This window comes from Flavobacterium sp. EDS (assembly GCF_020991525.1).
In the GTDB taxonomy this organism is placed as follows: Bacteria; Bacteroidota; Bacteroidia; order Flavobacteriales; family Flavobacteriaceae; genus Flavobacterium.
This window is the reverse complement of sequence record NZ_JAJMOZ010000002.1, coordinates 57672-115342: the sequence shown is the minus strand read 5'-3', so window position 1 is coordinate 115342 and position 57671 is coordinate 57672. Positions and strand designations below refer to the sequence as shown.

At 32.2% G+C, this 57671-nt stretch carries 47 protein-coding genes (2 of these 47 cut by a window edge); 29 read left to right on the top strand and 18 right to left on the bottom strand.

Features of this window, described 5'->3' with window-relative positions:
- From LPB87_RS03560 to LPB87_RS03550, 3 genes are all read right to left on the bottom strand, one after another.
- Positions 1-252, bottom strand: the 5' portion of a protein-coding gene (locus LPB87_RS03560) for an O-acetylhomoserine aminocarboxypropyltransferase/cysteine synthase family protein (protein ID WP_230604969.1). The gene continues 1041 nt to the left of window position 1, outside the view; the window shows 252 of its 1293 coding nt (coding positions 1-252); its start codon is at positions 250-252; its stop codon lies beyond the left edge, outside the window.
- 63 nt (positions 253-315) lie between these two features.
- The gene (locus LPB87_RS03555; RefSeq protein WP_129539909.1) at positions 316-504 is read right to left on the bottom strand and encodes a hypothetical protein; all 189 of its coding nucleotides are present in this window, start codon (positions 502-504) and stop codon (positions 316-318) included.
- Positions 505-891: 387 nt separating this feature from the next.
- Positions 892-3738, bottom strand: coding sequence for a TonB-dependent receptor (locus LPB87_RS03550; protein ID WP_230604968.1), 2847 nt, complete (start codon positions 3736-3738; stop codon positions 892-894).
- Positions 3739-4279: 541 nt separating this feature from the next.
- On the opposite strand from LPB87_RS03550, the gene metK reads away from it, so the two are divergent.
- The 3 genes from metK (at position 4280) to LPB87_RS03535 (ending at position 7489) form a co-directional block, all read left to right on the top strand.
- Positions 4280-5530 (top strand): methionine adenosyltransferase, encoded by a 1251-nt coding sequence (metK, locus tag LPB87_RS03545; protein ID WP_129539910.1) that lies wholly within the window; start codon positions 4280-4282, stop codon positions 5528-5530.
- Positions 5531-6071: 541 nt separating this feature from the next.
- Complete coding sequence (locus LPB87_RS03540) at positions 6072-6875, top strand: hypothetical protein (RefSeq protein ID WP_230604967.1); 804 nt, start codon at positions 6072-6074, stop codon at positions 6873-6875.
- Positions 6875-7489, top strand: coding sequence for a deoxynucleoside kinase (locus LPB87_RS03535; protein WP_129539912.1), 615 nt, complete (start codon positions 6875-6877; stop codon positions 7487-7489). Before LPB87_RS03540 ends, LPB87_RS03535 begins: the two co-directional genes overlap by 1 nt.
- Before the next feature lie 97 nt (positions 7490-7586).
- On the opposite strand, the gene LPB87_RS03530 is transcribed toward LPB87_RS03535, so the two are convergent.
- The 5 genes from LPB87_RS03530 to LPB87_RS03510 form a co-directional block, all read right to left on the bottom strand.
- Complete coding sequence (locus LPB87_RS03530) at positions 7587-10145, bottom strand: sodium-translocating pyrophosphatase (protein ID WP_230604966.1); 2559 nt, start codon at positions 10143-10145, stop codon at positions 7587-7589.
- Between the two features lie 111 nt (positions 10146-10256).
- Positions 10257-10787, bottom strand: coding sequence for an inorganic diphosphatase (locus LPB87_RS03525; protein WP_129539914.1), 531 nt, complete (start codon positions 10785-10787; stop codon positions 10257-10259).
- Between the two features lie 111 nt (positions 10788-10898).
- Positions 10899-11498: a DNA-3-methyladenine glycosylase 2 family protein gene (locus tag LPB87_RS03520; RefSeq protein WP_230604965.1), complete on the bottom strand. Its 600-nt coding sequence runs from the start codon at positions 11496-11498 to the stop codon at positions 10899-10901.
- 306 nt (positions 11499-11804) lie between these two features.
- On the bottom strand, positions 11805-14306 hold the full coding sequence (locus LPB87_RS03515; RefSeq protein WP_230604964.1) for a DUF5686 and carboxypeptidase-like regulatory domain-containing protein: 2502 nt from the start codon (positions 14304-14306) through the stop codon (positions 11805-11807).
- Between the two features lie 67 nt (positions 14307-14373).
- Positions 14374-15354 carry a pyruvate dehydrogenase complex E1 component subunit beta gene (locus LPB87_RS03510; protein WP_230604963.1) on the bottom strand — a complete coding sequence of 327 codons (981 nt, stop codon included), beginning with the start codon at positions 15352-15354 and terminating at the stop codon, positions 14374-14376.
- 474 nt (positions 15355-15828) lie between these two features.
- On the opposite strand from LPB87_RS03510, the gene LPB87_RS03505 reads away from it, so the two are divergent.
- The 8 genes from LPB87_RS03505 (at position 15829) to LPB87_RS03470 (ending at position 22295) form a co-directional block, all read left to right on the top strand.
- Positions 15829-16575, top strand: a complete 747-nt coding sequence (locus LPB87_RS03505) for an electron transfer flavoprotein subunit beta/FixA family protein (protein ID WP_129539918.1) — start codon at positions 15829-15831, stop codon at positions 16573-16575.
- An 86-nt stretch (positions 16576-16661) separates the two neighbouring features.
- On the top strand, positions 16662-17630 hold the full coding sequence (locus LPB87_RS03500) for an electron transfer flavoprotein subunit alpha/FixB family protein (protein ID WP_129539919.1): 969 nt from the start codon (positions 16662-16664) through the stop codon (positions 17628-17630).
- 167 nt (positions 17631-17797) lie between these two features.
- Positions 17798-18427, top strand: a complete 630-nt coding sequence (locus LPB87_RS03495) for a bifunctional nuclease family protein (RefSeq protein ID WP_129539920.1) — start codon at positions 17798-17800, stop codon at positions 18425-18427.
- A gap of 13 nt (positions 18428-18440) precedes the next feature.
- Positions 18441-19292 (top strand): thymidylate synthase, encoded by an 852-nt coding sequence (locus LPB87_RS03490; protein ID WP_129539921.1) that lies wholly within the window; start codon positions 18441-18443, stop codon positions 19290-19292.
- A gap of 147 nt (positions 19293-19439) precedes the next feature.
- Positions 19440-19778 carry a 2TM domain-containing protein gene (locus LPB87_RS03485; RefSeq protein WP_129539922.1) on the top strand — a complete coding sequence of 113 codons (339 nt, stop codon included), beginning with the start codon at positions 19440-19442 and terminating at the stop codon, positions 19776-19778.
- A gap of 11 nt (positions 19779-19789) precedes the next feature.
- A complete protein-coding gene (locus LPB87_RS03480) occupies positions 19790-20272 on the top strand; it encodes a dihydrofolate reductase (RefSeq protein ID WP_129539923.1) in 483 nt (160 codons plus the stop codon).
- 579 nt (positions 20273-20851) lie between these two features.
- Positions 20852-21583 (top strand): bifunctional demethylmenaquinone methyltransferase/2-methoxy-6-polyprenyl-1,4-benzoquinol methylase UbiE, encoded by a 732-nt coding sequence (ubiE, locus tag LPB87_RS03475; protein ID WP_129539925.1) that lies wholly within the window; start codon positions 20852-20854, stop codon positions 21581-21583.
- A gap of 1 nt (position 21584) precedes the next feature.
- Positions 21585-22295 carry a porin family protein gene (locus LPB87_RS03470; protein ID WP_129539926.1) on the top strand — a complete coding sequence of 237 codons (711 nt, stop codon included), beginning with the start codon at positions 21585-21587 and terminating at the stop codon, positions 22293-22295.
- 8 nt (positions 22296-22303) lie between these two features.
- On the opposite strand, the gene LPB87_RS03465 is transcribed toward LPB87_RS03470, so the two are convergent.
- Positions 22304-23032: an RNA methyltransferase gene (locus tag LPB87_RS03465; protein WP_230604962.1), complete on the bottom strand. Its 729-nt coding sequence runs from the start codon at positions 23030-23032 to the stop codon at positions 22304-22306.
- A 37-nt stretch (positions 23033-23069) separates the two neighbouring features.
- Between LPB87_RS03465 and LPB87_RS03460 the strand changes: the two genes are divergently transcribed.
- The 3 genes from LPB87_RS03460 (at position 23070) to accD (ending at position 27683) form a co-directional block, all read left to right on the top strand.
- Complete coding sequence (locus LPB87_RS03460) at positions 23070-25625, top strand: BamA/TamA family outer membrane protein (protein WP_129539928.1); 2556 nt, start codon at positions 23070-23072, stop codon at positions 25623-25625.
- Positions 25626-25685: 60 nt separating this feature from the next.
- Complete coding sequence (gene fbaA / locus LPB87_RS03455; protein WP_129539929.1) at positions 25686-26753, top strand: class II fructose-bisphosphate aldolase; 1068 nt, start codon at positions 25686-25688, stop codon at positions 26751-26753.
- A gap of 75 nt (positions 26754-26828) precedes the next feature.
- Complete coding sequence (gene accD / locus LPB87_RS03450; protein ID WP_129539930.1) at positions 26829-27683, top strand: acetyl-CoA carboxylase, carboxyltransferase subunit beta; 855 nt, start codon at positions 26829-26831, stop codon at positions 27681-27683.
- Between the two features lie 325 nt (positions 27684-28008).
- Here the strand turns inward: accD and LPB87_RS03445 are convergent, their stop codons facing one another.
- The gene (locus LPB87_RS03445) at positions 28009-29259 is read right to left on the bottom strand and encodes an ABC transporter permease (protein WP_129539931.1); all 1251 of its coding nucleotides are present in this window, start codon (positions 29257-29259) and stop codon (positions 28009-28011) included.
- A gap of 165 nt (positions 29260-29424) precedes the next feature.
- Here LPB87_RS03445 and purH point away from each other — a divergent pair, with 165 nt between their 5' ends.
- The 6 genes from purH to rodA all read left to right on the top strand — a co-directional run bounded on the left by purH (position 29425) and on the right by rodA (position 36663).
- Positions 29425-30951, top strand: a complete 1527-nt coding sequence (gene purH, locus LPB87_RS03440; protein WP_230604961.1) for a bifunctional phosphoribosylaminoimidazolecarboxamide formyltransferase/IMP cyclohydrolase — start codon at positions 29425-29427, stop codon at positions 30949-30951.
- A gap of 54 nt (positions 30952-31005) precedes the next feature.
- Positions 31006-32034, top strand: a complete 1029-nt coding sequence (locus tag LPB87_RS03435; RefSeq protein ID WP_129539933.1) for a rod shape-determining protein — start codon at positions 31006-31008, stop codon at positions 32032-32034.
- Positions 32035-32142: 108 nt separating this feature from the next.
- Positions 32143-32967: a rod shape-determining protein MreC gene (mreC, locus tag LPB87_RS03430; protein WP_230604960.1), complete on the top strand. Its 825-nt coding sequence runs from the start codon at positions 32143-32145 to the stop codon at positions 32965-32967.
- Positions 32960-33466, top strand: a complete 507-nt coding sequence (locus LPB87_RS03425) for a rod shape-determining protein MreD (RefSeq protein ID WP_129539935.1) — start codon at positions 32960-32962, stop codon at positions 33464-33466. Before mreC ends, LPB87_RS03425 begins: the two co-directional genes overlap by 8 nt.
- Positions 33463-35412 carry a penicillin-binding protein 2 gene (mrdA, locus tag LPB87_RS03420; protein ID WP_230604959.1) on the top strand — a complete coding sequence of 650 codons (1950 nt, stop codon included), beginning with the start codon at positions 33463-33465 and terminating at the stop codon, positions 35410-35412. The genes LPB87_RS03425 and mrdA overlap by 4 nt, the downstream gene beginning before the upstream one ends.
- 15 nt (positions 35413-35427) lie before the next feature.
- Complete coding sequence (rodA, locus tag LPB87_RS03415) at positions 35428-36663, top strand: rod shape-determining protein RodA (RefSeq protein ID WP_129539937.1); 1236 nt, start codon at positions 35428-35430, stop codon at positions 36661-36663.
- Between the two features lie 15 nt (positions 36664-36678).
- Here the strand turns inward: rodA and LPB87_RS03410 are convergent, their stop codons facing one another.
- Together LPB87_RS03410 and LPB87_RS03405 are read right to left on the bottom strand one after the other, a co-directional pair.
- Positions 36679-37503: a DNA/RNA non-specific endonuclease gene (locus LPB87_RS03410; RefSeq protein ID WP_230605202.1), complete on the bottom strand. Its 825-nt coding sequence runs from the start codon at positions 37501-37503 to the stop codon at positions 36679-36681.
- A gap of 157 nt (positions 37504-37660) precedes the next feature.
- The gene (locus LPB87_RS03405; protein WP_230604958.1) at positions 37661-39850 is read right to left on the bottom strand and encodes a carboxy terminal-processing peptidase; all 2190 of its coding nucleotides are present in this window, start codon (positions 39848-39850) and stop codon (positions 37661-37663) included.
- Between the two features lie 212 nt (positions 39851-40062).
- Here LPB87_RS03405 and surE point away from each other — a divergent pair, with 212 nt between their 5' ends.
- From surE to LPB87_RS03365, 8 genes are all read left to right on the top strand, one after another.
- On the top strand, positions 40063-40842 hold the full coding sequence (surE, locus tag LPB87_RS03400) for a 5'/3'-nucleotidase SurE (RefSeq protein WP_230604957.1): 780 nt from the start codon (positions 40063-40065) through the stop codon (positions 40840-40842).
- The gene (locus LPB87_RS03395; RefSeq protein ID WP_230604956.1) at positions 40835-41128 is read left to right on the top strand and encodes a hypothetical protein; all 294 of its coding nucleotides are present in this window, start codon (positions 40835-40837) and stop codon (positions 41126-41128) included. Before surE ends, LPB87_RS03395 begins: the two co-directional genes overlap by 8 nt.
- A 79-nt stretch (positions 41129-41207) precedes the next feature.
- Positions 41208-42320, top strand: coding sequence for a lipid-A-disaccharide synthase (gene lpxB / locus LPB87_RS03390; protein WP_230604955.1), 1113 nt, complete (start codon positions 41208-41210; stop codon positions 42318-42320).
- Between the two features lie 27 nt (positions 42321-42347).
- The gene (locus LPB87_RS03385) at positions 42348-42830 is read left to right on the top strand and encodes a C40 family peptidase (RefSeq protein WP_129539942.1); all 483 of its coding nucleotides are present in this window, start codon (positions 42348-42350) and stop codon (positions 42828-42830) included.
- A gap of 684 nt (positions 42831-43514) precedes the next feature.
- On the top strand, positions 43515-43967 hold the full coding sequence (locus tag LPB87_RS03380) for a hypothetical protein (RefSeq protein WP_129539943.1): 453 nt from the start codon (positions 43515-43517) through the stop codon (positions 43965-43967).
- 13 nt (positions 43968-43980) lie between these two features.
- Positions 43981-44679, top strand: coding sequence for a hypothetical protein (locus LPB87_RS03375; RefSeq protein ID WP_129539944.1), 699 nt, complete (start codon positions 43981-43983; stop codon positions 44677-44679).
- Between the two features lie 4 nt (positions 44680-44683).
- The gene (locus tag LPB87_RS03370; protein WP_129539945.1) at positions 44684-45397 is read left to right on the top strand and encodes a DUF1266 domain-containing protein; all 714 of its coding nucleotides are present in this window, start codon (positions 44684-44686) and stop codon (positions 45395-45397) included.
- Between the two features lie 186 nt (positions 45398-45583).
- Complete coding sequence (locus LPB87_RS03365) at positions 45584-47620, top strand: ComEC/Rec2 family competence protein (protein WP_230604954.1); 2037 nt, start codon at positions 45584-45586, stop codon at positions 47618-47620.
- A gap of 70 nt (positions 47621-47690) precedes the next feature.
- Here the strand turns inward: LPB87_RS03365 and LPB87_RS03360 are convergent, their stop codons facing one another.
- From LPB87_RS03360 to LPB87_RS03335, 6 genes are all read right to left on the bottom strand, one after another.
- The gene (locus tag LPB87_RS03360) at positions 47691-48146 is read right to left on the bottom strand and encodes a thioredoxin family protein (protein WP_129539947.1); all 456 of its coding nucleotides are present in this window, start codon (positions 48144-48146) and stop codon (positions 47691-47693) included.
- A 235-nt stretch (positions 48147-48381) separates the two neighbouring features.
- Positions 48382-48849: a thioredoxin family protein gene (locus LPB87_RS03355; protein WP_129539948.1), complete on the bottom strand. Its 468-nt coding sequence runs from the start codon at positions 48847-48849 to the stop codon at positions 48382-48384.
- Positions 48850-48904: 55 nt separating this feature from the next.
- Complete coding sequence (locus tag LPB87_RS03350; protein ID WP_230604953.1) at positions 48905-50707, bottom strand: peptide MFS transporter; 1803 nt, start codon at positions 50705-50707, stop codon at positions 48905-48907.
- Between the two features lie 11 nt (positions 50708-50718).
- Positions 50719-52377 carry a peptide MFS transporter gene (locus tag LPB87_RS03345; RefSeq protein ID WP_230604952.1) on the bottom strand — a complete coding sequence of 553 codons (1659 nt, stop codon included), beginning with the start codon at positions 52375-52377 and terminating at the stop codon, positions 50719-50721.
- Positions 52378-52452: 75 nt separating this feature from the next.
- Positions 52453-54144 carry a peptide MFS transporter gene (locus tag LPB87_RS03340; protein ID WP_129539950.1) on the bottom strand — a complete coding sequence of 564 codons (1692 nt, stop codon included), beginning with the start codon at positions 54142-54144 and terminating at the stop codon, positions 52453-52455.
- Between the two features lie 37 nt (positions 54145-54181).
- On the bottom strand, positions 54182-56350 hold the full coding sequence (locus LPB87_RS03335; RefSeq protein WP_230604951.1) for a S9 family peptidase: 2169 nt from the start codon (positions 56348-56350) through the stop codon (positions 54182-54184).
- A 181-nt stretch (positions 56351-56531) separates the two neighbouring features.
- Between LPB87_RS03335 and LPB87_RS03330 the strand changes: the two genes are divergently transcribed.
- On the top strand, positions 56532-57671 hold the 5' portion of the coding sequence (locus LPB87_RS03330) for a hydroxymethylglutaryl-CoA reductase, degradative (RefSeq protein ID WP_230604950.1). Its footprint extends 177 nt past the window's final position; 1140 of the gene's 1317 nt are visible here — the first part of the coding sequence; the start codon lies at positions 56532-56534; its stop codon lies off the right edge, out of view.

Below are 57671 nucleotides of genomic sequence, written 5' to 3'. Positions count from 1 at the left end.
CGACGCTGTTACTACAGCTCCAATACCGCCTTCTAGTGCTGCCAGTCGTTGTTCCAGAACATCATTTGTTGGGTTGTTTAGTCGTGTGTAAATAAACCCTGCTTCAGCTAGACCAAATAAATTAGCTGCATGATCAGAATTATTAAAAACATATGATGATGTTTGGTAAATAGGCACTGCTCTTGTGTTACCATTTTTAGTTACATCATGTCCTGCGTGTAGTGCGTTTGTTGCGAATTTTTGTGTGCTCATGGGTTCTGTTTTTTTTTAATTAGTTAAATGATTGTGTGTTTATATTTTGAATTATTTTTCTGTTTATATAAAAAGATCTTCATCTTCGTGGGCATACATCTGAAACAATAATGAGTTTGATTCACTCGAATATAATTTCCCTTTTATTTCGTTTGTATTAATTCTTTTGGTCTGTATTACACCAAAGATTCTTTTAGCGTCTGTTTTCAATAAAGTTTGAATTGCTCTTGAAATTTTATAGAATGTTTTCATGATTTCTAAAATTTAATTATGGAATAAAAAAAAGCCCTTTCGGATGGCTACCAAAAGGGCTTATAGTTTTAACTATAACAAAGATTTTATCTTTCACTTTTGGCAATAGCAAATTGGGATGCACATACGCATCATACAACACATCATCATTTTATTTGCTATTGAATTCATTTTATAAAAGTTGTTTTATTTGTTTTTTTAATTCTACTAATTTGATAGAGTAAATGTAATAACTATTTTTTAGACTACCAAACTAAAAATTACTTTTTACATAAAAAGATTTCCTAACGGAATAATCTCTTATGATTATGACTCTTAATATGACCTGTTTAAGAAAAATGCTGGATGTATTTTTTTTTAAAAATTTCAATACATCCAGTAATTAAATTATATTTTAAAGCTTAAACGAGCAAAACCAAATCTGCCGTTTAATCCAAATTGCGATACTGCTCTAGAATAAGCAAATTGATTTGCATTACTTAAGTCTGCACTTGGTGCAGGCGACAATGTTGGGGTTGTATTTGTAAAAGTTGGAGTTGCCGGATTATTTCTATCTGGATAAACATCTCCAATATTATTAACTCCAAGTGTTACTCTTAAGTGCTCATTTATTTGATATCCTAAAGACAAATCGGTAACTAATTTTGCACTATATTCTGGATGCTCATAAACTGAAGAAAAACCATCTAAGTTTACATCTGTTGCTCCTGGATCAGTAACTTTTCCAAAATAGCTATTTCTTAAATATATATCTAGTTTTTTAATACTGAAAGTAGTCATTAAGTTAGCTTTTAATTTAGGAATTGCCTCTTCAAGATAAATTCGGCTTGACTCTGGGAAAAAAGAATATTTATAAGGTTCTCCTCCTGCATTCACAATTGATTCTGGTACATTTAAATCTCCGACTCTTTTTGTAGTGTTGTAACTTAATGCAAAATCATTTTTGATTGTAAAATCTTGAATAACATTATATTTCTGAGAAATAACTAAGTCGATTCCTTTCGTCTCTGAGTTGATTCCGTTTGTCCAGAATGAAGCTCTTTCTACACCTTTTAAATCAAATGCTTGTTGGAACAATGTTAATGCATCTTTTTGTTCTGGAGATGTCGCTCCATTTATTTGTGCATCTGTAGGTCTTGCATATTGCCCCGTTAAGACAACTCTGTCATCAATTCTTGTAAAATAAGCATCTGTAGCAATTGTAATATTAGCTTCAGGAATTTTAAATGTAAAACCTGTACTTATACTTTTAGATGTTTCTGCTTTTAGATTATCAACACCAATACTTTTTGCTGCCGGCGAATCATTTGTAAAATATCCTACTTGATATGGTGATCCATTAATGAATTGTGTAGAGCTGCTTTCGAAATATTTTTGTTGTAATGATGGCGCTCTAAAACCTGTTTGTCCTGAAATTCTCCAGTTGATGTTATCTGTAAGTTTTAAAAGAGAGGCTAATTTAAAAGTAACTGTACTACCAAAATCTGAATAGTTCTCGTAACGAGCTGCTCCATTTAAAAGCCAATCTTTTGTTACATTTAACTCTAAATCAATATAAGCTGCACCACTCCTTCTGTCTTTTTCTTTAGCATCTGATGGTTGAAACCCTGAGAATCCTTGTGCTCCTGCTCCACGCTTAGCACCAAAAAAGTCAGTTACAATTAATGGTGAGTTGCCAGGTAAAATTCCCGAAACAAGATTTCCATTTACATCATACAAACCATAAGACTCAACATCTCCTTGTTTTATCTGATAATTTTCATACCTAAATTCTCCTCCAAAAGCAACATTCAATCCTCCTAATACATCATATTTTTTACTTAAATCTAAATTGGTTGTGCTTTGTAGAAATGAAACTTTTCCTGCATAAAAACTATCTGCTGAATTTGTTCCTAATGTAGCATTGATAGTATTGTTCACATCATATTTAAAGGAATTGGTTCCAAGGTTTGTACTAATATCTGTATCGAAACCAAATAATTGAGTTGTAAGTCCAACTGCAGAAGATAAATCTAGAATATCCGATTCTATTTCTGGTAAAAATCCATTTGCATATACTTGTGTAAATGTCCCTGCACCATTAGGAAGTCTGTTAAAAGCATATGATTTTCCGTTTCTATACGAAGCTCCTCCAAAAGAATACAATGATGTAATTTCAGTCAAAGGATATTTTGCATTATAATACAATTGTCCCGACGCTAATTCTGATTGACCAACGCTCATATTATAATCACTTCTTTCCTGTCCTCTATAATTAATCTCATTATTAGTTACATCAAAACCTAATGCAGTTTGCATTTGAGTAATGCTATTTGCTGATGAAATTGCCGTTTGCTGAGCTGGAGTAAAATAACCTACTTGTGGAGCATATTGTTGCAGCGAACTAATAATCTGAGCTGAATTTGGAGTAGTATTAATGTTACTAAATAATGAATTAATATTTACTCCATTCTGAGCGGCTCTATATTCAACAGCATTATATGCATTAAATATATTATTACTTCTAATACCAGCTCTACTTGTTGCCTGTCTTGTAACAGCACTACCTGTAACACTCAGGAAACTTCCTTCTTTACCCAAAGATGTTCCGTAGTTTAAATCTACTTGCAAAGATTGTCCGTCTGCTCCTCCCTTAAAGTTATTAGAACCTGAAGATATATTTGCACCATATTGTACATCTCCTGAAAGGAAATTAGCATTTTTCTTCAATACAATATTAATTACCCCTGCGATTGCGTCTGAGCCATACTGAGCTGCTGCTCCATCTCTTAAAACTTCAATTCTTTCGATTGCAAATGATGGTATCGCATTTAAATCTGTTCCTACTGAACCTCTTCCAGGTGCTCCATTAATATTAACTAATGCACTTGTATGTCTTCTTTTACCATTTATAAGTATTAAAACCTGATCTGGTCCTAGTCCTCTTAATTGTGCTGGATCGATATGATCGGTTCCATCTGCTGTTGAAGTCGGATTACTTGTAAATGATGGCGCAACATAATTTAATATTTGAGTTACACTGGTTTGTGGTGCTCCTTTTGTTATTTCAGAAATATTAAAAATATCGATTGGCACTGGCACATCAGTCTTTACTCTGTTTTTACTCCTAGAACCGATTATTGTCACTTCTGATAATTCATTATTTTGTAAAGTATCTTTCTCTTTTTTATTTTCTTGAGCATAAATGCCTGAAAATGTCAAAAGACCTAAAACTAATGCTACATTTTTTTTCATTGCTTTTTACTGATTTGTTACTACTTTGGTTTAAAATGACATGCTGTTATATTTTTCTTCTTTAAACAAAAAAACCCCTGCAATTTGCAGAGGTTCTATATATATTTTTGGAAAAAAACTACAATAGTATCTCTGCGGAATATTCCGGCATCTTACAAGACATCATATTGTTAACAGTAAATTTCATTTTTCTTTTTTGTTTTGTTGGGACAAATTTGCGAACTATTTTTTAGTCTACCAAACAAAAGTCGATTTATTTTCTAAACTCTATAGAATAAGTCGAATATGTTAAATTTCTCTTTATTAAATTAAAAAAACAAAAGTTTAATTTGCAATTCAAAATGGTTTTATACCTTTGCACCCGAATACAGAGGAAAAATTTGAACTGATTGCAACCTCTTCATAATGAAAACATTCATTATGGATGCTGAAAGATTTTCATTTCAGTATTAAAAAATGCTAAAGCAGGAATCCTCCTTTAGCATTTCCAGCAATTATTTTTTTCCTCGCTTAATTTTATAATTTTAATTTAATAAATATTATGGCTTATTTATTTACGTCAGAATCTGTTAGCGAAGGACATCCTGACAAAGTTGCGGATCAAATCTCGGATGCATTAATTGATAATTTTCTAGCATTTGATGCTGATTCTAAAGTAGCTTGTGAAACTTTGGTAACTACTGGACAAGTAATATTGGCCGGTGAAGTAAAATCAAATACTTATTTAGATGTACAACAAATCGCTCGTGATGTAATCAGAAAAATTGGTTACACTAAAAGTGAATATATGTTTGAGGCAAACTCTTGTGGTATTTTATCTGCAATTCACGAACAATCTGCTGATATTAACCAAGGTGTTGACAGAGCAAATCCTGAAGAACAAGGAGCAGGTGACCAAGGAATGATGTTTGGTTATGCAACAAATGAAACAGAAAATTATATGCCTTTGGCACTTGATTTATCTCATAAATTATTACAAGAATTAGCAATTTTAAGACGTGAAAATAAAGAAATCACTTATTTACGTCCTGATGCTAAATCTCAAGTAACGTTAGAATACAGTGATGACAATAAGCCAACACGTATCGATGCAATTGTAATATCTACTCAACATGATGATTTTGATGAAGAAGCTGTAATGCTTGCTAAAATCAAAAAGGATATTATCGAAATTCTTATCCCAAGAATTATTGCTAAAAACCCAACTCATGCACATTTATTCAACGATAAAATTCAATATCACATTAACCCAACTGGAAAATTCGTAATTGGAGGACCTCACGGAGATACTGGATTAACTGGAAGAAAAATCATTGTAGATACTTACGGTGGTAAAGGAGCTCACGGTGGTGGTGCTTTCTCTGGAAAAGATCCAAGTAAAGTAGATAGAAGTGCTGCTTATGCTACACGTCATATCGCTAAAAACTTAGTTGCTGCTGGTATCGCTGATGAAATCTTGGTACAAGTTTCTTACGCAATTGGAGTTGCAAAACCAATGGGTATTTTTATTGATACTTACGGAACTTCTAAAGTAAACTTAACTAACGGTGAAATCGCTAAAAAGGTAGAAGCTATTTTTGATATGCGTCCTTACTTTATTGAGCAACGTTTAAAATTAAGAAATCCTATTTATAGCGAAACTGCTGCTTACGGCCACATGGGACGTAAACCTGAAACTGTAACTAAAACTTTTTCTGCTCCAGGAGGAAACGAAAAAACGGTTACTGTTGAATTATTCACATGGGAAAAACTTGATTTTGTTGATCAAGTAAAAGCTGCATTTGGATTGTAATTATAGACTAACTTAGATTGTTAGATTTTTTTTGACAACTACTTTACTTTAAATATAAAAAGCCCAATTTCTAATTTTAGAGATTGGGCTTTATTTTAATAAAACATTTTTATCTTTCTAATTGCACATTCGCAATGTTTTAGGGCGATTTACATCATTTATTGAGTTGAAAACATAATAAAATATATTACTACTAAACTGTTGGGGTCGATTTGCAAAAAAACATTCAATATATCAATAAAGAATTGACAATCAAAAGATGATTCAATAAAAAACTGCAATGCCTTATCTAATTACTTTTAGCGTAATGTCATTTTTGTTTTTATTAAAATATGCATACGTGCATAAAAATAATTACACAAAGTGGCTACTACTAAAAAGAAAACTAATCTTTTAATTTTTACAAATCAATTATCTGATTATACGCAAGATAACTATAAAAAATGCGTTTTAAAATCTACTCAATAAACAAAGCAAATTGCAATTGAGTTTTTCGTAATTTGGTCTATTCAAAATTTCAATTACTAAACCCAAAACAATAATGTATAAAAACTTGATATTTCTAATTCTTATTAGCTCCTTTTCTGTTGCTTTTTCTCAGGATAAGAAAATCCAAATTTCTACTATAAACAATATAACCTTTGATGCAGATCAATTTTCAGGAATCGATTCTTTTGGTTTTTCTTACTTAACAAAAAACAATCGATTTATTAAAACCAACGGCAAAGATGCATACGAATATAAAAACATATCTTTAGGAAAAATCACCAAAGTCGATATAGAAAACCCTCTTAAAGTGGTTCTTTTTTACGAAGATTTCAATACCGTAATTTTACTTGACAATCAGTTTAACGAAACAAATAGAATTAATTTCTCAAAAAACACTGCTCCTATTCTAGCTTCTGGAATTGGGATTGCTTCACAAAACCAACTTTGGATTTACAATACACTAAATCAACAGATAGGTCTTTATAATTATTTAAAAGATGAATATAAAACTGTTTCGACACCTCTTTTAGGAAACATTAAATACTATCAATCGAATTTCAACGTTTTTTATTGGATAGATGAAAAGAACAATTGGTTTTCATGTGATATTTTTGGGAAAGTAGTTGCTTTGGGAAAAATACCCGATTTTGATGATTTAACTATTTTAAACAATCATCAATATATTTTCAAGAAGGCTAATTTGTTGTTTTTTAAAGATATCAGTAAGCAAGAAATAGGAAATCCATTTCAAATTGAAATTTCAGAAAAAACGTTTGGGAATTTCTACTACAAAGACCAAATTTTATCTATTTTTACATTTGGAGGAATTACAAATTATAAAATCATAATACCGTAATGCACATAGCAATAGCAGGAAACATAGGCGCAGGAAAAACAACTCTAACCAAATTACTGGCCAAACACTTCAAGTGGGAGCCTCATTTTGAGGATGTGGTTGATAATCCATACTTGGATGATTTTTACCATCAAATGGAGCGTTGGTCGTTTAATTTGCAAATTTATTTCTTAAACAGCAGATTTCGCCAAGTGCAGCAGATTCGCGAAAGTGGTAAAAAAATCATTCAAGATAGAACCATTTATGAAGATGCTTATATTTTTGCTCCAAACTTATATTCAATGGGTTTAATGACAAGTCGTGATTTTCAGAATTACACTTCTTTGTTTGAACTAATGGAAACATTGGTAAAACCACCCGATTTATTAATTTACCTAAGAAGCTCTATTCCAAATTTAGTAGGACAGATACACAAACGTGGGCGTGAATATGAAAACTCTATTTCTATTGATTATTTAAGCCGTCTAAACGAGCGTTATGAAGCTTGGGTACAAACATACACCAAAGGAAAACTTTTAATAATTGATGTTGACAATATAAACTTTGTAGACAACCCAGAAGATTTAGGCGATATCATTAATAGAATTGATGCTGAATTAAACGGATTGTTTTAAAACACAAAAAATGCCTCTAAATTACTTAGAGGCATTTTTTTATACAACATTGTCAAAATTTACACTCTGACAATGTCATTTGATTTAAGTCATTTACTTATTTTAAGGCATCAATTTGAGCATTAACTTCTGCTGCTGTCCCTTTAAATGTCTTAGTATCTACCTTACCATTTACGGTAGTTGTAACTGTTCCTACAACCAGACCATTTACATTCACAATTTCTACTCGAACTGCATCTGTTTTAGTGTATTTAGTTGTATCAAAACAATCTGTTCTTTTATGAAGGTATTTTCCGTTTGCATCATAATTAGCTAAACATTTTGCTGTCTCTTCTGGTGTACATCCTTTTTCTTTACACATTTGTGCACATTCATCTTTAGTCATAGTCGCCATTTTAGACCTATCACATTTTGAATGTCCGCTACCATGTATTTCAGTTTTAGCACAACAAGAACCTCCTGCAGCCATTCCTGAAGCTGAGTGTCCTTCGCCTAATATCGGAGCAATTACTAATCCTATCAAGCACGTTAGTTTTATCAAAATATTCATTGATGGTCCTGATGTATCTTTAAATGGATCTCCAACTGTATCTCCTGTAACAGCTGCTTTATGCGCATCAGAGCCTTTATAAGTCATTTCTCCATTAATAAGCACTCCAGCTTCAAAAGATTTTTTTGCATTATCCCAAGCGCCTCCTGCATTATTTTGAAAAACCGCCCAAAGAACTCCTGAAACAGTTACTCCAGCCATATAACCTCCCAACATTTCAGCGATTAATTGATTATTGCTTCCGTAAACTAATTTACCTAACAATACAATTGCAATAGGAAACCCTATCGTTAAGATTCCCGGAAGCATCATTTCGCGTAAAGCGGCTTTAGTCGAAATATCTACACATTTTGCATATTCTGGTTTTCCTGTTCCTTCCATAATACCAGGAATTTCTCTAAACTGGCGTCGTACTTCGTAGACCATATCCATCGCTGCTTTCCCTACTGAATTCATGGCTAAAGCTGAGAAAACTACTGGAATCATTCCTCCAACAAAAAGCATTGCTAAAACTGGTGCTTTGAAAATATTGATTCCGTCAATTCCGGTAAAAGTTACATACGCTGCAAACAATGCAAGTGAAGTTAATGCTGCCGAAGCAATTGCAAATCCTTTTCCTGTTGCTGCTGTAGTATTCCCTACTGAATCTAGAATATCTGTTCTTGTACGCACTTCTTTTGGTAATTCGCTCATTTCGGCAATTCCTCCTGCATTATCCGATATTGGTCCAAAAGCATCAATTGCTAATTGCATTGCTGTTGTTGCCATCATTGCTGATGCTGCTAATGCCACTCCATAAAACCCAGCTAATGCATAAGAAATCCAAATTGCTGCTGCGAATAATAATACTGTTGGAAATGTAGAAATCATTCCTGTTGCTAAACCAGCAATTACATTTGTTCCAGCTCCTGTAGATGATTTTTGCACAATTGCCAATACTGGTTTGGTACCTAATCCTGTATAATATTCAGTCACCGAAGAAATAGCCCCTCCTACAATTAATCCAACAATAGTAGCATAGAAAACACGCATTGAAGAAATATCTTTAGCACCTTCACCAAAGAAACTCATCTTCATCGTTTCTGGCAACATATATTGCACTAAAAAGAAACATGCAATTGCGGTTAAAACAATCGAAACCCAATTTCCTACATTCAAGGCTTTTTGTACTTGTGCTTCCTTTGCGTTATCATCAGAAATTTTTACTAATGTCGTTCCTATAATAGAGAATAGAATTCCGAAACCAGCGATTGCCATTGGTAACAAAATAGGTCCTATACCTCCAAAAGCATCCTGAATATTTCCACCCATATCTTTTATTACATAATTCCCAAGAACCATTGCTGCTAAAACTGTTGCTACATACGATCCAAATAAATCAGCTCCCATTCCTGCAACATCACCAACATTGTCACCAACATTATCAGCGATTGTTGCTGGATTACGAGGATCATCTTCTGGAATTCCAGCTTCAACTTTACCTACTAAATCGGCACCAACATCGGCAGCCTTAGTATAAATCCCTCCTCCAACTCTTGCAAATAATGCAATTGATTCAGCTCCTAATGAAAACCCTGCTAATGTTTCGAGAACCTTAGTCATATCTTCTGATGAAGTCCAAACTCCATTCATGAATACCTGAAAAAATACTATAAAAAAACCGGTTAACCCTAAAACAGCTAATCCGGCAACTCCTAATCCCATAACGGTTCCACCGCCGAAAGATACTTTTAATGCTTGTGGCAAACTAGTTCTTGCCGCTTGCGTAGTTCTAACGTTAGTTTTGGTTGCTATTTTCATCCCCATATTTCCTGCTAATGCAGAGAAAAATGCTCCGAAAACAAAAGCTACAACTATTAATATATGTGTAGTGGGAACTATAAATGAAATTCCCGCTAAAACAATACTTGCTCCAATTACAAAAAAGGTAAGCAATCGATACTCCGCTTTTAGGAAAGCTAATGCTCCTTCATAAATGTGGTCTGAAATGGCTTTCATTTTGCCATCTCCAGCATCTTGTTTTAACACCCAAGTCCTTTTTATTGCCATGAAAAGTAATCCTATAATTGCCATAACAATTGGCAAATAAATCATAAATGCATTCATAATATTTTAATGGTTTTGGTTAATAGTCAATAAACTAACAAAACGAATTTAAACAAAAAAGCAATACTCTTAACAGAGTATTGCTTTTTTTATAAAATATGAATGCAAAAATTATTTAATGCTAAATAACCCTTCTGGTTTGTTTTCGATATCATCAAAACGTTTAGTACATTCTGCAATAATAGCATATGCTTCGTTTACATCTCCCCATCCACCAACATCTACTTTTTTGTTTTCTAAATCTTTATAAACTTGGAAGAAATGCTCAATTTCTTTTACTAAGTGAGGATTCATATCTGATAAATCAGTTAATGAATTCCAGATTGGATCAGAAACTGGTACACAAATAATTTTCTCATCTGGTCCTTTGTCATCTGCCATATGGAAAACACCAATTGGTTTTACTTCCATAACACATCCTGGGAAAGTTGGCTCGTTTACCAAAACCAATACATCTAATGGATCACCATCAAGAGCTAAAGTTTCAGGAATGAAACCATAATCTGCCGGATACATCATTGAAGAGAACAACATTCTGTCAAAACGCATTCTTTTAATTTCAAAATCGTACTCGTATTTATTTCTGCTTCCTCTTGGTATTTCGATTAAAACATCGAAAGTTGTTAGTTTGTCTGCGGTCATTGTTCTTGTTTATTATTTTTCTTAATTTCGATTGCAAAAGTAGTCAAAAGTATCCCTTTTTACAATAAAAAAATACTGTTATATCTCCATTAAGTTTTAATAAACAAGCAATTAATAGGTAATTGTTCTTTTTCTTTTCTTTAAATAATAATGCCATAGCAAATATGTAGCGTAAGATCGATACGGACTCCATTGCGAGGTATGAATTTCCATCTCATCTTTGTCGTGAATATCAAGCAATTCCTTGATTGTATTCACGACTGCAATATCGCCAAGTGGAATTAAATCGGGTTCTTGAAGACAAAACATCAGGTAAATATCGATAGTCCAGTTTCCAATTCCTTTTAATTTTATCAGTTCCTCACGGACTTCTTTAGCCGATTTGGTTGCTAAGCTCTCAATATTGATTTCATTATTTAATATTGCTGAAGCCAGAGCTTTAATATAAGCTGTCTTTTGTCGACTTACACCCAAAGTACGAAAAGTTTCATCTGGTAAGATTACTAATGCTTCTGGCGTACAAACTGTATACCCTTTGATTTTTAAAAATGTAGCCTTGGCTGAATCTATAGATACTTGCTGTTCTAGAATAAGTAAAACCAATGTTTCGAAACCTTGTGGCCGTTTTGGTATTGGTGGCAACCCATATTCTTGAATAATTCTCTGAAAAATTGGATTCTTCTCTGAAAGATAATCGATTGCTTCTTGCATAACGTGATTTTAGCCCCGATAAAAGCGGCATCCTTTATGTTTTACCTTTAAAAACATAAAGATATAGCGGATAGCGGGAATAGCTTCTAAAATTAAATGAAAAAATCTCGCAAAGTCACAAAATCGTAAAGTTTTGTTTTTACACGAATTCTACAAATATAAACTGATGAGCACAGATTTTATAATTTTTACATTTAAAATAAATCGGCAGACTTTACATGAAAAAACATTTAAGCATAAAAAAAGCCACAAAGAATTAAACCTTTGTGACTTTGTAACTTTGATGCTTTACACCTTTATATATAATTAGAAATAGAATCCAAAAGATCCTTTTACTGCAAATTTATTAGCGTCGGGTGTATTTAGGTAACTTCCTCTCCATGAGAAATCGATACGGAATACTTTGAAGATATTCCCAATTCCTGCACTGTATTCCCAATACACTTTTTCGGGTGCATTGTATTCTAAGCCCGATGCATTAATAGCTCTGTTAGCATCTGTGATGGTTCCATAAACTGCTTTGGCTCCAATAATCTCTCTCCAATTAAGTTTACGCATAAATGGGATTCTTGCAAAAAGTCGCCCTCCAAAATTATGATCCCATTGCAGAGTTGTGTATTGATCGGTAACAAACTCATAGAAATTTAGGTTACTAAATGTATTCTCGATTGTAAAATAAGTCTGATTTCCTGGTATCACACTCATTAATCCTAACGGTATTGTTCCGAATGTTTTTCCTGTTTCTAGAATAAGATTTGTACGTCCTAGAGGTCCTATAATTATAGGTTGTTTATAATACAGCTGAACCTTTTCGTATTTAAAATCACTATCTAGCACTCCTTTAAATCCATGGCTATAATTAATAAAGAATCGACTAAACGGACTATCCACATTATTTCTTTCAACACCAAAACCTATTGTTTTACGATTTGGGGTATATTCTATCTGAATATTCGCTTCTGATTGTTTTACTCCATTTGCTATAACTCCTCCCGGATTTGTTGCTGAAGGCAAGTTGGTATAATAATCTAAACTAAATGTACTTGAAGCAGATTCTAATGTACGATATGACAATCCTACTTGAAATGTTAGATTCTTGATTGGCTCAATTTCGGCGGCAACATTAGTTAAATTAATATTGGTTAATTTCCCGTTACTTCCTGTTGTAAATAAAGCCGATGAGGCAAAGCTTCGTCCTAAAACATCATTAGTTGTTGTTAAACTAGCTCCAATTTGTTCTACATCTCTCCTATTTCCTCCCGAGATAATAAGACGATTTTTTTTATCGATCATCCATTTTCCTGAAAGCCCGTACTTAAATTTGTTATCATCAAATCCATATGCTGTATACGCTTGTAAACGCCAAGGATCATTTGGCCCAAAATAAGTTCTTCCTCCTACTCGTATACGAACTCCTTCGACTTCATTATAGCCGAATGTTGAGAATATAGGTCCGTAATCAAATTTCGGAAACTCTATATAGCCACTACCAAGTATCGAAACCAAACTATAAAGTTGTTTAAATCTCTTGACTGTTTGCAAGGTATCAAGCATTTTATAAACTCCTTGCTCGTCTTTGGTTAGTTTTTCGAATCGGTTTTCTTCCCAATATTCATCGGGTCTATTATACACTTCGTTGTCTATATAATTTACTTCTTCTTTATAGAAAGTAGTTGGTTTTGGTATATTAAACTTATGATCTCTATAAGATGAAGTTCTCTTTCCATAAACCCCTTTAGAACTTTCTTTTTTGTTTAACGCAAAGTCCGACATCATATAATCTCTTGTAAGAAGAAAAATAGAATCACTTACAACATCAAATTCTTGCTCGATATAAATATCTTTTACCCAGTTAATATTAGCACTTTTTGTAACTGCCATATTAATTTTCTTGATAGCAAACGTGGTATCATTTACCCAAAAATCTCCCTTAAAAGTCAATTCATTTTTACGTCTTGGATAAAAGACAATATTATAACACCATTTGTTATCTATAAATGTACTATCTTTTAAAACATAGTTATACACATCAATTCCTGTTCTAGATAACGGACTTGTAAAACTTTTATCAAAAAAGGTTAGGTGATTATCATAAATATTATAATCAGAATACAGGTCTTTTACAAAAGCTAATATCTGCTGATTATTATTAAATCCAGAGGTTTTACTTCCTTTAATTATCTCTTTTACTTTCTTTATATTATTATCTCCGTATACATCATACAAAGATTCGTTTATAAAAATAGGTAAATACGTTTTTCCTGTAACTTTAGAAGTATCTACTTGTTTAAAAATGAACTCCATTCCTTTAAAAATTTTGTTCTTCATGAAGGCACTATCGATGGTATTCATGTCGAATTCCACTTTTTCGTACTTCTCCATTTGGTATTGTTTAAACTGATACAATCCATTTTTACGTTTTCTTTCCCATATTTTTCTAAGGATATCTAACGCTGGATTATTTTTTTTAGAAGTCTTACCAGTATAAATCACTACCTCATTTAAACTTTCGGCTTCGTTTAAGACAACTTTAAAATTGTAATTAACTGCTTTTTCTAGTGTGATTTCTTTTTCCGAAAAGCCAGCCGAAGCGACAATAATAGTTGTATAAGTATTTGGCGATTCTAAATAAAAACGTCCATCCTCGTTAGAAACGATTCCAATATTGGTTCCTTTAAAAACTACATTAGCAAAAGGAATCGGCTGATTGGATTTATCTAAGACGATTCCACTCACTTTTGTTTGTGCAAAAATGCTATTTACAAATGCAAATAAGAAAAACAGACTGAGTACAATAATTCTTTTCATAATCCCCCCAAAAAAAAACTTCATCAATTAAGAAAATGATGAAGTTTTATTAGTATTGATAATTTTCTTATTTTTTATACATTACCTTCTTTACTGCTTTTACTACATCACCAGCATTTGGCAACCAGTCTTTAAGCAATACCGGAGAGTAAGGCGCAGGTGTATCTGCTGTTGTAATACGTTGTATTGGCGCATCAAGAAAATCAAAAGCTTGTTCTTGTACGATATAAGTAATCTCAGAAGATATACTTGCAAATGGCCAAGCTTCTTCTAGAATTACTAAACGATTTGTTTTCTTAACTGAAGCTAAGATCGCATCTTTATCCATTGGACGAACTGTTCTTAAATCGATAATTTCACAAGAAATACCTTCTTTAGCTAATTCATCTGCTGCTATAAATGCTTCTTTAATAATTTTTCCAAAAGATACGATAGTAACATCTGTTCCTTCACGTTTAACATCTGCAACTCCTAGAGGAATTGTATATTCTCCGTCTGGTACCTCACCTTTATCACCATACATTTGCTCAGACTCCATAAAGATTACAGGGTCATTATCACGAATTGCAGCTTTTAAAAGTCCTTTTGCATCATAAGGCGTAGATGGAACTACAACTTTAAGCCCTGGTGTATTTGCAAACCAGTTTTCTAAAGCTTGAGAGTGAGTTGCTCCTAATTGTCCTGCAGAAGCAGTTGGTCCACGAAAAACGATAGGCACATTAAATTGCCCTCCTGTCATCTGACGCATTTTAGCAGCGTTATTTATAATTTGATCAATACCAACTAAACAAAAGTTAAAAGTCATATACTCTACAATTGGACGACAACCATTCATTGCAGATCCAACTGCAATTCCTGTAAAACCAAGTTCAGCAATTGGAGTATCAATTACTCTTTTTGCACCAAACTCAGCAAGCATACCTTTTGATGCTTTATATGCACCATTATATTCTGCAACTTCTTCGCCCATTAAATATATGGATTCATCGTGACGCATTTCTTCGCTCATAGCTTCACAAATGGCCTCTCTAAATTGTATTGTTCTCATATTTTTTATTGTTGTTGTAATTTTCTGAAAAGCAAAAATAATTATTTTAAATTACTTAAGAGCATAAATTTAGTTTAAAAAACAAGAAGTGTCGTATCTAACGGTGTTTTACTAACGTATCCACTTTTTCCTTTCGAAATTTACAAGTTACGAAATCGATATAATAAACCTAAAAATAGCCATACAGCTCTTATTTAAATTTTATTTTGTTAGAAAAGGAAGTTTATAGAAATAAAACTCCATAAAAAAGAACGTGATAATTCCTGTTTTTATCAATTCTTACATCGCACCCGAAGCCCTAAATCTTACCTAAAAACCACTTTTCCAGCTATAAAAAGCAACATTCTTCAAAATCTACCCCCTATTTTACGAAATCGTAATAGTTTTCAAAATTATTATGCATGCATAGTAAATTATTCAGATTATATTTCTAAATTTGTGGAAACGTATTTAGAAATATTAAAATATATACTTATGAAAATATTAGTTTGCATCAGTCATGTACCTGATACTACTTCAAAAATTAACTTTACCAATGGTGATTCAGAATTTGATACTAATGGCGTACAATATGTAATTAATCCTAACGACGAATTTGGCTTAACACGTGCCATTTGGTTTCAGGAACAACAAGGAGCTACTGTTACTGTAGTAAATGTTGGAGGTCCTGATACTGAGCCAACTTTACGTAAGGCTTTAGCAATCGGTGCAAACGAAGCAATTCGTGTAAATGCGAATCCTACTGATGGTTTTTTTGTTGCAAAACAATTAGCAGAAGTTATTAAAAACGGTGGCTATGATTTAGTAATTGCTGGAAAAGAATCATTAGATTATAATGGTGGAATGGTTCCTGGAATGATTTCTGGAATTTTAGGCTATAACTTTTTAAATTCATGTACAAACATAACTGTTGATGGTACTAATGTAAAAGCTGTTCGCGAAATTGACGGTGGAAAAGAAACTGTAAGTACTACTTTACCATTAATTATTGGCGGTCAAAAAGGATTAGTTGAGGAAAAAGATTTACGTATTCCAAATATGAGAGGAATCATGACTGCAAGAACAAAGGCTTTGGCAATTGTAGAACCGGTTGATGCTCCTGTAAATACTAAAGCTGTAAAATTTGAAAAACCAGCTCCAAAATCTGCAGTGAAATTAGTTTCTCCAGACAATTTAGATGAGTTAATCAATTTATTACACAACGAAGCGAAAGTAATCTAGTAATCAGTTTTCAGTCGCAGATTTCAGTTTTCAGTTATAACCTGAAACTTGAAACCTAAAACTAATAATCTCAAAACAAAGAAATCATGTCAATATTAATATATGCAGAATCTGCAGAAGGAAAATTTAAAAAAGTAGCTTTTGAATTGGCATCATATGCTAAAAAAATTGCCGAATCATTAGGAACAACTGTTACAGCATTAACAATAAACACAAGCGACGTAAGCGAATTATCAAAATACGGAGTTGACAAAGTTCTTAAAGTAACTAACGATAAATTAGCAGGTTTTACTGCTAAAGCTTATGCTGACGTTATTAAACAAGCAGCACAAAAAGAAGGTACAAAAGTAGTTTTGTTATCTTCTAGTACAGACAGTATTTATCTTTCATCATTAGTCGCTGTTGCTCTTGAAGCTGGATTTGCATCAAATGTTGTAGGTTTACCAGTAAGCACTTCTCCTTTTCAGGTAAAAAGAAATGCTTTTTCTAACAAAGCTTTCAATATTACTGAAATCGCTACTGACGTAAAAGTTCTGGCTCTTGCTAAAAACTCTTATGGAATATACGAAAGCGCTGGTACTGCAACTGCTGAGGATTTTAACCCAACAATTGGAGACAATGACTTTGGAGTAAAAGTAGAATCTGTAGAAAAAGTTACCGGAAAAGTATCTATCGCTGATGCTGACACTGTAGTTTCTGGAGGTCGTGGATTAAAAGGTCCTGAAAACTGGGGATTAGTAGAGGATTTAGCTGCAGTACTTGGCGCTGCAACTGCATGTTCTAAACCAGTTTCAGATCTAGGATGGAGACCTCACAGTGAACACGTAGGACAAACAGGAAAACCAGTTGCTACAAACTTATACATTGCAATAGGAATTTCGGGTGCTATACAACACATTGCAGGTATTAACTCATCTAAAGTAAAATTAGTAATCAATAATGACCCTGAGGCTCCTTTCTTTAAAGTAGCAGATTATGGTGTTGTAGGTGATGCTTTTGAAATTGTTCCTAAGTTAATTGAAAAATTAAAAGCTTTTAAGGCACAACATTCATAAAGATTTAAAAATTCTATACTAAAATAATGCTACCTAAAAATAAGATAATCGTATCTTTGCTTTAGGTAGCTTTTTTGTTCCATATTTTTTGATTAAAATTGCACTTTTATTTTTTACACAAAATTCTAATTAAAACGAGGTAGTAATACCTTATACGTCTGCAACTTATGAGCTTAGTTAAATTATCGATAAAAGGAATTTCATACAGTCAAACTCAAAATGGCGCTTATGCTTTGATTTTGAATGAAGTTGATGGCGAACGAAAGTTACCAATTGTAATTGGGGCTTTTGAAGCACAATCAATTGCTATTGCTTTGGAAAAAGAGATAAAACCACCTCGCCCATTAACACATGATTTATTCAAAAACTTTGCAGAACGATTCGATATTGTTGTTAAGCAAGTTATTATCCATAAATTAGTTGATGGAGTATTCTACTCTAGCCTGATTTGCGAAAGAGATAAAATTGAAGAAATAATCGATGCAAGAACTTCTGATGCCATAGCATTGGCATTACGTTTCAATGCTCCGATATTTACTTATAAAAACATTTTGGACAAGGCAGGGATTTATTTAAAGTCTAATTCAATGGAAAGCGACAAGGACTCTCAAGAAATTGATGACGTGCTTTCTAATCCAGAAACATTTGGTCGCGAAGAAGAAAGCAATCAATCTGGCGAAACCTATTCTAAACATACAACTCAGGAGCTTAACGAATTACTAGAACAAGCTGTGCTTCAAGAAGATTACGAAAAAGCAGCTAAAATTCGTGATGAAATTTCAAAAAGAGAAGCGTAAAGCATAATCAAAAATGAAACAATACTTAGACTTAGTACAACATGTTCTTGAGAATGGTTGTCAAAAGGGAGATAGAACTGGAACTGGAACAAAAAGTGTTTTTGGATACCAAATGCGTTTTGATTTAAGTGAGGGATTCCCAATGGTTACTACTAAAAAATTACATTTAAAATCCATTATATACGAATTACTTTGGTTTTTAAAGGGGGATACAAATATTAAATACCTTCAAGAAAACGGAGTTAAAATTTGGGATGCCTGGGCAGACAGCAATGGTGATTTAGGTCCTGTTTATGGACACCAATGGCGCAATTGGAACAGTGAAGAAATAGACCAAATTTCGGAGCTCATTACAGAACTTAAAACAAACCCAAATAGTCGTCGAATGTTGGTTTCTGCTTGGAATCCATCAGTATTACCGGATACAAAAAAATCATTTGAAGAAAATGTAGCCAATAACAAAGCTGCATTACCTCCTTGTCATGCTTTTTTCCAATTTTATGTATCTAGTCCTGATCTTGAAAAAGGTGAAACTAAAGGAAAATTATCTTGTCAATTATACCAACGAAGTGCAGATATATTCTTAGGCGTTCCATTTAATATTGCATCATATGCTCTATTAACTATGATGATTGCACAAGTTTGTGACCTCGAAGCAGGAGAATTTATTCACACTTTTGGAGACGCACATATTTATAACAATCATTTTGAACAACTAGAATTACAATTAAAACGCGAGCCAAAACCATTACCTAAAATGGTTTTAAATCCCGATATAAAAAACATATTCGACTTTGATTACAACGACTTTACCCTTTTAGATTACGAGCCACATGCAGGAATCAAAGGAAGTGTTTCCGTATAAAAACATAAAGATCCGCTTATCGAAAGCGGATTTTTTTTGCTCTAAAAATAAACATAAAGCACAAAACCTTTTTCTGCACAAATATTCAACACTCAAAATAGTCCTATTTCAAAATAAATTTTATCTTTATAATCTAATATTTATCTCATGGAAAAGGAATTACACGAGCAGTATGAATACGCAAGAAGAAGAATAAGACAAAAAAAAACGCTATATTTTCATTTCGTCTTATTCCTTTTAGGAAGTTTATTTTTGTTTGTCGCTGATCGATTTTTAAATATCTCATACGGACAAAACTGGTACATCTGGATAATTACAGTCTGGTTTTTTATTTTTATTTTACATTTTATAAAAGTATATATCACTGACCGTTTTATGAATAAAAATTGGGAAAGAGAACAAATAGACCGACTTGTTGCCTTACAGCAAAAAAGAATAGCACAGCTAGACTCAAGCTTAAATGACAATGCCGAAAATAAATCTTAGTTAAAAATAAAATGATTATAATGATTGCGGCTGTTGCCGAAAACAATGCGCTTGGAAAAAACAATGAAATGATTTGGCACTTATCAAATGATTTCAAAAGATTTAAAGCCCTTACCACTGGACATCATATTATAATGGGGCGAAAAACATTTGAAAGTTTCCCTAAACCGCTACCAAACAGAACTCATATTATAATAACGCGTCAAGATAATTATCAACCCGAAGGATGTATAGTTGTAAAAAGCATAGAAGAAGCAATTACAAAATGCCCTAAAGATGATGATTCATTTATAATTGGAGGTGGCGAAATATATAATTTAGGAATGCCTTTTGCTGATGTTTTAGAAATTACAAGAGTTCATCATAGTTTTGACGCTGATGCTTTTTTTCCTGAGATCAATAAAAACGAATGGCAACTAATAGAAGTAGAACCAAACAAAAGAGATGAAAAACATCTTTACGACTACACTTACGAAACATACGTCAGATTATAACAAAAAAAAGACCCGCATTAATGCGGGTCTTTTTTTTTGGCAAACAATGATTAGAGAAATGACCTACTCTAGAAAGAGTATTTGATAACATAAAATAAAAATTACAAATATTAAAAATACACCAGAAAAGAATATTATAATATTTGAGATTTTTTGAGAGTACATCTCAAAAAAGCCTTTAATACCAAATACCACGAAGGTACTAAAGACAAAGAAAATTAAAATTTCCAAAAACAAATTTAATCCTAAGAACGTATTTTGCGCTTTAAAAATAATACTGCTCTCAAAAACAGTACTTTCAAAACAACTTACTAGAACAAACGAGATGATAAGCGCAAGTAGCACCCATTTGATTTGGGTCATTAATTCTCTATTAATCATTGAAAAAATATAATCATTTTTACAAAGTAAATTTCTACAATAAATAACTTCCTCACAATACCCACTTTTAGTGATTTTTACAAATCATTAAAAGTGGGTATAACAACCAATAAAAACCAAAAAATAATTTCATCTCGTAATTAAAGAAACGGAATAACAGTTAATACATATTGTATTATATTTGTACAAATTAAAAAAATGTCAGAAAAAATAACACCTTATAAAAATTCGGCCTTAGGGAAGAAAGAACAAGTTGAACAAATGTTCGATACAATATCTGGAAATTATGATAACTTAAATCGTGTAATTTCATTTGGTATTGATATTAAATGGCGAAAAAAAGTATTAAAAATAGTTTCAGACAGGAAACCAAAGATAATTCTAGATATCGCAACAGGAACTGGTGATCTAGCTATTTTGATGGCACAAACAAATGCTGAAAAAATCATTGGTTTGGATATCTCTTCTGGAATGCTTGAAGTAGGAAAGAAAAAAATCGCTGCAAAAAACCTAAGCCAAACTATTGAAATGGTCGTAGGAGATTCAGAAAACTTACCTTTTGAAGACAATCATTTTGATGCAATCACGGTAGCATTTGGTGTTAGAAACTTCGAAAATCTTGAAAAAGGTTTATCTGAAATTTTAAGAGTCTTAAAACCAAATGGAGTTTTTGTAATTCTTGAAACTTCGGTTCCAGACAAAACTCCTTATAAACAAGGTTATGGATTCTACACTAAAAACATCCTTCCATTAATAGGAAAAATATTTTCTAAAGATGATGCCGCTTATGGTTATTTATCTGAATCTGCCGCAAATTTCCCTTATGGAGAAAACCTAAACAATATTTTACGAAAAATCGGGTTTATAGATGTGAAAGCCTTGCCACAAACATTTGGTGTAGCAACTATTTATTCAGCTTCTAAAAAATAGTATGAAAAAAACTGTAATCTTAATTTTATTTATCTTCACTACAAAGGGATATACTCAATTTACTAAAAGCATGTTTAGTAAAGATCCTATTATCAATTTAGAAACTTGGCAAAAACAACGTCTTTATTTTGGATATTACCTTGGTTTCAATAGCTATAACTTTAAGATAGACTACAAAACCGTTGGACCCGATATCCAGATAAAAAAAACAACTGGATTTAACGTTGGTGTTGTAGCCGATTTAAGATTACAGGAATATATTAACCTTCGTTTTGAACCAGGGTTATATTATACTAAAAGAGATCTATATTATCCTAATCCTGAACTTGCTTCGAAGACTGATTATTTAAGAGAGGTAAATAGTACTTATATCAATTTTCCTCTACTCTTAAAATTCTCTGCGTTAAGAACAGGAAATGTACGACCTTATTTAGTTGGAGGAATGTCTACGACGTTAAATCTATCTAGTAATGCAAAATCTATTGATGACAATTTAGAGCAACGCTTTAGAGTAAAAGCTTGGACAATGAATTATGAATTAGGTTTTGGAGTTGATTTTTTCTCAGAATATTTTATTTTCTCTCCTTCAATTAGAGGGTCATTTGGTCTTAGCGACGAATTAATTCGTGACAAAGATCCAAACAGCCCTTGGACAGGTAACATAGAATCGATGAAATCAAGAGCTATTTTAATTAACTTTACTTTTCATTAATAACAGAATTAACTATTACGTTTAAATTCACTAAGTATAATTGCGGTTGCAGTAGCCACATTTAAGCTTTCGGTTTTTTGAAGATCTCCAAATCTAGGAATAGTAAGTCTGTTTTGGATGTTTTTTTCAATTTCATCCGATATACCATTACCTTCATTACCCATTATAATAATACCTTCTTGTGGTAAATCAGTTTTATAGATATTAGAACCATCCATAAAAGTACCAAAAACAGGAAGTGACGTTTGATCAAGAAAAGTCTTTAAATCAATATAATTCACATTAACCCTAGCAATTGAACCCATAGTAGCCTGAACCACTTTTGGATTATAGATATCTACTGATTCTTTAGAACAAAGCAATTGCTTGATTCCGAACCAATCGCAAAGTCGTAAAATAGTTCCTAAATTCCCAGGGTCACGAATATCATCAAGAGCAAGGATTAAACCAGATTCTATTATTTTTTTATCAGCAGGAATTTTAAAAACTGCCAAACAAGAATTCGGAGTTGACAAAGCACTAATTTTTTTTAGTTCTTGTGCGTTAATTAACGTTTTCTTAGAGACTAAAACGGTCTCAAAATCGTTTTGAGTAGTATACAGGTGCTCTAATTCAAAATTGGATTGTAACAATTCTTGAATTACTTTTACTCCTTCGGCAAAAAACAAACCATTAGCAAAACGTTGTTTTTTTTGAAGTAAACCTGATATAAGCTTTATTTGGTTTTTACTAACCATAAAATAATGTACTTTTGAATTAAATATTTTAGAACACTTGAGAAAGATTTCCACAAAAATAGTAGCATTTATTCTAATAGCAATATTTATTTCAGCTTGTAATTCTGTAAAAAGAGTTCCTAATGGTAAAAAACTCCTTACTAAGAACGAAATTATAGTAAATGACAAACCTATTAAGGATGAAAATATATTTAACCAATTATATCAAAAACCCAATAGCACACTTATTGGTGGATACAAGTTGCGCTTAAACTTATACAATTTAGCCAATCCAAATCCAGATTCTACTTTTCAGGCGAAATATAAAAGCAATCCTAAAAGATATGAAAGATTATCTAAACTATTATCTGCAAAACAAGTCGATCGCCTTGGACAGTCTTTTTTATACAAAGGCATAAATGACTTTTTTAAAACTACTGGAGAACCTCCAGTAATTATTGATACCAGTAAGGTAAAAAAATCTTCTATGCGTTTAAAATATCATTATTTCCATAATGGCTATTTTAATACCAAAACTGCTTTTACAATTGACAGCGTAGGCACTAAGAAAGCCAAAATACGATATACTGTAACAACAGGACAACCATTTCTTTTAGACACTATTACTACCAGTATATCATCTCCTGATGTGGATTCGTTATACAACAAAAGCATTGAGAATACGGTATTAAAATCAGGAAACCAATATAAGACAAGTGATTTAGATGATGAAAAAAACCGTATAACAACTTATTTTAGAAATCATGGAGTGTATTATTTCCAGTCTAACAATGTAACTTATAACATTGATACTATAAACAAAAAGAACAAGGCAAATATAGATCTAATCATAAAAGATTACACTTATCAGGATAAAGATTCTAGCAGAACTGTGCCTTTTAAAGTCTATAAAATTAGCGACGTTAACATTTATACTGATTATTCGGCTGCAAATGCTAAATCAGAAATTACAGACAGCACCACTTACAAAAACTTTAATTTATACAGTTATAAAAAACTAAAGTACAAGCCCTATGCAATAACTGATGCAATTTTTATTAGTAAAGGAACTGTTTTTGCTGATTTTAAGACAACGCTTACAACTCGATATTTAAATAATTTAAAGATTTTTAATTATCCATCTATCCATTACGAAGTAGATAAAAGAGACTCTACAGCGCAATCTCTAATTGCCAAGATATACCTGACTCCTAGAAAAAAATACAGTTTCGGAACCACCTTAGATGTTACCCATTCTAACATTCAGGATTTCGGAATTGGTTTTAGTCTTTCACAAACAATTCGTAATGTATTTAATGGTGCCGAAACACTAGAAATTGCAGGACGTGTTAATGTTGGTTCTTCACAAGATTTAGCAAATCCAAACGGGACTTTCTTTAACGCATCAGAATATGGTGTCGACATTAAGCTAAACGTACCTAGAATATTAATGCCTTTTGGAACCGAGAAAATCATTCCAAAAAGCATGATTCCTTCAACAGTAATGACTGCTGGTTTTGCAAAACAAAGAAACATAGGTCTGGATAAAGAAAATTTCACAGGTGCATTTACCTATAATTGGACACCAAAAAGAAATAATACAGCACGTATTGACCTTTTAAATGTACAATATGTACGGAATTTGAATCCACAAAATTATTACAGTGTGTATCGTTCCTCTTATAACGCATTAAATGATCTAGCAGCAAAGTACAATACAAATCCTGATTATATTGACGAAGAAACTCAAGATTTAATAATCGAAAAAGGAACAAACGGATTTACAAACGATATATTAAATAAAAATATAATAATTCCCGAAAGCGATTTCCAAACAGTAGAAAGCATTGAAGAAAGAAGGAGACGACTTACAGAAAATGATTTTATTTTGGCATCAAGTTATACTTTTACCAAAACAACTAAGAAAGATTTACTAGACAATACTTTTTATCTTTTTAAAGCAAAAATTGAAACAGCAGGATCTTTACTATCAGTAATCTCCAAAGCTGCTAATTTGCAAAAAAATACAAATGGCAACTATCAAATTTTTAATTTAGAATATTCTGAATACTTAAAAACTGAGTTTGAATACATTAAACATTGGGATTTAACAAAGGAAAAAGTAGTTGCTGTACGAACATTTTTTGGTATTGCTGTTCCTTTTGGTAATTCTGATTACATTCCTTTTTCTAGAAGTTACTATTCTGGAGGATCGAATGATAATAGAGCTTGGCAACCGTATTCATTAGGGCCGGGAAGTACTGGAGCCGTTAATGATTTTAACGAAGCTAATATGAAAATTGCAATTAGTGGTGAATTTAGATATAAGGTTTTAGGCAAATTGAAAGGAGCTATTTTTGCAGATGCAGGAAATATCTGGAATGTATTAGATAATGTAACAGATGAAAAAGCAACTTTTAAGAATTTTGGTGATCTTAAAGACATTGCACTAGGAACAGGAATAGGGTTTCGCTATGATTTAAGTTTCTTCGTAATCCGTTTTGACTTAGGATTTAAAACCTATAATCCTGCTTACGAAACAGGCAAACGTTGGTTCAGAGATTACAACTTCGGACACTCGGTTTTAAATTTTGGAATAAATTATCCTTTCTAATGCTAATTAATTCTTATTTTTGCAAACTAAAAACTAAAAAACAACTAAAAAAGAATTACAATGGCACACAATATTAAACCAGGAGTAGCTACAGGAGATCAAGTTCAAGAGATTTTTAATTATGCAAAAGAAAAAGGATTTGCACTTCCTGCAGTAAACGTTACTGGATCAAGTACAATCAATGGAGTTCTTGAAACTGCAGCAAAACTGAATGCGCCAGTTATTATTCAATTTTCTAATGGTGGAGCTCAATTTAATGCTGGAAAAGGATTATCTAATGCTAACGAAAAAGCGGCAATCGCTGGTGGAATTGCTGGAGCAAAACACATTCATACTTTAGCAGAAGCTTACGGTGCAACAGTAATTTTACATACTGATCACTGTGCAAAAAAATTATTACCTTGGATTGATGGTTTGTTAGATGCATCTGAAAAACATTTTGCAGAAACAGGAAAACCATTATACAGTTCTCATATGATTGATTTATCTGAGGAGCCAATCGAAGAAAACATCGAAATCTGTAAAGGTTACTTAGCTAGAATGAGCAAAATGGGGATGACACTTGAAATCGAACTTGGAATTACAGGTGGTGAAGAAGATGGTGTTGACAACTCTGATGTAGATAGCTCAAAATTATACACTCAACCAGAGGAAGTAGCTTATGCTTACGAAGAATTATCTAAAATAAGCCCTAAATTTACAATTGCAGCTGCATTTGGTAACGTTCACGGGGTTTACAAACCAGGAAACGTAAAATTAACTCCAAAAATCTTAAAAAACTCTCAAGATTTCGTTCAAGACAAATTTAAAACTGGTCATAACCCAGTAGATTTCGTTTTCCACGGAGGTTCAGGTTCTACACTTGAAGAAATTAGAGAAGCAATTGGATACGGAGTTATAAAAATGAATATCGATACTGATTTACAATTCGCATACACTGAAGGAATCCGTGACTATATGGTTAAAAACATTGACTATTTAAAAACGCAAATTGGTAACCCAGAAGGTGCTGATGTTCCTAATAAAAAATACTACGATCCAAGAAGATGGGTACGTGAAAGTGAAGTAACATTCAACGCAAGACTTGAACAAGCTTTTGCTGACTTGAATAACGTAAATACACTATAATTAAAAAGTTTAAAGTTTTAGGTTTGAAGTTTCACAACTTTAAACTTTAAACCTAAAACAACAAAAACAAAAAATATGGCTTGGTTTAAAAGACACGAAAAAGGGATTACAACACCTACCGAAGACAAAATGGATGTCCCAAAAGGACTTTGGTACAAATCTCCAACAGGAAAAATTATTGATGCTGATGAGTTGGCTCGTAACTTATTTGTAAGCCCAGAAGATGATTTCCATGTTAGAATTGGAAGCGCAATCTATTTTGAAATTTTATTTGACAACAATGAATTTGTTGAGCTAGATAAAAACCTTACTTCTAAAGATCCTTTGCATTTTGTTGATACAAAAAGATATGCAGACCGATTAAAAGATGTTATGGAAAAAACCCAACTTAAAGACGCTGTGCGTACTGGAGTTGGAAAATCAAAAGGAAAAGACGTAGTTATCTGCTGTATGGACTTTGCCTTTATTGGTGGTTCTATGGGAGCTGTTGTAGGTGAAAAAATCGCAAGAGGAATTAACCATGCAATCAAAAACAGAATGCCTTTTGTTATGATTTCAAAATCTGGTGGGGCTCGTATGATGGAAGCAGCTTACTCTTTGATGCAGTTAGCTAAAACATCTGTAAAACTAGCTCAACTTGCTGAAGCTGGATTACCTTACATCTCTTTATGTACTGACCCAACAACAGGAGGAACAACTGCATCTTATGCCATGCTAGGAGATATCAACATTTCTGAACCAGGTGCTTTAATAGGATTTGCTGGACCAAGAGTTGTAAGAGATACTACAGGAAAAGATTTACCTGAAGGTTTCCAAACTGCTGAATTCCTTTTGGAACATGGCTTTTTAGACTTTATAACGCCTAGAAAAGAATTAAAAGACAAGATAAACTTGTATATCGATTTGATTCAAAACAATACAATTAGATAGTTTTTTTTAAACTTCTAAAAAATTAAAAATCCCAAGGAATTTTCTTGGGATTTTTTTTATATAAAATTCTTAAAGAATAGTGAAGTATAAATTAAAATTATTTAACCAAAGCCTCTTCTTGATTTATTTTTATACCTCCAATATCTCTATCTAAAACTGGAGACTATTCAACCAAAAAACCTCTCAACGGAATTTTAGAAAAGTAAAACCTCTTTTCGAAACTTCAGAATAAGACAAAGAATCTAAAAAAAACTTAAAACCTTATCAACGCAGTAGCGATAGCTACCGAAACTTAGAATCTCTGCCTATTTGAGTCCTCAAAAAACTACATTCCAGTTCTAATTGCTTCAACAGGATCTAATTTAGAAGCTGAGATTGCGGGAAGAATTCCTGCTATTAATCCAATTAATGCAGCAAGCCCTGTTCCGAGAAGAATATTTCCCATTCCGAGTACAAACTCAAAATCGAGTGCTTTGGTAAGAATTACAGAAATTATCCAAACCAGAATTAACCCAATTGCCCCACCAATTACCGAAAGTATTATTGCTTCGAATAAAAACTGAAACAGGATAAATTTATTTTTAGCACCTAAAGATTTTTGAATTCCAATAAGGTTCGTTCGCTCTTTTACAGAAACAAACATAATATTCGCAATTCCAAAACCACCCACAAGAAGAGAGAATCCACTTATTATCCAGCCCATCATATTCATCTGCCCTATAATACCATCTATAAAATCAGTAAACCCCGAGAATACATTCACAAAGAAATTATCAATTTGCCCTGCTTTTAATCCTCGAAAGGCTCTTAATTTCTGAGACACTTCAGCCTTATACGCATCCATATCAACTCCTTTTTCGGGCTTTAAAACAATTACAGGAGTCATTCCGTCATTATTATCGCCATACATTCTACGCAAAAAATTTGCTGGAAAATATACTGATGTATCATTACTATCTCCAAACAATCCTGCTCCTTGCTTTTTTACCACACCAATAACAGTAAAACGCTGTCCGTACAAACGAATGTTTTTTCCTATGGGCTCAGAATCTCCAAACAGACCTTCGGCAATATCGTGCCCTAAAACAATAACTGGCGCTCCAGAATTAGATTCTGATTCATTATAGAAACGACCTTTTTCAAAATCCAAACCTTCAATATCTATGAACTCATAAGAAACTGGAACTACATTTACATCACTTACCGTTTTTGAATCATATTTTAAGCTCTCTCTTTTAACAAAAAGTTGATAACCTACTTGATTAGTATTTGTAAGTGAATTTTTAAGATAGGTATATTCGTCATATTTTACATTTGGAAATTGTTCTCTTTTCCATTGCGGAATATCTGATGGACCAAAAGAAAATTTCATTAAATAAATAGTGTTCTTATCTAAGCTACTTAAATCTTTAGTGATTTTTCTATTCAATGAATCTACTGCTGCAAGTACGGCAATAATCGAAAAAATACCAATGGTAACCCCCAACAACGACAACAAAGTTCTCAGTTTGTTACTTCGTAAAGCATTCATCGCAAAACCGAAACTTTCTTTTAACAATCGAAAATAAAGCAGCATAGATTTTAAATTTACATTAAAGTAAAATTCAATAAATTTTAGTCAAAAACCTAATAAAAATTCACTTACTCATAGGTAGTTATTTTTAAGATAATGTTACATAAAATGTTGATTTTTATAATCAAAAAAAAACTATTTTTGCACTTTGATAATTATAACTACACAATGAGCACAACAAAAACTATTCAATCTGCATTAATTTCAGTCTTTTCGAAAGAAGGCCTTGAACCTATTGTAAGAAAACTACATGAACAAAAAGTAACTCTTTACTCAACTGGAGGAACAGAAGATTTTATTAAAAACCTAGGAATTCCTGTAGTTCCTGTTGAAGATATCACTTCATTTCCTGAAATTCTTGGCGGAAGAGTAAAAACGTTACACCCGAAAATTTTTGGTGGAATTTTAAACCGTCAAGACAACGAAAGTGATGTTCAACAAATGAAGGAATTTGATATTCCTCAAATTGACTTAGTGATTGTTGACTTATACCCATTCGAAAAAACAGTTGCATCAGGAGCTAGCGAAACTGACATTATCGAAAAAATTGATATTGGTGGAATTTCATTAATTCGTGCTGCAGCAAAAAACTTTAAAGACACCGTTATTGTGGCTTCGGTAAATGAGTACAGCTTAATATTAGATTTAATTACAGAGCAAAACGGAGCAACAACTCTAGAGAATAGAAGATTGCTTGCTACTAAAGCTTTTCACGTTTCATCTCACTATGATACTGCAATTTTTAATTACTTCAATACTGACGACACTATTTACAAAGAAAGTATTGCAGATGGACAAGTATTGCGATATGGTGAAAACCCACATCAAAAAGGATTCTTCTTTGGAGATTTTGACGCAATGTTCCAAAAACTTCACGGAAAGGAATTGTCTTACAACAACTTACTTGATGTAGATGCGGCTGTGAACTTAATTGCAGAATTTAAAACTGACGGACCTACGTTTGCAATTTTAAAACACAACAATGCATGTGGTTTAGCTACAAGAAAAACTATCAGCGAAGCTTATTCAGCAGCTTTAGCTTGTGATCCTACTTCAGCATTTGGAGGAGTTTTAATTTCAAATACAACTATTGATTTAGCTACAGCTCAAGAAATAAATAAATTATTTTGTGAGGTTGTGATCGCTCCAAGTTTTGATTCTGAAGCTATTGCAGTTTTACAAGAAAAGAAAAACAGAATTATTTTAGTTCAAAATGAAGTTGAACTACCTACAAGACAAGTTAGAACTTGTTTAAATGGACTTTTAATTCAAGATAAAAATAATGTTACTGACAATAAAGAGCATTTAAAAACCGTTACAATTACAGCACCTACGGAACAAGAAGTTGAAGATTTATTATTCGCTTCAAAGATTTGTAAGAATACAAAATCAAACACAATCGTATTTGCAAAAAACGGAACTTTAATTTCATCTGGAACGGGACAAACCTCTCGTGTAGACGCTTTAGTTCAAGCAATTGACAAAGCAAAAGCATTTGGATTTGATTTAAACGGAGCTTCGATGGCGAGTGACGCATTTTTCCCATTTCCGGATTGTGTAGAATTAGCCAAAAAAGCAGGAATTACAGCTGTAATTCAGCCGGGTGGATCAATAAAAGACGAATTAAGCATTAATTATTGCAATGAAAATAAAGTTGCAATGGTATTTACAGGAACGCGTCATTTTAAACATTAATTTGTTTAACTTTGTGCGTTACTAATTTATAACTTTTAAACCCCTAAAAAACTTATGGGATTTTTTGATTTCATGACCGAGGATATTGCGATAGACCTTGGTACCGCAAACACTTTAATCATACATAATGATAAAGTAGTTATTGACAGTCCTTCAATCGTGGCACGTGATAGAATATCAGGCAAAATCATTGCTGTTGGTAAGGAAGCCAATATGATGCAAGGTAAAACCCATGAAAACATAAAGACCATAAGGCCACTTAAAGACGGTGTTATTGCTGACTTTGATGCTTCTGAAAAAATGATCAGTATGTTCATCAAAAGTATTCCTGCATTAAAAAAGAGAATGTTTACTCCTGCATTGCGTATGGTAGTATGTATTCCTTCAGGAATTACTGAAGTGGAGATGCGCGCTGTAAAAGAATCTTGTGAGAGAGTAAATGGTAAAGAAGTTTATTTGATTCACGAACCTATGGCAGCAGCTATTGGTATTGGAATTGACATTATGCAACCAAAAGGTAACATGATTGTTGATATCGGTGGTGGAACAACTGAAATTGCAGTAATCGCATTAGGCGGAATTGTATGCGACAAATCGGTAAAAATTGCCGGTGACGTATTTACAAATGATATTGTTTATTACATGCGTACGCAACACAACTTATTTGTTGGAGAAAGTACTGCTGAAAAAATAAAAATTCAAATTGGTGCCGCTATCGAAGATTTAGATGGTCCGCCAGAAGATATGTCAGTTCAAGGTAGAGATTTACTTACTGGAAAACCAAAACAAGTAGATGTATCTTACCGTGAGATTGCTAAAGCATTAGACAAATCAATACAACGAATTGAAGATGCTGTAATGGAAACATTATCTCAAACACCTCCTGAATTAGCAGCTGATATCTACAATACAGGTATCTATCTTGCAGGTGGAGGATCTATGTTAAGAGGTCTTGATAAAAGAATTTCACAAAAAACAGATTTACCTGTTTACATTGCTGAAGACCCATTAAGAGCTGTAGTTCGCGGTACTGGAATGGCATTGAAAAACATTTCAAAATTCAAAAGCATCTTAATCAAATAAGATCAAATTAATTATATACATTTCTTCAGAACTAAACTATTCACAATTTAGTTCTGAAGAAATTTTGAAACTTTAAGCATATCCTGAAACAAAATAACCAAGCAAGAAATGCAGCAAATATTTAATTTTATTATAAGAAACAGTAATCGGTTGCTGTTTTTGCTGCTTTTAGGTATTTCGTTAGGCCTCTCTATTCAATCACACTCTTTTCACAAAAGCAGAGTAATTAGTTCTGCTAATTTCTTAAGTGGTGGTGTTTATGAAAAAATAAACAGCATAAATGAGTACTTGAATCTAAGAAAAGAAAACGACGAATTGGTACTTGAAAACGCTAGACTAAAAAGTCTATTATTTAATGCCGAAGACACCACAAAATTACCACTTCCAGACAGCATCAAAGGTGTTAAACCTGCTGATATTATTGTTTCGAAAGTAATACATAACTCTTATAATGTACACGAAAATTACATTACAATAAACTCAGGCTCTAATGATGGAGTTAAGCCTGATATGGGAGTAATTAACAGCTTAGGAATAATAGGTATTGTAGATAACACCTCCCCTAGATATGCAACTGTTGTTAGTATTCTTAATACCAAATCTCAGATTAATGCTAAGATAAAAAAATCAAATCATTTTGGTTCACTAATTTGGGACGGAAAAAGTACTGGCTTCGTTCAGTTAATAGATGTTCCTAGATTAGCTTCTGTTCGCAGAGGAGATACTATTGTAACTGGTGGTCAATCTGTAATTTTTCCTGAGAACATTGGAATTGGTACTATTGAAAAGATATACACTTCAAAAAAGACAAATTATTACACTATCGATGTCAAATTATTTAATGACATGACGAATTTAGGACATGTATATATTATCAAGAGTAGAGACCGTGAAGAGCTTATTAAACTAGAAAAAAGAGAAAAAGATGAATAGCGCTTTGTTAATCAATATTTCTCGATTTATCCTGCTGTTGGCAGTTCAGATTATTATTTTTAATAACATGAATTTCCTAGGCTACATAAGTCCGTTTCCTTATATACTGTATATAATTCTATATCCAGTAAACGGGAACAAATCTGGTCTTTTGGCATCAAGTTTTTTACTTGGTCTTGCTATGGACATGTTTTGCAATTCCGGAGGAATACATGCCACAGCTTGTCTAATACTAGCCTATTACAGACCATATATATTTAAATTCTCATTTGGTTTGAGTTATGAATATCAAACTATTAAATTAAATGACTCTTTAACTCCTGAGCGATTTTCATTTATATTAGTATCAGTATTAATACATCATATAATACTTTTTACACTTGAAGCTTTTCAGTTTAACTTCATTTTAGACGTTTTACTTCGAACCTTATTTAGTACAATATTTACCATTATAACTTGTATCATAATAATATACCTTATTAAGCCCAACAGAAGATGAGAAAAATTCTGCTGCCCTCTTTAATAATCATTGCAGCATCTTTGCTGGTAATTCGCATATTCTATTTACAAATTATAGACGATTCTTTTAAACTAAAATCTGAGAATAACGCTATAAAGATAAAATACGACTATCCTGAAAGAGGCTACATATATGACAGATACGGTAAATTATTAGTTGCCAATCAGGCTTCTTATGATATCATGGTTATCCCAAGAGAGATCAAAAACATTGATACTCTAGAGTTTTGTGAACTCTTAAATGTTACTAAAGAAGATTTCATTAAAAAAATTGAGAAAGCTAAAGTATACAGCCCTCGATTACCATCTGTGTTCTTAGCTCAGTTGAACAAAAGTGAATTTGCTGCTTTTCAAGAAAAGATGAGGAAATTTGAAGGTTTCTATTTTCAAAAAAGATCTTTACGTGATTACGAAGTAGATTATGGTGCTAATATTTTTGGAGGTATTACTCAGGTAAACGAAAAATTAGTAGCTAGCAACCCCTATTACAACAGTGGTGATTTAATTGGAAAACAAGGTGTTGAGGAAAGCTACGAGGTAATTTTACGCGGTATCAAGGGTGTAAAATACATTCAAAAAGACAAATACAACAGAGAGATAGGTTCCTATAAAGATGGAAAGTATGATACCGTTGCTGTACAGGGAGAAGACATCAACTTAACAATTGATGCCGAACTTCAGAAGTATGGGGAACAATTAATGATTAATAAAAGAGGTGGAATTGTTGCTTTAGAACCAAAAACTGGTGAAATTTTAGCATTAGTTACTGCTCCATCTTATGACCCTGGTATATTAGTAGGAAGACAACGTTCTAAAAATTATACCTTACTGTATCATGACTCAATTGCAAAACCATTATATGATCGTGGACTGCTTGCAGAATATCCACCTGGATCTCCATTTAAAATCCTAACAGGTCTTATTGGATTACAAGAAGGAGTGATCAACGAAAACACGACATTTTTTTGCCATCATGGATTCAGTTATGGAAGAGGTCGTTTCATGAAGTGTCATAATCACCCACCAGCTCAACAGTTGCATAATGGTATTTACAATTCATGCAACACTTATTTTGCCCAAGCTTATATGCTTACTATAAACAAATACAACAACCCTGCTTATGCTGTTGACGTATGGAGTAATCACGTAAAAAGCTTTGGTTTAGGTCAGTATATGGGATATGATTTACCAACAGGTAAAAGAGGAAACATACCAACCTCTAAAACATACAAGAAAATTTATCCTAATGGAGGCTGGAGAAGCACAACAATTGTATCCAACTCTATTGGACAGGGAGAGGTTTTAATGACTCCAATTCAATTAGCAAATATGATGGCTACAATAGCCAATCAAGGATATTATTTCACTCCTCATATCATTAAAAAAATTGAAGGAGAAAAAATCGACCCTAAATTTGAGGTTAAGCACGAAACAACTATAGATAAAAAATATTTTCCTCCTATAATTAGTGGATTATTTGATGTTTATAACAAAGGAACAGCTAGCAGGTTACGCGTTGAAGGCATCGATATTTGTGGAAAAACGGGTACAGCTGAGAATTTTGCTAAAATTAATGGCAAAAGAACACAACTTAAAGATCACTCCATATTCGTAGCATTTGCACCTAAAGACAACCCTAAGATTGCAATAGCTGTAATGATCGAGAATGGTGGATTTGGAGCTACAATTGCAGGCCCTATCGCCAGTTTGATGATTGAAAAATATCTTCGTAAAAAAATTACAAGAAATGATCTGGAAATTCGTATTTTAAACACAAGTCTGAAAGATCAATATGCAAAATTAGGTGGAATGTCCGAAGCTAGTTTAATTGAAACCACTCCGAGAGATTCAGTTATGAGAGCAAAGATGATAAAACCTAAGGAGATTAAAACAACAAAAGTAGACACTACTCAAAAGAAACAATAAAGAGATTCATTTCAAATGAAAAATCAAAGTGTAAAAAGCAATATTGACTGGATAAGTGTAATCATCTATATCACATTAGTGATAATGGGATGGCTAAACATATACTCATCTTCCCTATCGTCTACAGATGGTACATATGAAAAACAGTTAATTTTTATTTTACTAACGATTCCATTGATCTTTATCGTTCTATTTGTTGATGGTAAATTCTACGAGAAGTATGCCAGTATCATTTTTGGTGTTGCCTTATTATCGTTAGTTGGTTTATTTTTCTTTGGAAAGACCATTGCAGGACAACGCTGTTGGTACGCAATAGGGAGCTTTACATTACAGCCCTCTGAATTCACTAAAGCCGCTACTGCCCTTGCATTAGCAAAATACCTGAGTGACACGCAAGTAAACCTAAAAGATGTTAATAGACAAATACAAGCTCTGGCTATTGTATTTTTACCTGTAATCTTAATTCTGCCTCAACCAGACCCTGGAAGCGCCTTAATATACAGTATATTTTTACTTGTATTATATCGTGAAGGACTTCCTTCTTGGTACATCTGGACTGGTTTTATAGCTATCGTATTATTTGTTTTAACGCTAGTTTTAGAACCCGAATACGTAATACTTATATCCGTAATTGTACTTGCAATAATACACTTTAAGGGAAGGGCTGTTGATCGAAACCTAATTTTAAGCGGTATATTATTAGTTCTAGTATCTGGGTTCGTACTATCTGTAGATTACGTTTTTGATAATGTATTTAAGCAACATCACCGAGATCGTTTTAACATTTTACTAGGGAAAACTGTCGATATGAAAGGGATTGGATACAATACCAATCAATCTGAAATTGCTATTGGATCTGGTGGATGGATAGGGAAAGGTTTTCTAGAAGGAACGCAAACTAAAGGAGGTTTTGTACCTGAACAACATACCGATTACATCTTTACGACTGTAGGTGAAGAATGGGGATTTGCAGGATCTGTTGTAGTTATTGGTTTGTTTGTTGGACTATTCTTAAGAGTCATCTATTTAGCAGAAAGACAAAAAACAAAATTCAGCAGGGTCTATGGCTATTGTGTTGCTGGTATTTTGTTTATCCACTTTTTTGTAAATATTGCAATGGTAATTGGTATTTTCCCTACTATTGGAGTCCCACTTCCTTTCTTCTCATATGGGGGTTCAGGACTATGGGGATTCACCATTTTGCTTTTTATTTTCCTAAAAATGGATGCTAATAAAGTCAATGAGTGGTAATCTGTACTCTGTAAACTAAAAAATCCAAGACTTATAATCTGTATTTTTCTCTAAAGCATCCTCTATTTTATCATCTAAATGAGGAAAGAAATCTATGCCTGTTAATTTTTCGATGCTATCTACCGAAACGACAAATTCATACAAAGGTTTTTCACTTTTTTCGTTCGGAACTAGAAAAGCAATCATTTTGTACTTTCCATTAGTCTCATCTAATAGCACTTTATAAAAATATTTAGGCACTAGCACTTTTTCTTTTCCAATCGTAGTATTTGAATCATTAAGAACTCCACCAGTAACTACATAAACACCATCATACTTTACAGCCCAATAACGTACTTTTTGTTCTAATCTATTCCAAATACCGTCATTAAACTCATGCACCTGAGGCGAAATATTCGAAGTCAAAAAAGTATCCTCATAGGCTTTTTTATTAAACTCCATATCTCCAGCTGGGCAAAGATGGCCTTTATCATAACCCGATTGTTTATAATTTCTCCAATCTGCAGAACCAGTGGTTACTTTTGGATCTTCATTAAAGTAAGGTCTTTTAAAATCATTATTCTTAATGTAGCTTTTCTTTAACTCGTATGCAACCCATTCTGCCTGTTCAAACTTTTCATTATAAGAAAGCGTATAATAATCATGCTTTACGATCTGATTTGTTGTTGAACTAGGTAAGTAATCAAAAACAAAATTATCTTCATTACTCAAAGCTATTTTAGCCTTTAAACTGTCTTTTAATTCTAAAGTTGAATTCACACCATCGTTTTCTAAGTCTTTTTTACAAGAACAAAGAAATACAAGAATAAAAGCAACTAACAATTCTCTCTTTATAATCATCATAAATCGATATTTAAATCTTAAATACGCTACATTTTAATTTCTATTAAAACATAAATTCAAAGTTAACTAAAAAGATTTCAATAAAAAATGCTCCAACAATCATGATGATTCTTGGAGCATTTATATTATTTAAAAGCTTACTACTTTTTGCCTCTTATAATTTAGAAGCTAGTTTATCTTTTTTTGATCTAGCAGGAACTGAATTTTGTCTAGCCACTGATTGTGATTGCAAATCGTCCAAAACATTTATTGCTTCTTCAACATAAATATCTTTTGCTAAAGCTTGATGCCAGCTTTCTCTTTTTTCTTTTAAAGTAGGATCTTTTGCCATCTCAGCAATTTCGTACGGCAAAGAAGTAAACTGCAAATTGTTTTTATAATCAGTAATTGGTTTATACTTTTTAGCCTCAGCTTCCACTTCAGTTTGAGCTTTTTTGAAATCAGCAATATTCAAACTATAACTATTCTCTTTGCTCTTAGTATCAATCCATTTTGCATTTTCTTCTATTAATTTAAACTGCGGATTAAGAGCAATACGGGCTTTACTATTAGCAATAGCCTGATTGAAATTTGAATTATTATTCCAAGTACTATATTCTGCTGGATCTATTTTATCCCATGGCATTGCGTTATCAATATCACGCTCCCCCATTTTTAAATAAGCATAACGATCTGGCGCAACAATATCACTACGTACACCTTCTAATTGTGTAGATCCTCCATTAATTCTATAAAACTTTTGAGTTGTAATTTTAAGAGCACCTAAATCTCCAAAATCACTACTACGAACAAACTGATTTAGATCAATAACATTTTGAACTGTTCCTTTTCCATAAGTTTGTTTACTACCTATAATAACACCTCTTTTATAATCTTGAATCGCAGCTGCAAGAATTTCTGAAGCCGAAGCTGAGAAACCATTTACCATGATTACTAATGGTCCATCCCATTCAATTTTTTTATCTCGATCATAAAGAACTTCTTTTTTTCTTCCTGCTGATTTAATCTGTACAATAGGACCTTGTTCGATAAACAAACCTGCAATATCAACAACAGTAGATAAAGAACCACCTCCATCATCACGAACATCTAGAATAATACCGTTTACATTCTCTTTTTTAAGCCTTTCAACTTCAAGAGCAATGTCTTTTCCTGCATCTCTACCGTCTTTATTTTCAAAATCGATATAAAATTTAGGCAAATAAATCACCCCATATTTCAATCCATTTTTATCAACAATACTAGACTTTGCATAAGTTTCTTCTATTTCTACAATATCTCTAATTATAGAAATTACTTTAATCGTTCCGTCTACTTTTTTAACTGTAAGACGAACTTCTGTTCCTTTGTGTCCTTTTATTTTCTTAACTACATCGTCAAGACGCATACCAACAACATCTACAGGTTCATCACTTCCTTGTCCTACTTTAATAATTAAATCTCCTGCCTCTAATTCTTTACCTCTCCAAGCTGGTCCACCTGAAATAAGTTCTGAGATTTCAGTAAAGTCATTTTTCTTTTGCAGTTTAGCACCAATACCTTCAAGCTTTCCACTGATATTAACATCAAAACGTTCTTTTTCTTCTGGTGCAAAATAACTTGTATGCGGATCAAAACGGGCCATGATTGAGTTTACATAAACTGAGAACCAATCACTTCTCTCTAAATCTTTAATAAATCCAAAGTACTCATCTAATGATTTTAATGAATTTTCTCTAGTTTCTTTTTCTAAAGCTTCAAATGATTTTTCTTTATATGCAGGATCTTTAACTTTCTTTTCTGCTTCGATATTTTCTTTAGTAACTAGAGACGATAATGTAGATAACTTAATTTGCTTTCTCCATTTTTCAACCAGTTCAGCAGGAGTCTTTGCATAAGGCGAATTCTCGTAATCTGTACTGAAAGTTTCATCTACTTTATAGTTAAACGGATTTGCTAAAATGAGTTTATATCTCTTTTTACCTTCTTCCATTCTTTTCATCAAACGTGCATAAGTAAGATTAAAGAAAGTCAAATCTTTATTTACAAATTGATCGTCTAATTGCAATTCATATTTTGAAAATTCATCAATATCTGATTGCAGGAAAAATCTTTTAGATGGATCTAATGCCTCAATATAATCTTTATAAACCCCTTTTGAGAATTCATCATTCATTGGAGGAGGACTATAATGCCCTTTTTCGATTACAAAAGCAAGTAATTCCAAAAGCATCTTATCTTTATTCGGGTCTGGGTCAATTCCTCTATCGCTATTAATTTTAAATGCAAACAGTGTAGCAGATAAACAAATAACGGCTAGGATAATTTTATAATTTCGTTTCATAAATTTAATAATAGCATTCATCAATTTTTTAATCTAATTTACGGTAAAAACTATGCCAACAAAATATGGCCCGCATAATTTTTTGTTAAAGATATAAATATACTTTTTCATTCAATTAATTAAAAGTCTCAACTTAGCAAATTTAAGACATTTTGTTACTATTTTAAGAAAATCAGTCACTACATTTGCTAATAAAAACCCTACACTCCTATTTTTTCACTATATTTTAAAAAATGAATTCAAAAAAACCTTTGATCTTAGTAACCAATGATGATGGTGTTTCGGCTCCTGGAATTAGAGCTTTAATTAGTGTAATGTCACAAATTGGTGAAGTGGTCGTAGTAGCCCCAGACAAACCTCAGAGCGCAATGGGACATGCCATTACCATAAACAGCACTTTATATCTTAACAAATTGTCTAAAGATGGAGATTCGATAACTGAATACAGTTGCTCTGGAACTCCTGTTGATTGTGTTAAACTTGCTGTAAATGAGATCTTGAAACGTAAACCAGACTTGTGTGTTTCGGGAGTAAACCATGGATCAAACTCCTCTATAAACGTCATTTACTCTGGAACTATGAGTGCCGCAGTCGAAGCTGGTATTGAAGGAATTCCTGCAATAGGTTTCTCGCTATTAGATTATGATTGGAATGCCGATTTTGAAAGTATTAAATCTTTCATCAAAAAAATAACTCTTGAAACTCTAGAAAACAAACTACCAGAAGGAGTAGTTTTAAACGTAAACTTTCCAAAATTAAAGGAAAATGAAATTAAGGGAATTAAAATTTGTCGTCAAGCGAAAGCACAATGGGTTGAGAAATTTGATAAAAGAAAAACTCCTTCTGGAAAAGATTACTATTGGCTTTCGGGCGAATTTGTAAACCAAGATAAAGGAGAAGACACTGACGAATGGGCACTTGAAAACGGATATGTATCTGTAGTTCCCGTACAATTTGACCTAACAGCGCACCACACAATGCAACAAATTAATAACTGGAAGTGGAATGAATAATTCAAAAAACAAAAAAGATTTACTTATAGGTTTCATAATTGGATTGATGGCTTCAATATTAGGAAGCTTTCTCTTCGTTACTTTATTAACAGATTTTGACATATCTAATGGAATGCAAAGCATCAAAATAATAAAGGATTATGGATATCTAGGGAAAATAATTACTCTTGGAGCTATTTTAGCCTTGGTTGCTTTTGGTGTGTTTTTAAAACAAAATAAAGAATTTAGAGCAAGAGGTGTGGTCTTAGCAGTTATAACTTTGGCACTACTCACTTTATTTATTTAATTTATCTTTGCAATTAAAACAGAGCTGTTGACTTTATTTAGCAACAGCTTAAATAACTTCCATTCTCAAAAACAAAAACATGAAATACTACATTATTGCTGGAGAAGCCTCAGGCGATTTACATGGTTCAAATTTGATGAAAGCTTTATATAAAGAAGATCCTAATGCCGAAATTCGCTTTTGGGGAGGAGATCTAATGCAGAAAATTGGCGGAACATTAGTAAAACATTATCGCGAGCTTGCCTTCATGGGATTTATAGAAGTAATATTTAATTTAAAGACTATCCTCAGCAATATCTCTTTTTGCAAAAAAGACATCTCTCAATTTAAGCCAGATGTGTTAATCTTCATCGATTATCCTGGTTTTAATATGCGTATTGCAAAATGGGCAAAAACATTAAACTATAAAACTCATTATTATATTTCGCCACAAATCTGGGCTTGGAAAGAAAGCCGTATTACCGATATTAAACATGATATCGATAAGATGTTTGTGATTTTACCTTTCGAAAAAAGTTTCTATGAAGACAAACATCACTTTCCTGTAGAGTTTGTTGGCCATCCATTAATCGATGCCATTCATAACCAACCCCCATTTGATGAAGCTACATTTAGAAAAGAAAATAACTTAAGCGAAAAGCCTATTATTGCAATTTTACCTGGAAGTCGTAAACAAGAAATTACAAAAATGCTATCGGTAATGCTTAGCGTAGTTAATGATTTTAAAGAGTATCAATTTGTAATTGCTGGTGCTCCTAGTCAGGATTATTCTTTCTATCAACATTTTGTAACCAATGATAACATAAAGTTTGTATCAAACAAAACCTATGCTCTATTGCAATCTTCAACCGCAGCTTTAGTTACTTCGGGAACAGCAACATTAGAAACTGCTCTTTTTAAAGTACCTGAAGTGGTTTGCTACAAAGGAAGTTGGGCATCTTACCAAATAGCAAAACGTATTATTACTCTTAAATATATTTCGTTGGTAAATTTAATCATGGATAAAGAAGTAGTCACCGAACTTATTCAAGATGATTGCTCTCCAAAACGAATTAAAGAGGAATTAACTAAGTTATTAGAACCTAATTATCGTAAAGCACTTTTACACAACTATGATTTATTAGAAGAAAAACTTGGCGGAATTGGTGCAAGCGAAAAGACAGCAAAATTAATTGTAGCCGATTTGAAATAACAATTCGTTGACTTAAAAAATACTGCCTTGAAAAAATTATTATCCATACTAGCTTTATTACTATTATTTGCATCATGTAAATCGACATCGTCTGTCACAACAACTAAAAAAGAAGACAATTCTAAAGCAATCGTAAAAGATTTGATTTATACCGCTTCTGAAAATATTGGTGTGAGTTATAAAGCTGGCGGAACTACAAATAAAGGCTACGACTGTTCGGGATTGGTATTTACTACATTCAATTCTGAAAACATTAAATTACCAAGAACCTCATTGGAACAATCAAAAATTGGGGAAGTTATCAATCGAAATAAAGCCAAAAAAGGCGATTTAATTTTTTTTAGAACCAACAGAAGTTCCCAAATAAACCATGTTGGATTAATTGTAGAAATTAGCAGTGATGAAATTAAATTCATACATTCCTCCACCTCAAAAGGCGTGATTATCTCTTCTACTAAAGAACCATATTATCGTGATTCCTATGCTCAAGTTAATCGCATACTTGAGTAAATTAGCGCCAATCAACTTTAATGATTCCAATATTAACAAATCATAACTTATTCATTATACTCTTGCTAAAGGACCATATAGTTACTAGAGTATTTCCTTCTTCTCAATACTATTAAGGATGCATCATTGATAAAAATGCATCCCAAATACTCTTATTCTATCCAGTAATTATCCTTCTCATAATTCGCATTTATTGATTCTCAAAAACACATTTTCTTTGTTATACTAGAACGAAAATATTATTTAGCTGTTTATATTTCCATCACTTTATCGTTATACACTGTTAAGTTTTATGGTGTCATTTAGGCAATAAATTAATGTTGTAGTATAAACACATAACACAGCATCAGACCAAACAACTTCTAAATTTGTAAGACGGGAGATTCACGATCCTTTTTACTACATATAAAAATAGTTCTTTAGTGACTATAATAAAAAAACGAAGCACACTACTATTTTATTTAGCTGAATAACAAGTCCATCATTTACAAATACTAAAAAATATGTTGTTCTATGATATTATATATTCGTTTTATTTATTAGTTTAGCAAATAAAAAAAGGCAGTATTAGTTGGTTAAAATTTAGATTAAATTATTCTACATTACCAATCTTCTTCTCTTTTTTTAAACATAAAATCCAATATTTAAAAATTAATAAATTAACTAACTAACCCACTTAATTAAATGTCGAAAATTATTTTATCCCTGATCTTTACATTTTGCGTAATAAATAATACTACTGCAAAAGCAAAAATCCCTGTTTGTTTGCCTTGTGAAACAATACAAACTATTCAAGAATTACCTACCGATTCTGAAATTCAAAAAATAGTAGGTCAAAAAGTAAATCTATCTTATTTTAATAATGAATATGGAGCAATTTGGATACCTGTCTGGAATGCTGATAGCAAATATGTTCTTAGCGACATCTCAAACAATACTTACATAGAAATTGACGATCAATTAGCCAAAATATTAAAAGAGAAACATAATTTTGATATACAAACTGCAGAAAGTCCTTTGTCTTTCTGGAATAAAATAGGAGGGAAATTGGTCTTGTTAGTTATAATCTCATTATTAATTTGGGCATATATCCCTTCAAAAAATAAAACAAAAGAAGTAAAACCAACGAACATTTAAATTAACCAACTTTATGAATATATTATATTTAATTCCTGTAGTTTTAGTAATTGCAGGGATCTGTTTTATGATTTACATGAATAAAAAACATAAGGCAGTAAAAACAGAAATTGACTTAGATACTGAAAGAAATAAATACGATATTTACAATCAAGAACTATTAGCTCAAGATTTCTCTCAATTAAAGCAATGGATGAAAGGAAAATCTATAGATGCTTTTACCTCTGCATCAGTACCTCAATCCACATCTAATAAACTTCAAGAAATTGCAAGTGATGGTATAAAAAACATTGCTTTATCGGCAATAGGCGTAAAACTAAAAACAATAGAAACTGATTGCTTTTGGGTATTGAGCGGAAACGATTTGCATTTTTTTAGTACTGATGCCATTGGAGAATTAGACGAACATATTGTATTTGATAATTTTCGCATTGAGGAAGCGCAATTAAAATACGGAGGAATATTAAAATCGCAAATTGCTATTTATTCAAAATCTTCAGAAGAATATCTCCCAAAAACTCATATTATTACATTTAATATAGACGGTAATCCTTTGTCACTTGAAATTCACGATAGATTAAATTATACACCAGATCCAACCGATCTTTTGAATGTCAAAAAACAATTTTCAACTAGAGCTAAATACCAAGTTGTAGGTGAAAAATTCATTCCAGTTTTACAAAGTAAGTTCCCCAATTTAAAGGTAGCTTAACTATATGGGATTTTTCTCAAAAATATTAAACACGTTTAAAAGCATCCGATTAAATGACAAAAACCCAGTAAATGGTCAGGAATTAGATTTTTTACTCGTTGGTTCAATGTACGCAGAACAACAATCGGCCTACTTAAATTCATATGAAACAGGTTTAAATAAATCTGATATAACAGAATTAGTAGCAACTTATTGGGGAATTTACAATCAAAACGATGCTGTAGAAGCCCTACAAAACTTACACTATAAAAATCAAGATGACAACATCAATATCGTGTACAAAGCTGTTGAGGACAAACAAAATTATGTAGAAATATTAAAATCAGGTTTGCCTAATGACAAAGCTACTTTTCATTATTACTTAGATTTGTATCGAAAAATGAACAATGTAATACCAGAACTTATAGAACAAAAAATTATTACTGATTTTTCTCAACTAAAGAAAACTAAAGACAGTGCTTGGAACTATGGAAGAGGTGTTTTTTTATCTCGTTGTTGTTATGAACTAGGTTATCTTTCAGAAAAAGAACTTAAAGAATACATTGCTAAATCATATGCAGGTATAAAAAGCTATTGCAGTACTTGGCAAGAGTACACCAATAGTTATATTTTTGGAAGAGCAATTTGGGCCGGGAGTAATAACAGCGGAATGATTCAAATTGCAGATGATTTACTTAACAATGAAAAAAGTCCATTAAAAAATAAAAAGTACTTATAAAATCATCTAAAGTTTTAATATGGAATTAAATGTAAAAAATTAAATTCATACAAAATTTAAAATCAATAAATAATACAACAGTTGCATTCTACTGCTATTTTAAATAAGGGCCTGACTAGTTTTTACTAGTCAGGCCTTTTTACTAAATAAGAGTTATTTCTTACAAAATAATCGTATTTTTGCTATATGAAAGTATTAGAATTTCCTTTAGCAAGAATAACAATTGGCTTCATCCTAGGTATTTTATCCACAAACTATCTAAACCTTTCGGTCACTTTTACATTAGTAGCACTTACTGTTGTAATTGTCCTATTTTATACTTCTTATTATTACACAACAAATAAACAAAAGAGAGTAACTTACTTTGGAATTACGACCTATCTCTTAGCCTTTTGTATCGGAATTACAACTCAGACTCTACATACCGAATCATTCAGAAAAAACAATTACACCAACTATCAAGGCATTTACGACAAACCACATTTAATAGACTTTATAATTAACGAAAAATTAAAAAGTAATAATTATAGTGATAGGTACATAGCCACAATAAAGCAAATTAACCAAAAACCCATGTCGGGTAAAATGGTGGTAAACATAAAAAAAGATAGTACTCAATTAAATTTAGAAATAGGAAATTGCATTCGCATTAAAGGACAATTATTTAAAAATAGCGCTCCAAAAAACCCAAATCAATTTGACTATAGTAACTATTTAGATAAAAAAAATATCTATGCGCAATTATATATTCAAAGAAGTGATATAGCTATAAGCGCACAAATAGAGAAAGACATTTGGTACTATGCGGCACGAATACGAACAAAAATCATCCAGAATCTTGAGAAGAATGGTTTTAACAAAACTGAAATGAATGTAGCTCTTGCTCTTATTTTAGGCCAACAACAAGATATATCTCCCGAAATAATCAAAGATTATCAATACGCAGGTGTTACACATATATTATCTGTTTCGGGGCTACATGTTGGCTATATATTAATTTTTATAACTTATATCTTAAAACCAATCCCTAATACCCAAAAAGGATCATTGATAAAGCTCATTACAATCATAGTTTCATTATTTGCTTTTGCAGTAATTTCAGGATTTTCACCATCAGTATTACGATCTGTAGTAATGTTTTCGTTTGTAACACTGGGGATTCATTTAAGAAGAAGTGTAAATATTTACCATACGTTATTGGTTTCGATATTCTTTTTACTCCTTTTTGAACCTGCTTTTATATTTGATGTAGGATTCCAGTTAAGTTATTTAGCCTTGTTTTTTATTATTTGGCTACAACCAATATTAAAAAAATTATGGTCACCAAAACATAAATTCACAACCGCAATTTGGAATGCTCTTACAGTCTCATTTGCCGCACAAATAGGAACTTTGCCAATATGCCTGTATTATTTTCATCAATTTCCTGGGCTGTTTTTTGTTGCCAATATAGTAATTATACCTTTTTTAAGTGTCATTATGATTTTAGGAATTATAGTAATGATTTTGGCGGCATTTAATAGTGCACCTACATTACTTGTACTGCTACTAGAAAAAAGCATTTTTTACTTAAATAAAATAATAAACATCGTTGCATCGTTCGAAGGTTTCATAATACGTGATATTTCGTTTAATAATTACTTACTAATTTCATCTTACCTCTTAATAATAACTGGAGTTATTTGGCTAAAGAAACCCTCTTTTACAAAACTAACAGTGACTCTAAGCTCAATAATACTACTGCAAATTTCATTTATTCTAAATCAAAAAAAAGCAGAAACACAAAATGAGTGGATCGTTTACAATCTTCCCAAAAATTCTCAAATTACAGAAAGAACAGGTAAATCAGTAACTTTATTTACAACAGATACTACTTTGAATAACGCATCTAATAATTACTCTTTAACTTCTTATTTAGTAGGTAACTTTGGGAATCTAACTAGTAAAGAGAAACTAAAAAACACAGCTTATTTTAAAGGCAATAAAATCTTAATTATAGATAGTAGTGGAATATATTCTAAAAAAATAAAACCGGATATTATAATGATAATACAATCGCCGAAAATAAATTTTGAAAGATTACTAAAAACAACCCAACCAAAAATGGTTATTGCTGATGCTACAAACTACAAATCAATACAAGTATATTGGAGAAAAACCTGTATGAATAAAAAAATCCCTTTTCATTCTACTGCTGAAAAGGGATTCTATAAATTAGATTAAAACATAACATAGCTTTCATACAAGAACAAAAGCCTATCAAATAAAATTATTGAATCTTGATTATACAAAGTTAAAAATCACTTGGACGTAAAAGTGAATTTGCCTCTGTAATCCAAGCCTTAACTCCACCTGATGTGTAAGTCATCTTACCCAATGATCCAAATGTAGTTTTACTTTTTCTAATAACGGCATTAGCAAAACATACTTCTGGAAATTCTTGGACACCAAAAGCATTCTTCAATTTAATATTTTGCTCTTTATCACTATCAGAAGCATTCTTGTCGGATAAATCTAATTTTACTAAAACAACATTATCTCTTGACCATAGCGCAAAATCTAAAGTTTTCATTATTTCATTCTCTAAATTATGGGAATAATTTTCTGCTGTAAACAAAATCAACATCGGTTTCTTTACTTTATTACTAGTTTCAATACCTTCAGCAATAGTAGTTTTCCAAACTAGGTTTTGTGATTGCACAGTAAAAAATCCTAAGAAGAATGCAAGCGTAAGTATTTTTTTTATCATAATAAATCTGGTTCTGGTTAGTTAATTTAAACGAAATTAACATTAAATTTCAATTATCCAAATTTAATTATGATTTAAAACAAACTATAATCAACAATTACATATTTACACATTAAAATCTATAGTAGAAGCAAAAAATATCATTATAATAAAAATGAAAAAGCTCTTTTCGGATAAACCAAAAAGAGCTTCATTTATTTATTATAATAGTTACTTGAACTATTTAATCATTTAATTACTTTTTAACCGGATTAACGATTCCATTTGCAACTGCAAGCCATGCAGAAGGACCACCAGCTACATAACCTGTAGTCCCCAATCCTTGAAAATTAACTTTTCCGTCTTTACTTTCTGCTTTAGTAAAGTAAACAGTTGGAAAGCCTTGAATTCCAAAAACCTGCTGTAATTCATTGTTTTGGGCTTTTAACTCTGGAGTTTGTGCTGTTCTTCTAGGAAAATCAAGTTCAACTAAAACAACATTATCTTTAGCCCATTTATTAAACTCAGACGTTTTTAAAACTTCGCTTTGCAAACGAATACACCATCCGCACCAATCACTTCCAGTGAAAAACAATAACATAGGTTTTTTCTCCTTATTACTTACTGCTATAGCCTCTTTTACATCAGTGTACCACTTAAGTTCTTGTGCTTGAACCGCAAAGGAACCTAATACTAATAACAATGTAATAAATATCTTTTTCATTTTATTTTTATTTTATTCATCAAATTTAATAAAAAATTAAACTTGAAAATGTCTTCTACTTTACTTCTTGCATTAATTTTTTAATGAGTGGGGAAATAAGTATTAAAATTACTCCAGCAATCAATGCATAAATACCTAGTTGCTTATATCCATCCGCATATACATTTAATTTTTCCAGGTTAGTTGCATGCTCAGAAGCTCCAGCAATATTAGCACCTAGTAATCCAGCAAAATACTGACCATAAGCACTAGCCAAAAACCACATTCCCATTATTACTGCTTGGGTTTTTAGAGGAGATAACTTAGTCATTGCCGACATACCAATAGGAGACAAACAAAGTTCTCCAAAGGTAATTATAAACCAACCGAAAGTAAACAATCCTAAAGATGTTCTTCCATCAGGTCCGGCAAAAAATTTAGTATAATAAAATACCCAGAAACCACCCGCAAGAAACAAAAATGCTAATCCAAATTTAATGACTGTATTCGGCTCGATTTTGCGTTTAGACATCCATAACCAAACCAATCCTACCAATGCGGCAAAAATAATTACAAAAAGTGAATTAGCTGAATTGTTAACTCCATTTGGATCAAGTTTAACACCTAAAACAGTATTATCTAAATTATTTAATGCGAATAAACTTAATGACCCTCCACTTTGTTCAAAGAAAGCCCAAAAGAAAATAGAAAATAATATAAATACTAAAGCTGCTATCAGTTTCTTTATCTCTGAACTTTTTAGATTCTTACCACCTTCTAAATCAGCTGTCCCTCTCTTAAAGAAAAAATAAATGCTCACAAAAGGAATTAAAATAGCGAATCTGCTTATGCCTAAATCATTACATCTTTTTGCTCCCAAAGAAAATAACAACCACAATAAAGGAAGCGTTAATAACACAAAAACTATATTATCAACAAAATAATGTCTCAAGAAAAACAAAGGTAAAGCAATACAACTGAAGCACAAGAAATAATAAATTCTAGATATTTTTCCGTTAAAAGAGAACATATTCGAATCATCATTATTACTTAACGATGCCATTTCATAAAACAAATACATTAATGCAAATGGCCCAATTATAAACATGAATACATCTGTATATTCTGTATTAGAAACCATCTTCATGATAATCGGAATTACAACCAATGAACTTGCATAAGTTACAATTTCTAACAAACGTCTTTTAGGTTTCTCTATATGTCGCAATGGCGAAAGTCCAATTTCACCTAAACTTTTTTGCGTTTGGGTAAAAGTCAACAAACTTATAACCATTACAATTGAAGCAAAACCAAAGGCATAATTCCAACGATACGCTACTGGAACAAATGAATCCCACAAAGACCCATTGGCAACAGCAATACAAATATATCCTCCGATTAAAGCTCCTAAATTAACTCCTGCATAAAACAGCGAAAATCCGGCATCTACTCTCGTATCACCTTCTTTGTATAGCTGTCCAACCATTGTAGATATATTTGGTTTAAAAAAACCTGTACCAATAATAGTAAAGCTAATTCCGAAAAAGAAAAATTGTTTAGGATCAATAGCTAAAATTACACTTCCAACTATCATCAATAACCCTCCCCAAAAAAGAGACTTACGGTAGCCTAATATTTTATCTGCAAACATTCCACCAATAAAAGTAAATGCATAAACAAAAGCTTGTGTGGCACCGTATTGTAAATTAGCAACTCTCTCATTCATTCCTAGTTGGCCAACCATAAATACAACCAACATCCCTCTCATTCCGTAGAAACAAAAACGTTCCCACATTTCGCTAAAAAACAAATACCACAATTGTTTAGGGTATTTCCCTTTAAAGTTTTGTATTTGTTCTAAACTAATATTCTGCTCCATTTTTATAATAATTAATTAATACCGTGATCTTTCATCACTTTATTTAAATTTTTAACCAAAGCAAACATTAATATTGTTGCAAACATCAATAAAGCAAAATTCACCCAGAAAAAGTTCATTTTGTTATCATATTGATCCCACATACTAGCTAAAACGCCACTTAGTTTGTTTCCAATTGAAGTTGATAAGAACCAACCACCCATCATTAAGGCTGTAATATTTTTTGGAGACAGTTTAGATACAATTGACAATCCCATGGGACTCAAAAACAACTCTCCTATAGTTATGATTCCATAATTAGCAACCAACCACCAAACCGATACTTTTTCGGCTCCATTACCTCCTATATGGACTGCCGCAATCATAACTAAAACAGATAATGCAGAAATCAATAATCCGAATGCAATTTTTGTTGGCGTACTTGGTTCTTTTTTTCGATTACGTAAAAAAGTAAAAAATGCAACCACCAAAGGTGTCAAAATAATTACCCAACCTGGATTTATCGACTGACTTAAATTAGTCGCCCAAATAGAAACAGTTGCCCCTTCAGTTGGCTTTTTGTCCTCGGCTACGTTTCTAAAATAAACGGGATGATCTACAGTTTTCACAACTTTCCCATTTTCTTTTTGAAGTCTAAAACTAGAATCATATAATTCTGTTGAATCTTTTGCGTACTTCACCTCTTTGGCCAATTTCAAATTATTGAAAACAGTTTGTGTAGTTCCAGTAATTTCTCTGTCAGTATAGCGGTCTGCCCAAGTAGTCAATGCAGATCCATTTAGTTTAAAAACTGCCCAAAATAAAATAACCACGGCAAAAATAGAAAGTAGCGCTCCTATTTGTCTTTTCTCTTCTACTTTAGCTTTAAAATATAAACTTCCATAGAAATAAATTACAGGGATACAGGCAAAAATAAAAGCATCTGTACTATCTGAACCAAAAATTGAGCTATCTAAATTTACATCAGACTGAACTCCTTTTAGCAACCAGCCTATAACTCCAAATACGATGGATGGAACAAGAATGTACAATACAATTTTTGAAAATGGCATATCCCCTTCTTGAATCCCTTTTTTTTCTGTTTTATTACCATAATGTTTTGTACCTAACATAAAAACAATTACACCGATAAACATTCCTAATCCAGCTGCCATAAAAGCATAGTGCCACCCTAGAAGTATTTGTAAAGCAGCCCCAAAGAAATTACAAATGAAAGCTCCCACATTTATTCCCATATAGAATATATTGTATCCTTCATCTTTCTTATCCTTGTATTTCTCTTCGTCATAGAAATTCCCTAGAAGTGTAGAAATATTAGGTTTAAAAAAACCGTTACCAATAATTACCAGCGTCATCGCCACATATAACATGGTTAAACTATGAATTCCCATCATAAAATAACCTACCCCCATCATCAATCCACCAAGAATGATTGAGTTTTTATATCCTAAATATCTATCTGCAACCAAGCCTCCAATAAAAGGTGTTAGAAACACAAGCGCAATAAAAGTTCCGTACAAATCAGAAGCTTCTTTCTCGGTCATTGCAAACCCTGCCTCTACATCTTTTAGATATAAAGTGAAAATTCCAATCATTAAATAATAACCGAAACGTTCCCACATTTCAGATAAAAACAAAAAAGGTAAAGCTTTTGGGTGATTTTTCCACATAATAAATAGGTTCAAAATTAAAAAATTACCTACCCAAATAAATCGGATAGGTAATAGCTATTAGTGTTTTATTAATTAACGAATACCGTGCATCATTTTCTTTAACAAAGGAGTCAATGCGAATAAGATTACTGCGGCGATTCCTGTTAAGATTACGAAAACCATGAAAAACTCAAAAAGATTATGAATTTCAAAACCAGCGAAAACAGGATTTGTTGCACTAATCTGATTTGCTTCTAAGATCTTTAATTGTTCAGGAGTTGCAACAACTGCCTTATCTAAAATAGGCTGCAAGTCGATTCCTAAATCTTTTGCTTTTACAAATTTCTCTCCTGTTGCAGGCATAATAGATCCCAAAGTTCCTGATAAGGCATATCCTGCAGCATTAGATAAGAAGAATACCCCGAAAAGTAATGATGAAAAACGTTTTGGAGATAATTTACCTACCAATGATAATCCGATTGGCGATAAACACAACTCAGCAAAAGTTTGAATTAAATACAAAAGAATTAACCATTTGATCGCTAAAAGTCCACTGTTACCAAGGTCTTTCACATTGTAAGCAATAATAAAATAACTCAATGCAATTAATGCTAAACCAATTGCTTGTTTCATAGGAGAAATAGGCTCTTTACCTTTTTCTCTTAATTTATCCCATAAAATACTAAAAGGCAAGGCAAAAGCGAAAACGAAAATACCATTAAACACCTGAACCATTGAAGCTGGCATCTGCCATCCGAACATAAAAGTTCTATCTGTTTGATTTGCTGCAATAAAAGTCAATGAAGATCCTGCTTGCTCAAAAGCAGCCCAGAAAAATATAATAAAGAATGCAACAATATAGATAACAAAAATTCTATCTCTTTCTATTTTAGTTAATGAACTATCAGAAATAATCAATCCAGCTAATGTTAATCCACTAGCATAAATAATTGGGTAAATTAATGTTTTAATGAAGTTATCCCCGTCTAAAAGGTAACGGAAAGCAAAAAACAAAATCACAAATGCAATAACTGCACCAATCAAAGCTTGTGTAGAAAAAACAGCTTTTTGAGCTTCTCCTTCTTCATAATCAGTAACATCATTTTTAGAAGGCAAACCTCCTAATGGCTTTCCTTCTGGAGTAACGACATATTTATTTTTCAATAAAAAGAAAACACCTGTTCCAATTAACATTGCAATCGATGCTGCTAAAAACCCCCATTTAAAAGCGTGTATATTCTGAACACCGCTTACTACTTCGTCACCTAAATAAGGACAAATTGTTTGTCCTAAGAAAGCTCCTAAATTGATTCCCATATAGAAAATCGTAAAAGCAGTATCTAATTTTGTTTTTTCTTGTTTTGGATACAAACTTCCAACCATACTCGAAATGTTTGGCTTAAAGAATCCATTTCCAAAAATAATGATTCCTAATGCAGACCACATTAAGATATTTGCCAAACTCATATTTGAACCAAAAATACTAGCACTAAAGAACAAAAAAAGTTGTCCTATTGCCATCATCAGTCCACCCAATAAAATACAATTTCTGTTACCAAAGAAACGATCGGCAATAAATCCACCTAACATTGGTGTTAAATAACAAAGTCCCAAGAAGCCTCCATAAATTAATGCAGCATCTGATTCTTTCATTAATAATGAGTTTACCAAAAATAAGGTAAGAATTGCTCGCATTCCGTAAAAATTAAACCGCTCCCACATTTCTGTCCCAAACAAAACCCAAAGTCCTTTTGGATGCGCAGTTTTTACTTCTGTTTCTTTCATATTGTTTATTATTATATTTAGGTTAATTAGATTTTAATTAAAGGTTTTCCTTGATAAAGTTAGTCATTTTAGTATAAAGCTGCACTCTAGTTTTTCCGCCATAAATACCATGATCTTTATCTGGATAAATTTGCGAATCAAATTGTTTATTAGCTTGTATTAAAGCCTCCATCATTTGCATTGTATTTTGCACATGTACATTATCATCTGCAGATCCGTGAATCAAAAGGAATTTCCCTTTTAATTTATCAACATGATTAATAGGAGAGTTATTATCATAACCACTTGCATTCTCTTGAGGAGTTTGCATATATCTTTCAGTATAAACTGAATCATAAAATCTCCAGTTAGTAACTGGGGCAACAGCAATTGCCATTTTAAAAACATCATTACCTTGAAAAACACAGTTCGAAGCCATAAATCCACCATAACTCCATCCAAAAATTCCAATTCTAGAAGCATCAACGTAAGGATAATTACCAATAACTTTGGCAGCATCGATTTGATCTTCTACCTCGTATTTCCCTAATTGCAATTGTGTTACTTTCTTAAAGTCTGCTCCTTTAAATCCAGTTCCTCTTCCATCAACACAAGCAACGATATATCCTTGTTGAGTTAACATTTCGAACCAGTAATCATTAGAGTTATTCCATTGGTTTGCTACTTGCTGAGAGCCAGGTCCTGAGTATTGAAACATAAAAACAGGATACTTTTTAGCAGGATCAAAATCTTTTGGTTTTAATATCCAAGCATTCAATTCATTTCCTTTAGCTGTTTTTAGAACAAAAAATTCTTTAGTAGCTAAATTATATGCTTTAAGACTAGAGGCTAGCGCCTCATTATTTTCTATTACTTGTAACTCTTTTCCAGCTTTAGCGTCATTAAGACTATAAGTTGTTGGTTGAGTTGCGCTTGAGAATGTATTGATGTAATATTGAAAATTCGGGCTGAAGGTTGCCTTACTAGTACCTACGTTTTTAGATAAACGTACTTTATTTTTTCCGTCAAGTGCAATTCGATAAATATCACGATTGATTGACCCATTTTCTGTAGACTGATAAAAAACTGTTTTAGATTTTTCATCAAATCCATAATAAGATGTTACTTCCCAGTTTCCTTTAGTAACTTGATTTTTAAGCTTTCCTACTTTATCATACAAATAGATATGATTAAAACCGTCTTTTTCGCTAGTCCAGATAAAACTATTATCTTTTAAGAACGTTAAGTTATCAGTAACATCAACATAAGCCTTATCTTTTTCATTAAGAACTACTTTTGAAGTTCCCGAAGTACCATCAACAAACAATAAATCAAGATTATTTTGGTGACGGTTTAAAACCTGTGCTGACAAAGTATTATTATCATTTGTCCACTTCAATCTTGCAATATAAAAGTCGTTATAATTACCTAACTTAACTTCTTTAGTTGTATTTGCTGTGGCATCATATATGTGTAACGAGACTACTGCGTTTTTTTCTCCAGCTTTAGGATATTTAAACGTTTCGATTTTAGGATACAAGTCTGTTTTAAAAATCGACATTGAGAATTCAGGAACCATACTTTCGTCAAAACGAATATAAGCTACTTTCTTACTGTCTTTACTCCAATCAAAAGCGCGAACAAAAGCAAATTCTTCTTCATATACCCAATCAGTGATACCATTGATAATTGAGTTTTTCTTTCCATCAGTTGTAATCTGAGTAGATTTTTTAGAAGCTAAATCATAAACATACAGATTATTCTCTTTTGCGTAAGCTATTTTTTGTCCATCTGGCGAGAAAGTTGGCTCTTGGACTTGAAAATCAAACAGCTTAGTTAACTCTTTTGAATCTATATTATACAAATAATAATCTGCTGTGAAGGAGTGGCGAAATATTTTAGTAGAATTACAAGCTAACAAAATATTTTTTTCTGAAGCATCAAAAGCATAGCTATTGATCATCGGTAACTCACTATGATTTTTTGTATCAATTAAAGTTGTTACTTTTTTTAACGTAGCATAATCGTACAAATCTATCTGCATACTTCTACTCGTCCGATCAAAATTAAGTACCGTATACTGATTAGCATTTTGTAAAGATTGTAGTTTAAACATTTCCTTAGTTCGAAATATCCCACTAAAAACGTCATCTACAGTGATTTTTTGTTGACCAAAAACAGTAAAACAAATAAATATAAATAATGCGGTAAGTTTGTTTGTATTCATACAAATGATTTAAATATAAAAAAGAGCCCAATTTTAGTGAAAAAAATACACATAATATACATTTTAAGTGTTAAATGTTAATAAATTGGTTTTTCATATTATTTAATGCGCACAATTACATTACAAACAAAACCGTTAAAATGGTATCTTTGCAACTATACTACCATTTAATCAATTGATAATGAACAACGCCGTTGCTGGATTTTCTAAATTATCCAAAGAAGAAAAAATAAACTGGATTGCAAATAAGTACTTTTCTACACCAGAAAAAGCTGTTTTTTTACTTAAAAGTTACTGGAATACCGACGAAAAATTACAGAAATTACATGATGAATTCATCGAAAATACAATAACGAATTTTTACATTCCGCTTGGTATAGCTCCAAATTTCCTCATTAACGACAAATATACCACAATACCAATGGCAATCGAAGAGAGTTCGGTTGTCGCCGCGGCTTCAAAAGCTGCTAAATTCTGGTCTACTCGTGGCGGTTTCAAAGCAACAGTCATCAATACCGAAAAAATAGGTCAAGTCCATTTTACTTTTAATGGTGACGTTTCAAAGCTTAACTTATTTTTTGCACAAACAAAAAGCAAATTCTTTACCGATACTGAAAGCATCACCAAAAACATGCAACAGCGTGGTGGCGGAATTCTTGACATTGTTCTAAAAGACAAAACCAATTTATTACCAAATTACTTTCAACTTCATGCAACCTTTGAAACCAAAGACAGCATGGGCGCTAATTTCATAAATTCATGTTTAGAGCAATTTGCAAAAACATTAAAAGAAGCCTCTCAAGAATACGAATTATTTACTGAAGCAAATGAAGAAGTAAAAGTCATCATGAGCATTCTCTCAAACTATGTTCCAAACTGCGTTGTAAGAGCAGAGGTTTCATGCCCAGTAAATGAATTAGCCGAAAAACACATTCCGAATCCACAGGAGTTTGCCGAACGATTTGTTCAAGCAGTACAAATTGCCGAAGTAGAACCATTTCGTGCCGTAACTCACAACAAAGGAATCATGAACGGATCCGATGCTGTAATACTTGCCACAGGAAATGATTTCCGTGCTGTCGAAGCGGGAGTTCACGCCTATGCCTCTAGAAATGGACAATACTCAAGTTTGTCACATGCTAAAATAGAAAACGGAATTTTCACATTCTGGCTAGATATGCCCCTAGCATTAGGAACTGTTGGCGGACTAACTTCTTTACATCCGTTAGTAAAATTTTCATTACAAATGTTAGAAAATCCGTCTGCACCTCAATTAATGCAAATTGTAGCCGTTGCTGGTTTAGCTCAAAATTTCGCAGCA

Bases quoted from the DNA above. Each gene is read 5' to 3' on its own strand.
- LPB87_RS03555 (WP_129539909.1), bottom strand. From the start codon at position 504: ATGAAAACATTCTATAAAATTTCAAGAGCAATTCAAACTTTATTGAAA.
- LPB87_RS03550 (WP_230604968.1), bottom strand. From the start codon at position 3,738: ATGAAAAAAAATGTAGCATTAGTTTTAGGTCTTTTGACATTTTCAGGC.
- metK (WP_129539910.1), top strand. From the start codon at position 4,280: ATGGCTTATTTATTTACGTCAGAATCTGTTAGCGAAGGACATCCTGAC.
- LPB87_RS03540 (WP_230604967.1), top strand. From the start codon at position 6,072: ATGTATAAAAACTTGATATTTCTAATTCTTATTAGCTCCTTTTCTGTT.
- LPB87_RS03535 (WP_129539912.1), top strand. From the start codon at position 6,875: ATGCACATAGCAATAGCAGGAAACATAGGCGCAGGAAAAACAACTCTA.
- LPB87_RS03530 (WP_230604966.1), bottom strand. From the start codon at position 10,145: ATGAATGCATTTATGATTTATTTGCCAATTGTTATGGCAATTATAGGA.
- LPB87_RS03525 (WP_129539914.1), bottom strand. From the start codon at position 10,787: ATGACCGCAGACAAACTAACAACTTTCGATGTTTTAATCGAAATACCA.
- LPB87_RS03520 (WP_230604965.1), bottom strand. From the start codon at position 11,498: ATGCAAGAAGCAATCGATTATCTTTCAGAGAAGAATCCAATTTTTCAG.
- LPB87_RS03515 (WP_230604964.1), bottom strand. From the start codon at position 14,306: ATGAAAAGAATTATTGTACTCAGTCTGTTTTTCTTATTTGCATTTGTA.
- LPB87_RS03510 (WP_230604963.1), bottom strand. From the start codon at position 15,354: ATGAGAACAATACAATTTAGAGAGGCCATTTGTGAAGCTATGAGCGAA.
- LPB87_RS03505 (WP_129539918.1), top strand. From the start codon at position 15,829: ATGAAAATATTAGTTTGCATCAGTCATGTACCTGATACTACTTCAAAA.
- LPB87_RS03500 (WP_129539919.1), top strand. From the start codon at position 16,662: ATGTCAATATTAATATATGCAGAATCTGCAGAAGGAAAATTTAAAAAA.
- LPB87_RS03495 (WP_129539920.1), top strand. From the start codon at position 17,798: ATGAGCTTAGTTAAATTATCGATAAAAGGAATTTCATACAGTCAAACT.
- LPB87_RS03490 (WP_129539921.1), top strand. From the start codon at position 18,441: ATGAAACAATACTTAGACTTAGTACAACATGTTCTTGAGAATGGTTGT.
- LPB87_RS03485 (WP_129539922.1), top strand. From the start codon at position 19,440: ATGGAAAAGGAATTACACGAGCAGTATGAATACGCAAGAAGAAGAATA.
- LPB87_RS03480 (WP_129539923.1), top strand. From the start codon at position 19,790: ATGATTATAATGATTGCGGCTGTTGCCGAAAACAATGCGCTTGGAAAA.
- ubiE (WP_129539925.1), top strand. From the start codon at position 20,852: ATGTCAGAAAAAATAACACCTTATAAAAATTCGGCCTTAGGGAAGAAA.
- LPB87_RS03470 (WP_129539926.1), top strand. From the start codon at position 21,585: ATGAAAAAAACTGTAATCTTAATTTTATTTATCTTCACTACAAAGGGA.
- LPB87_RS03465 (WP_230604962.1), bottom strand. From the start codon at position 23,032: ATGGTTAGTAAAAACCAAATAAAGCTTATATCAGGTTTACTTCAAAAA.
- fbaA (WP_129539929.1), top strand. From the start codon at position 25,686: ATGGCACACAATATTAAACCAGGAGTAGCTACAGGAGATCAAGTTCAA.
- accD (WP_129539930.1), top strand. From the start codon at position 26,829: ATGGCTTGGTTTAAAAGACACGAAAAAGGGATTACAACACCTACCGAA.
- LPB87_RS03445 (WP_129539931.1), bottom strand. From the start codon at position 29,259: ATGCTGCTTTATTTTCGATTGTTAAAAGAAAGTTTCGGTTTTGCGATG.
- purH (WP_230604961.1), top strand. From the start codon at position 29,425: ATGAGCACAACAAAAACTATTCAATCTGCATTAATTTCAGTCTTTTCG.
- LPB87_RS03435 (WP_129539933.1), top strand. From the start codon at position 31,006: ATGGGATTTTTTGATTTCATGACCGAGGATATTGCGATAGACCTTGGT.
- mreC (WP_230604960.1), top strand. From the start codon at position 32,143: ATGCAGCAAATATTTAATTTTATTATAAGAAACAGTAATCGGTTGCTG.
- LPB87_RS03425 (WP_129539935.1), top strand. From the start codon at position 32,960: ATGAATAGCGCTTTGTTAATCAATATTTCTCGATTTATCCTGCTGTTG.
- mrdA (WP_230604959.1), top strand. From the start codon at position 33,463: ATGAGAAAAATTCTGCTGCCCTCTTTAATAATCATTGCAGCATCTTTG.
- rodA (WP_129539937.1), top strand. From the start codon at position 35,428: ATGAAAAATCAAAGTGTAAAAAGCAATATTGACTGGATAAGTGTAATC.
- LPB87_RS03410 (WP_230605202.1), bottom strand. From the start codon at position 37,503: ATGATTATAAAGAGAGAATTGTTAGTTGCTTTTATTCTTGTATTTCTT.
- LPB87_RS03405 (WP_230604958.1), bottom strand. From the start codon at position 39,850: ATGAATGCTATTATTAAATTTATGAAACGAAATTATAAAATTATCCTA.
- surE (WP_230604957.1), top strand. From the start codon at position 40,063: ATGAATTCAAAAAAACCTTTGATCTTAGTAACCAATGATGATGGTGTT.
- LPB87_RS03395 (WP_230604956.1), top strand. From the start codon at position 40,835: ATGAATAATTCAAAAAACAAAAAAGATTTACTTATAGGTTTCATAATT.
- lpxB (WP_230604955.1), top strand. From the start codon at position 41,208: ATGAAATACTACATTATTGCTGGAGAAGCCTCAGGCGATTTACATGGT.
- LPB87_RS03380 (WP_129539943.1), top strand. From the start codon at position 43,515: ATGTCGAAAATTATTTTATCCCTGATCTTTACATTTTGCGTAATAAAT.
- LPB87_RS03375 (WP_129539944.1), top strand. From the start codon at position 43,981: ATGAATATATTATATTTAATTCCTGTAGTTTTAGTAATTGCAGGGATC.
- LPB87_RS03370 (WP_129539945.1), top strand. From the start codon at position 44,684: ATGGGATTTTTCTCAAAAATATTAAACACGTTTAAAAGCATCCGATTA.
- LPB87_RS03365 (WP_230604954.1), top strand. From the start codon at position 45,584: ATGAAAGTATTAGAATTTCCTTTAGCAAGAATAACAATTGGCTTCATC.
- LPB87_RS03360 (WP_129539947.1), bottom strand. From the start codon at position 48,146: ATGATAAAAAAAATACTTACGCTTGCATTCTTCTTAGGATTTTTTACT.
- LPB87_RS03355 (WP_129539948.1), bottom strand. From the start codon at position 48,849: ATGAAAAAGATATTTATTACATTGTTATTAGTATTAGGTTCCTTTGCG.
- LPB87_RS03350 (WP_230604953.1), bottom strand. From the start codon at position 50,707: ATGGAGCAGAATATTAGTTTAGAACAAATACAAAACTTTAAAGGGAAA.
- LPB87_RS03345 (WP_230604952.1), bottom strand. From the start codon at position 52,377: ATGTGGAAAAATCACCCAAAAGCTTTACCTTTTTTGTTTTTATCTGAA.
- LPB87_RS03340 (WP_129539950.1), bottom strand. From the start codon at position 54,144: ATGAAAGAAACAGAAGTAAAAACTGCGCATCCAAAAGGACTTTGGGTT.
- LPB87_RS03335 (WP_230604951.1), bottom strand. From the start codon at position 56,350: ATGAATACAAACAAACTTACCGCATTATTTATATTTATTTGTTTTACT.